Source organism: Nocardia sp. NPDC049526 (genome assembly GCF_044465765.1).
In the GTDB taxonomy this organism is placed as follows: domain Bacteria; phylum Actinomycetota; class Actinomycetes; order Mycobacteriales; family Mycobacteriaceae; genus Nocardia.
The window spans coordinates 54,804-111,581 of record NZ_JBITMA010000014.1; the positions used below are offsets into that span (position 1 = coordinate 54,804).

At 65.2% G+C, this 56,778-nt stretch carries 57 protein-coding genes and 6 pseudogenes (2 of these 63 running past the window's edge); 34 read left to right on the forward strand and 29 right to left on the reverse strand.

Translation table 11 applies throughout. The features are described 5' to 3' along the window. The 3 genes from ACIBW7_RS34325 to ACIBW7_RS34335 form a co-directional block, all read left to right on the forward strand. A protein-coding gene (locus tag ACIBW7_RS34325; protein ID WP_397053698.1) for a VOC family protein crosses the window boundary here: on the forward strand, positions 1–226 show its 3' portion. The gene continues 164 nt to the left of window position 1, outside the view; 226 of the gene's 390 nt are visible here — the last part of the coding sequence; its start codon lies beyond the left edge, outside the window; it ends in the stop codon at positions 224–226. Between the two features lie 174 nt (positions 227–400). Further along, positions 401–1,210, forward strand: coding sequence for an enoyl-CoA hydratase/isomerase family protein (locus ACIBW7_RS34330; protein ID WP_397053700.1), 810 nt, complete (start codon positions 401–403; stop codon positions 1,208–1,210). Between the two features lie 117 nt (positions 1,211–1,327). Then, positions 1,328–2,056, forward strand: coding sequence for a TetR/AcrR family transcriptional regulator (locus tag ACIBW7_RS34335; protein ID WP_397053702.1), 729 nt, complete (start codon positions 1,328–1,330; stop codon positions 2,054–2,056). Between the two features lie 9 nt (positions 2,057–2,065). On the opposite strand, the gene ACIBW7_RS34340 is transcribed toward ACIBW7_RS34335, so the two are convergent. Together ACIBW7_RS34340 and ACIBW7_RS34345 are read right to left on the reverse strand one after the other, a co-directional pair. After that, positions 2,066–2,962 carry an enoyl-CoA hydratase/isomerase family protein gene (locus ACIBW7_RS34340; protein WP_397053704.1) on the reverse strand — a complete coding sequence of 299 codons (897 nt, stop codon included), beginning with the start codon at positions 2,960–2,962 and terminating at the stop codon, positions 2,066–2,068. Beyond that, positions 2,959–3,672 (reverse strand): PaaI family thioesterase, encoded by a 714-nt coding sequence (locus tag ACIBW7_RS34345; protein WP_397053706.1) that lies wholly within the window; start codon positions 3,670–3,672, stop codon positions 2,959–2,961. The genes ACIBW7_RS34340 and ACIBW7_RS34345 overlap by 4 nt, the downstream gene beginning before the upstream one ends. Before the next feature lie 115 nt (positions 3,673–3,787). Between ACIBW7_RS34345 and ACIBW7_RS34350 the strand changes: the two genes are divergently transcribed. The 6 genes from ACIBW7_RS34350 to ACIBW7_RS34375 are packed head-to-tail and all read left to right on the forward strand — an operon-like array spanning position 3,788 to position 10,501. Then, a complete protein-coding gene (locus ACIBW7_RS34350; protein ID WP_397053708.1) occupies positions 3,788–4,591 on the forward strand; it encodes an enoyl-CoA hydratase/isomerase family protein in 804 nt (267 codons plus the stop codon). Then, positions 4,582–5,391 (forward strand): enoyl-CoA hydratase/isomerase family protein, encoded by an 810-nt coding sequence (locus ACIBW7_RS34355; protein ID WP_397053710.1) that lies wholly within the window; start codon positions 4,582–4,584, stop codon positions 5,389–5,391. Before ACIBW7_RS34350 ends, ACIBW7_RS34355 begins: the two co-directional genes overlap by 10 nt. Continuing rightward, positions 5,391–6,911 (forward strand): class I adenylate-forming enzyme family protein, encoded by a 1,521-nt coding sequence (locus tag ACIBW7_RS34360; RefSeq protein WP_397053712.1) that lies wholly within the window; start codon positions 5,391–5,393, stop codon positions 6,909–6,911. The genes ACIBW7_RS34355 and ACIBW7_RS34360 overlap by 1 nt, the downstream gene beginning before the upstream one ends. Next, positions 6,901–8,493, forward strand: a complete 1,593-nt coding sequence (locus ACIBW7_RS34365) for a class I adenylate-forming enzyme family protein (RefSeq protein ID WP_397053714.1) — start codon at positions 6,901–6,903, stop codon at positions 8,491–8,493. Before ACIBW7_RS34360 ends, ACIBW7_RS34365 begins: the two co-directional genes overlap by 11 nt. Continuing rightward, positions 8,486–10,063 carry a class I adenylate-forming enzyme family protein gene (locus ACIBW7_RS34370; protein ID WP_397053716.1) on the forward strand — a complete coding sequence of 526 codons (1,578 nt, stop codon included), beginning with the start codon at positions 8,486–8,488 and terminating at the stop codon, positions 10,061–10,063. Before ACIBW7_RS34365 ends, ACIBW7_RS34370 begins: the two co-directional genes overlap by 8 nt. A 30-nt stretch (positions 10,064–10,093) precedes the next feature. Then, positions 10,094–10,501, forward strand: a complete 408-nt coding sequence (locus ACIBW7_RS34375; protein ID WP_397053718.1) for a PaaI family thioesterase — start codon at positions 10,094–10,096, stop codon at positions 10,499–10,501. Here the strand turns inward: ACIBW7_RS34375 and ACIBW7_RS34380 are convergent. Continuing rightward, positions 10,498–11,025: pseudogene (locus ACIBW7_RS34380) on the reverse strand (hypothetical protein); the annotation flags it as partial. The gene ACIBW7_RS34375 and the pseudogene ACIBW7_RS34380 sit on opposite strands and share 4 nt — an antisense overlap. A gap of 169 nt (positions 11,026–11,194) precedes the next feature. Between ACIBW7_RS34380 and ACIBW7_RS34385 the strand changes: the two are divergent. After that, entirely contained in the window at positions 11,195–12,382 is a 1,188-nt protein-coding gene (locus ACIBW7_RS34385) for an acyl-CoA dehydrogenase family protein (protein ID WP_397053720.1), read from the forward strand. Positions 12,383–12,420: 38 nt separating this feature from the next. Here ACIBW7_RS34385 and ACIBW7_RS34390 read toward each other — a convergent pair whose 3' ends face one another. From ACIBW7_RS34390 to ACIBW7_RS34415, 6 genes are all read right to left on the reverse strand, one after another. Continuing rightward, positions 12,421–12,642, reverse strand: coding sequence for a hypothetical protein (locus tag ACIBW7_RS34390; RefSeq protein ID WP_397053722.1), 222 nt, complete (start codon positions 12,640–12,642; stop codon positions 12,421–12,423). Positions 12,643–12,708: 66 nt separating this feature from the next. Further along, positions 12,709–13,722: an Rpn family recombination-promoting nuclease/putative transposase gene (locus ACIBW7_RS34395; RefSeq protein WP_397053724.1), complete on the reverse strand. Its 1,014-nt coding sequence runs from the start codon at positions 13,720–13,722 to the stop codon at positions 12,709–12,711. A gap of 168 nt (positions 13,723–13,890) precedes the next feature. Then, positions 13,891–14,061 (reverse strand): hypothetical protein, encoded by a 171-nt coding sequence (locus ACIBW7_RS34400; RefSeq protein ID WP_397053726.1) that lies wholly within the window; start codon positions 14,059–14,061, stop codon positions 13,891–13,893. A 15-nt stretch (positions 14,062–14,076) separates the two neighbouring features. Then, positions 14,077–14,331 carry a hypothetical protein gene (locus ACIBW7_RS34405; protein ID WP_397053728.1) on the reverse strand — a complete coding sequence of 85 codons (255 nt, stop codon included), beginning with the start codon at positions 14,329–14,331 and terminating at the stop codon, positions 14,077–14,079. Positions 14,332–14,350: 19 nt separating this feature from the next. Next, positions 14,351–14,692 carry a hypothetical protein gene (locus ACIBW7_RS34410; RefSeq protein WP_397053730.1) on the reverse strand — a complete coding sequence of 114 codons (342 nt, stop codon included), beginning with the start codon at positions 14,690–14,692 and terminating at the stop codon, positions 14,351–14,353. Further along, entirely contained in the window at positions 14,692–14,997 is a 306-nt protein-coding gene (locus ACIBW7_RS34415; RefSeq protein ID WP_397053732.1) for a hypothetical protein, read from the reverse strand. The genes ACIBW7_RS34410 and ACIBW7_RS34415 overlap by 1 nt, the downstream gene beginning before the upstream one ends. A 316-nt stretch (positions 14,998–15,313) precedes the next feature. On the opposite strand from ACIBW7_RS34415, the gene ACIBW7_RS34420 reads away from it, so the two are divergent. Then, on the forward strand, positions 15,314–16,201 hold the full coding sequence (locus tag ACIBW7_RS34420; protein WP_397053734.1) for a helix-turn-helix domain-containing protein: 888 nt from the start codon (positions 15,314–15,316) through the stop codon (positions 16,199–16,201). Then, complete coding sequence (locus ACIBW7_RS34425; protein WP_397053736.1) at positions 16,198–16,410, forward strand: DUF397 domain-containing protein; 213 nt, start codon at positions 16,198–16,200, stop codon at positions 16,408–16,410. The genes ACIBW7_RS34420 and ACIBW7_RS34425 overlap by 4 nt, the downstream gene beginning before the upstream one ends. 505 nt (positions 16,411–16,915) lie before the next feature. Here ACIBW7_RS34425 and ACIBW7_RS34430 read toward each other — a convergent pair. After that, positions 16,916–17,725 carry an NAD(P)-dependent oxidoreductase gene (locus tag ACIBW7_RS34430; RefSeq protein WP_397053738.1) on the reverse strand — a complete coding sequence of 270 codons (810 nt, stop codon included), beginning with the start codon at positions 17,723–17,725 and terminating at the stop codon, positions 16,916–16,918. 172 nt (positions 17,726–17,897) lie between these two features. Here ACIBW7_RS34430 and ACIBW7_RS34435 point away from each other — a divergent pair, with 172 nt between their 5' ends. The 5 genes from ACIBW7_RS34435 (at position 17,898) to ACIBW7_RS34455 (ending at position 22,357) form a co-directional block, all read left to right on the forward strand. After that, on the forward strand, positions 17,898–18,719 hold the full coding sequence (locus tag ACIBW7_RS34435) for a mycofactocin-coupled SDR family oxidoreductase (protein WP_397053740.1): 822 nt from the start codon (positions 17,898–17,900) through the stop codon (positions 18,717–18,719). Between the two features lie 22 nt (positions 18,720–18,741). Next, positions 18,742–19,470 (forward strand): 3-oxoacyl-ACP reductase FabG, encoded by a 729-nt coding sequence (gene fabG, locus ACIBW7_RS34440; protein ID WP_397053742.1) that lies wholly within the window; start codon positions 18,742–18,744, stop codon positions 19,468–19,470. Between the two features lie 78 nt (positions 19,471–19,548). Next, complete coding sequence (locus tag ACIBW7_RS34445; RefSeq protein ID WP_397053937.1) at positions 19,549–20,715, forward strand: acetyl-CoA C-acetyltransferase; 1,167 nt, start codon at positions 19,549–19,551, stop codon at positions 20,713–20,715. Continuing rightward, positions 20,712–21,119 (forward strand): MaoC family dehydratase, encoded by a 408-nt coding sequence (locus ACIBW7_RS34450; protein ID WP_397053744.1) that lies wholly within the window; start codon positions 20,712–20,714, stop codon positions 21,117–21,119. Before ACIBW7_RS34445 ends, ACIBW7_RS34450 begins: the two co-directional genes overlap by 4 nt. 47 nt (positions 21,120–21,166) lie before the next feature. Further along, positions 21,167–22,357 (forward strand): acyl-CoA dehydrogenase family protein, encoded by a 1,191-nt coding sequence (locus tag ACIBW7_RS34455; RefSeq protein ID WP_397053746.1) that lies wholly within the window; start codon positions 21,167–21,169, stop codon positions 22,355–22,357. Between the two features lie 155 nt (positions 22,358–22,512). On the opposite strand, the gene ACIBW7_RS34460 is transcribed toward ACIBW7_RS34455, so the two are convergent. The 6 genes from ACIBW7_RS34460 to ACIBW7_RS34485 form a co-directional block, all read right to left on the reverse strand. Next, positions 22,513–23,283: an SDR family NAD(P)-dependent oxidoreductase gene (locus ACIBW7_RS34460; protein ID WP_397053748.1), complete on the reverse strand. Its 771-nt coding sequence runs from the start codon at positions 23,281–23,283 to the stop codon at positions 22,513–22,515. Positions 23,284–23,337: 54 nt separating this feature from the next. Continuing rightward, complete coding sequence (locus ACIBW7_RS34465; protein WP_397053750.1) at positions 23,338–24,099, reverse strand: crotonase/enoyl-CoA hydratase family protein; 762 nt, start codon at positions 24,097–24,099, stop codon at positions 23,338–23,340. Positions 24,100–24,216: 117 nt separating this feature from the next. Then, positions 24,217–25,395 (reverse strand): thiolase family protein, encoded by a 1,179-nt coding sequence (locus ACIBW7_RS34470; RefSeq protein WP_397053752.1) that lies wholly within the window; start codon positions 25,393–25,395, stop codon positions 24,217–24,219. Positions 25,396–25,766: 371 nt separating this feature from the next. Beyond that, on the reverse strand, positions 25,767–25,955 hold the full coding sequence (locus ACIBW7_RS34475; RefSeq protein WP_397053754.1) for a rubredoxin: 189 nt from the start codon (positions 25,953–25,955) through the stop codon (positions 25,767–25,769). Then, on the reverse strand, positions 25,952–26,806 hold the full coding sequence (locus tag ACIBW7_RS34480) for a mycofactocin-coupled SDR family oxidoreductase (RefSeq protein WP_397053756.1): 855 nt from the start codon (positions 26,804–26,806) through the stop codon (positions 25,952–25,954). The genes ACIBW7_RS34475 and ACIBW7_RS34480 overlap by 4 nt, the downstream gene beginning before the upstream one ends. Positions 26,807–26,871: 65 nt before the next feature. Continuing rightward, positions 26,872–28,335, reverse strand: a complete 1,464-nt coding sequence (locus tag ACIBW7_RS34485; protein ID WP_397053939.1) for an aldehyde dehydrogenase family protein — start codon at positions 28,333–28,335, stop codon at positions 26,872–26,874. 369 nt (positions 28,336–28,704) lie between these two features. Here ACIBW7_RS34485 and ACIBW7_RS34490 point away from each other — a divergent pair. The 6 genes and pseudogenes from ACIBW7_RS34490 to ACIBW7_RS34515 all read left to right on the forward strand — a co-directional run bounded on the left by ACIBW7_RS34490 (position 28,705) and on the right by ACIBW7_RS34515 (position 33,816). After that, positions 28,705–29,924 (forward strand): annotated as a pseudogene (locus tag ACIBW7_RS34490) (CaiB/BaiF CoA transferase family protein). Between the two features lie 85 nt (positions 29,925–30,009). Continuing rightward, the gene (locus ACIBW7_RS34495; RefSeq protein ID WP_397053758.1) at positions 30,010–31,308 is read left to right on the forward strand and encodes an amidohydrolase family protein; all 1,299 of its coding nucleotides are present in this window, start codon (positions 30,010–30,012) and stop codon (positions 31,306–31,308) included. Between the two features lie 4 nt (positions 31,309–31,312). Then, positions 31,313–32,821, forward strand: a complete 1,509-nt coding sequence (locus tag ACIBW7_RS34500; protein ID WP_397053760.1) for a class I adenylate-forming enzyme family protein — start codon at positions 31,313–31,315, stop codon at positions 32,819–32,821. Next, positions 32,818–33,117 (forward strand): hypothetical protein, encoded by a 300-nt coding sequence (locus tag ACIBW7_RS34505; RefSeq protein WP_397053762.1) that lies wholly within the window; start codon positions 32,818–32,820, stop codon positions 33,115–33,117. The genes ACIBW7_RS34500 and ACIBW7_RS34505 overlap by 4 nt, the downstream gene beginning before the upstream one ends. A gap of 122 nt (positions 33,118–33,239) precedes the next feature. Next, positions 33,240–33,521 (forward strand): annotated as a pseudogene (locus tag ACIBW7_RS34510) (LLM class flavin-dependent oxidoreductase); the annotation flags it as partial. Between the two features lie 109 nt (positions 33,522–33,630). Further along, positions 33,631–33,816, forward strand: coding sequence for a hypothetical protein (locus tag ACIBW7_RS34515; protein ID WP_397053955.1), 186 nt, complete (start codon positions 33,631–33,633; stop codon positions 33,814–33,816). Between the two features lie 65 nt (positions 33,817–33,881). On the opposite strand, the gene ACIBW7_RS34520 is transcribed toward ACIBW7_RS34515, so the two are convergent. Continuing rightward, a complete protein-coding gene (locus tag ACIBW7_RS34520) occupies positions 33,882–34,391 on the reverse strand; it encodes a winged helix-turn-helix transcriptional regulator (RefSeq protein ID WP_397053764.1) in 510 nt (169 codons plus the stop codon). A gap of 101 nt (positions 34,392–34,492) precedes the next feature. On the opposite strand from ACIBW7_RS34520, the gene ACIBW7_RS34525 reads away from it, so the two are divergent. Then, positions 34,493–35,278 (forward strand): SDR family oxidoreductase, encoded by a 786-nt coding sequence (locus ACIBW7_RS34525; RefSeq protein WP_397053766.1) that lies wholly within the window; start codon positions 34,493–34,495, stop codon positions 35,276–35,278. A gap of 25 nt (positions 35,279–35,303) precedes the next feature. Continuing rightward, positions 35,304–35,669 carry a nuclear transport factor 2 family protein gene (locus tag ACIBW7_RS34530; RefSeq protein WP_397053768.1) on the forward strand — a complete coding sequence of 122 codons (366 nt, stop codon included), beginning with the start codon at positions 35,304–35,306 and terminating at the stop codon, positions 35,667–35,669. 456 nt (positions 35,670–36,125) lie between these two features. On the opposite strand, the gene ACIBW7_RS34535 is transcribed toward ACIBW7_RS34530, so the two are convergent. Then, positions 36,126–37,358: an amidohydrolase family protein gene (locus tag ACIBW7_RS34535; protein WP_397053770.1), complete on the reverse strand. Its 1,233-nt coding sequence runs from the start codon at positions 37,356–37,358 to the stop codon at positions 36,126–36,128. A 63-nt stretch (positions 37,359–37,421) separates the two neighbouring features. Further along, complete coding sequence (locus ACIBW7_RS34540) at positions 37,422–37,814, reverse strand: pyridoxamine 5'-phosphate oxidase family protein (protein ID WP_397053772.1); 393 nt, start codon at positions 37,812–37,814, stop codon at positions 37,422–37,424. 189 nt (positions 37,815–38,003) lie between these two features. Between ACIBW7_RS34540 and ACIBW7_RS34545 the strand changes: the two genes are divergently transcribed. Both ACIBW7_RS34545 and ACIBW7_RS34550 read left to right on the forward strand, forming a co-directional pair. Then, positions 38,004–38,420, forward strand: a complete 417-nt coding sequence (locus tag ACIBW7_RS34545) for a Zn-ribbon domain-containing OB-fold protein (RefSeq protein ID WP_397053774.1) — start codon at positions 38,004–38,006, stop codon at positions 38,418–38,420. 17 nt (positions 38,421–38,437) lie between these two features. Next, positions 38,438–39,586, forward strand: a complete 1,149-nt coding sequence (locus ACIBW7_RS34550; RefSeq protein WP_397053776.1) for a thiolase family protein — start codon at positions 38,438–38,440, stop codon at positions 39,584–39,586. A gap of 290 nt (positions 39,587–39,876) precedes the next feature. Here ACIBW7_RS34550 and ACIBW7_RS34555 read toward each other — a convergent pair whose 3' ends face one another. The 7 genes and pseudogenes from ACIBW7_RS34555 to ACIBW7_RS34585 all read right to left on the reverse strand — a co-directional run bounded on the left by ACIBW7_RS34555 (position 39,877) and on the right by ACIBW7_RS34585 (position 47,652). Then, on the reverse strand, positions 39,877–40,497 hold the full coding sequence (locus tag ACIBW7_RS34555; protein WP_397053778.1) for a cysteine hydrolase: 621 nt from the start codon (positions 40,495–40,497) through the stop codon (positions 39,877–39,879). Next, positions 40,494–41,495, reverse strand: coding sequence for an aromatic ring-hydroxylating dioxygenase subunit alpha (locus tag ACIBW7_RS34560; RefSeq protein WP_397053780.1), 1,002 nt, complete (start codon positions 41,493–41,495; stop codon positions 40,494–40,496). The genes ACIBW7_RS34555 and ACIBW7_RS34560 overlap by 4 nt, the downstream gene beginning before the upstream one ends. Before the next feature lie 190 nt (positions 41,496–41,685). Continuing rightward, the gene (locus ACIBW7_RS34565; protein ID WP_397053782.1) at positions 41,686–42,882 is read right to left on the reverse strand and encodes an acyl-CoA dehydrogenase family protein; all 1,197 of its coding nucleotides are present in this window, start codon (positions 42,880–42,882) and stop codon (positions 41,686–41,688) included. A gap of 13 nt (positions 42,883–42,895) precedes the next feature. Continuing rightward, positions 42,896–43,942: an acyl-CoA dehydrogenase family protein gene (locus tag ACIBW7_RS34570; protein ID WP_397053784.1), complete on the reverse strand. Its 1,047-nt coding sequence runs from the start codon at positions 43,940–43,942 to the stop codon at positions 42,896–42,898. Positions 43,943–43,973: 31 nt separating this feature from the next. Further along, the gene (locus ACIBW7_RS34575; RefSeq protein ID WP_397053941.1) at positions 43,974–44,813 is read right to left on the reverse strand and encodes an amidohydrolase family protein; all 840 of its coding nucleotides are present in this window, start codon (positions 44,811–44,813) and stop codon (positions 43,974–43,976) included. Between the two features lie 36 nt (positions 44,814–44,849). Beyond that, a pseudogene (locus ACIBW7_RS34580) lies at positions 44,850–46,436 on the reverse strand (AMP-binding protein); the annotation flags it as partial. Between the two features lie 13 nt (positions 46,437–46,449). Next, positions 46,450–47,652 carry an amidohydrolase family protein gene (locus ACIBW7_RS34585; protein WP_397053786.1) on the reverse strand — a complete coding sequence of 401 codons (1,203 nt, stop codon included), beginning with the start codon at positions 47,650–47,652 and terminating at the stop codon, positions 46,450–46,452. Between the two features lie 312 nt (positions 47,653–47,964). Between ACIBW7_RS34585 and ACIBW7_RS34590 the strand changes: the two are divergent. Then, positions 47,965–48,150: pseudogene (locus ACIBW7_RS34590) on the forward strand (SDR family oxidoreductase); the annotation flags it as partial. Positions 48,151–48,228: 78 nt separating this feature from the next. Here the strand turns inward: ACIBW7_RS34590 and ACIBW7_RS34595 are convergent. Both ACIBW7_RS34595 and ACIBW7_RS34600 read right to left on the reverse strand, forming a co-directional pair. Beyond that, a complete protein-coding gene (locus ACIBW7_RS34595; protein WP_397053788.1) occupies positions 48,229–49,725 on the reverse strand; it encodes an acyl-CoA carboxylase subunit beta in 1,497 nt (498 codons plus the stop codon). A gap of 53 nt (positions 49,726–49,778) precedes the next feature. Next, entirely contained in the window at positions 49,779–51,014 is a 1,236-nt protein-coding gene (locus ACIBW7_RS34600; RefSeq protein WP_397053943.1) for a cytochrome P450, read from the reverse strand. Between the two features lie 155 nt (positions 51,015–51,169). On the opposite strand from ACIBW7_RS34600, the gene ACIBW7_RS34605 reads away from it, so the two are divergent. From ACIBW7_RS34605 to ACIBW7_RS34630, 6 genes and pseudogenes are all read left to right on the forward strand, one after another. Then, positions 51,170–51,955 carry a coniferyl-alcohol dehydrogenase gene (locus ACIBW7_RS34605; RefSeq protein ID WP_397053790.1) on the forward strand — a complete coding sequence of 262 codons (786 nt, stop codon included), beginning with the start codon at positions 51,170–51,172 and terminating at the stop codon, positions 51,953–51,955. 129 nt (positions 51,956–52,084) lie between these two features. After that, entirely contained in the window at positions 52,085–53,290 is a 1,206-nt protein-coding gene (locus tag ACIBW7_RS34610) for a cytochrome P450 (protein ID WP_397053945.1), read from the forward strand. After that, positions 53,277–53,800, forward strand: a pseudogene (locus tag ACIBW7_RS34615) (SDR family oxidoreductase). The gene ACIBW7_RS34610 and the pseudogene ACIBW7_RS34615 overlap by 14 nt, the downstream one beginning before the upstream one ends. Then, a complete protein-coding gene (locus ACIBW7_RS34620; protein WP_397053792.1) occupies positions 53,800–55,029 on the forward strand; it encodes a CaiB/BaiF CoA transferase family protein in 1,230 nt (409 codons plus the stop codon). The pseudogene ACIBW7_RS34615 and the gene ACIBW7_RS34620 overlap by 1 nt, the downstream one beginning before the upstream one ends. A gap of 100 nt (positions 55,030–55,129) precedes the next feature. Next, positions 55,130–55,930, forward strand: coding sequence for an enoyl-CoA hydratase/isomerase family protein (locus tag ACIBW7_RS34625; protein WP_397053794.1), 801 nt, complete (start codon positions 55,130–55,132; stop codon positions 55,928–55,930). A gap of 2 nt (positions 55,931–55,932) precedes the next feature. Next, positions 55,933–56,646, forward strand: a complete 714-nt coding sequence (locus ACIBW7_RS34630) for a TetR/AcrR family transcriptional regulator C-terminal domain-containing protein (RefSeq protein WP_397053796.1) — start codon at positions 55,933–55,935, stop codon at positions 56,644–56,646. An 11-nt stretch (positions 56,647–56,657) separates the two neighbouring features. On the opposite strand, the gene ACIBW7_RS34635 is transcribed toward ACIBW7_RS34630, so the two are convergent. Next, on the reverse strand, positions 56,658–56,778 hold the 3' end of the coding sequence (locus ACIBW7_RS34635) for an acyl-CoA dehydrogenase family protein (RefSeq protein ID WP_397053798.1). Its footprint extends 1,058 nt past the window's final position; the window shows 121 of its 1,179 coding nt (coding positions 1,059–1,179); the start codon falls outside the window, past its right edge; it ends in the stop codon at positions 56,658–56,660.

Here is a 56,778-nt window from a genome sequence, read left to right on the forward strand (position 1 = left end):
TGCGTCCGACGGCTCGTTCACCCAAATGGGTTTCTACGTCGATGACATCGAGGCAACCGTCGCGGGCCTGCGGTCCCGCGGCGTGGTGTTCGAAGAATACGACGGCACCGTGAACGGGATCATGGACATCGCGGGCAATTATCCGAGCAAGGGGCGAGCCGAGCGGGGCGCATGGTTCCGCGACAGCGAGGGCAACCTGCTCGGTATCGGCCAAGTCATCCCCTAGACCGCGCATCGCGACACGCTCGTCACCCTCCCGGCCGGTGCCGAGGAGGCCATCGTGCTCGCCGTCGCGACCGAGTGCGCGATCACCACCTCGCAGCGGTTGACAGTATTAGATACTGTATATCTAACAGTATGGTGCGAACCGTACGCGGCCGGAGAAGACGCAGGTACAACAGTGAGCGATGACGACACCACCGACGGCACAGTGCACAGCCACCGCGACGGCGCTCTGCTACGCCTGACCCTGAACCGTCCTGCCCGGCGCAACGCACTCAGCCCCACGATGATCGATGATCTGGTCGGCGCGCTCACCGCCGCCGCCACCGACGACACCCTGCGCGTCATCCACATCCAGGGCACGGGCAACGATTTCTGCTCCGGGGTGGACTGGGTCGCCACCAACAGCGGCGGAAACCGCGCCCGGACCGGCGACCTCGTCCGGCGCATACCGCATACCGCGCACCGTGTCATCGAACTCGTCCATACCGTTCAGCTGCCCGTGGTGTGCACCGTCCGCGGCTGGGCGGCGGGTATGGGATGCAACCTCGCGCTCGCGGCCGATTTCACCATCGCCGCCGCCGATGCCGTGTTCTGGGAGCCCTTCCTGGCTCGCGGATTCAGTCCGGACACCGGATCCACCTGGCTGTTGCCGCGCCTCGTCGGACTCACCCGAGCCAGACGACTACTGCTGCTGGGCGAGAAGGTCGGGGCCACCGACGCGGCCGATTGGGGTTTGATCCATCAGGTCACCGACCCCGCCGAACTCGAACAGCACACCGAGGCACTGCTCACCCGCCTGAGCGCGGCGGCGACCATCGCCTTCGGACTCACCAAACAGGCCATCCATCACAATCAGCACGCAACCTTGCCCGAAGCACTCGACCACGAACTCTTCGCCCTCGAACTCGCTTGCCGCACCAGAGATTTCAAGGAGGGCCTGACCGCCTTCCAGCAGCGTCGCACACCGGATTTCCAGGGTCGATAGCAAGCCGCGCGCCCTACCTCGAGCACCGCCCCAACCGCCCCAGAATGTGACAACAGTAATAACAGCAGTATGCTTTGCTGTGCTAGCTTCGATCTTCCACACGGAATGGAAGCTGGAATGACGAAAAGGAGCGCCGCAGCAAAGCGGCCGAGGCGTGAGCGCGGCTCTCTCAATGCGGCCGATATCATCGATGGCGCGTTCGAACTCGCCGAACAGGTATCGATCGACGGCCTGAGCATGCCGCTGCTCGGCAAGCATCTCGACGTCGGAGTCACCAGTATCTACTGGTATTTCCGCAAGAAGGACGACCTGCTGAACGCGATGACCGATCGCGCGCTGAGTCAGTATGTCTTCGCGACACCCTTCGTCGAGGCCAGCGATTGGCGCGAGACGCTGAATAAGCACGCGCACATGATGCGCGAGACCTTTCTGGGAAATCCCATCCTCTGCGACCTGATCCTGATCAGGTCGGCGCTGAGCCCGCATGCCGCCAGGTTGGGTGCCGAGCAGATGGAGCAGGCAGTAGCCAGCCTGGTGGAGGCCGGGCTGTCCGTCGACGAGGCTTTCGACACCTATTCCGCGATCAATCTGCACATCCGCGGATCGGTTGTACTGCAACGGCTCTACGACAAGAACAAGGAACTGGATGCCGAAGGCGGCGCCTATTACGACGACATCCTGATCGAATCCGAGACAACTCCGCTGCTCGCCGAGGCAATGGCCAAGGGCCGGAAATCGGGCGCACCCGATGAGCGGAACTTCGAATACGGTCTGAAATGCCTTCTCGATGACGCGAATAGGCTGATCGAGGCCCGGCGAGAAACAATCGCGCCGCGCCCTTCGTGAGCCGACCCGCTACGGCACCTCGGGTTCCGGGACATCGAAGTGTTCGTCCCGCAGTCGGAATGCCTCCTTGGTCCCGTGCTCGGCGCGTGTCTTGACGAAGTTGAATTCGCCGGGAGCGAATTGCAGATTGGTCCCGAATGCGTGGAAGAGATAGCTGGCCACTTCCTCGCCTTGATATGCCTGGCTCTGCTCGACGAGCCGGAACGCCTCCTTGGCGATGACGACACCATCGGCGGGCATCTTCGCGGCCTTCTCGGCCCAGTACCGCGCCCGCGCCGCCACCGCGGCCGGTTCGCACGTCTCGGTGAAGACGCCGAGATGTTCGACGCCGCCCGCTTCGATGATGTCGCCGGTCAACAGCAGTCGGCGCGCGAGCACCGGACCGAGTCGGTGGAAGAACATATGCAGGCTACCGAGCGCGGGGCCGAGGAAACGTGTCGCGGGCATACCGATTTTCGTATCCCGCGAGATCACCGAAATATCGGTCATCAGCGCCATTTCGAAACCGCCACCGAGTGCGTAGCCGCTGATCTCACCGACCGTGACCTTCGGAAAGCCGAGGAAATTGTGGTAGAAGTCGAACGATTTGCGGTCCACCGTCAGCCGTCGTCGTTGGCTGGGCCGACTCTTGGTGGCTCGCTTGCCGTTTCCGGCTCCCTCGCCGTACCAGCCGTAGGCATTGTTCATATCGGCGCCGGTGCTGAACACACCTCCCGCCCCGCGCAGCAGCACGACGGTGATGTCGTCGTCCTCCGCGATCTGGTCCAGGTACCGGGCCAGACCGTCGCGCATCGCCGCATCGTAGGAATTGCGCCGACTCGGATTGTTCAGCGTGACAGTGGCCATCCTCTTGTCGGGGTCCACGTGGTACAGCACGCGGCCGTCGGCGTCGCTCGAACTGGTCATCGGCGGGACTCTTCCTTCTCGTTCGGGGATCGCTTTCCGTATCGCGCCCCGGACAGCCGCGCGGGCGGCAAGGCGACCGTCTGGACGACTGCCGTGCACAGCACCTCGTCTTCCAGAATCAGCCGCGCGGTCGATTCGATACCGGTCTCCCCCACCGACCGAACGATTTCGAATCGCAGCTCGACGAGGATCGGCGTCGGACGGCGGTAGGTGACATTCAGCGAGCGGGTCTTGCCGGTCAGGCCGACCGCACAGCTCTGGTGCTGGACGACGGCGTCGAAGAAGACCGCGAGGAACCCGCCGTGCACGAGCCCGGGCGGGCCTTCGTGCACCAGCGGAAAGGTGACCCGGCCGGCGGCCGCCGCGACGTCGAGATGGTCGAATCGGTATTCCGGGAAACAGGGATTGTATGCGCCGATGTCCGACGCGTGGTCCAGATAGACCCGCTGCGAAGCACTTTGGGTGGTGCCGACCCGTGGCGCCGGATCCGGCGGAACCGCCGAGCGCAGTTCGCGCTCCCATTCGACGAATCGCCCGAGCATGGTGTCGACGGTCGGATGGGGATGTTCCAACGACAGCAGTAACCCGCTGAGCCTGCGCATGGCGGCGGCAGCGGCCATGGTCTGCGGCAGCGGTTGCTCGCCGAAACGAATCGCCGATCCGGTGGCGGCCGTCGCGCCACTCGGGGGCGATTGCCCATGCTCGGCCATCGGACCTCTTTTCGTCGTCGATGCGTATCCGCTACCTTTGCAGAAGCCTAACGGTACTGTCTACTGTATATATATCAGTAGTGCGTGCCAGCAGCCGTGCCCAGGAAGGAATCCCATGCCGTTCGACACCATCGGATACGACGTGGACGGGCATACGGCCACCGTCACACTGAACCGGCCGGACGCCCTCAACGCACTCAGCCCGCACATGATCACCGAGTTGCGGGCGGCATACGACGAGGCGGAGCATGACGACAAGGTCTGGTCGATCATCATCACCGGCACCGGGCGGGCCTTCTGCACCGGCGCGGATGTGAAGGCCATCCCCGGCGACGGCAAGGTCGTCGACCAACGGCCGTATCTGTCCACCTACGAGCAGTGGGAAGCACCCCAGGAGGGCACACCCCCGTTCCGCACCATGACCAAACCGATCCTGGCCGCGATCAACGGATTGTGTTGCGGCGCTGGGCTCGACTGGGTCACCACCGGGGATATCGTCATCGCCTCGGAGCGCGCGAGCTTCTTCGACCCGCACGTCAGCATCGGTTTGGTCGCGGGCCGCGAGGTGGTGCGCCTGGCCAGGGTGCTGCCGCGTTCGGTCGCGCTACGCATGGCGCTGATGGGTAGGCACGAACGGATGAGCGCGCAGCGCGCCTACGAGTTGGGCATGATCACCGAGGTCGTCGAGCACGAACGGCTCCTCGAGCGCGCGCACGAGATCGCCGACATCATCAATTCCAATGCGCCGCTTGCGGTTCGGGGCACTCGCCTGGCCATCGTCAAAGGACTGGACGTACCGCTGCACGAAGCGGAGATGCTCGCCGAATCATTCCGGGAGCGCGTCACCCGGACCGAGGACGCGCTCGAGGGGCCCAAGGCCTTCATCGAGAAGCGGACCCCGGATTGGCAGTGCCGATGAATACCGATTTCGAGACCATTCTGCTGGAGGTGGATCCGGTCGACCGGGTAGCCACCATCACATTGAATCGGCCCGATCGCCTCAACGCTTTCGATCGCACCATGTGCCAGGAAGTCGAACGTGCCTGGCATACAGTCAAACTGGACGATGCGGTCAATGCCGTCGTGATGCGCGCGGCGGGCGCTCGAGCGTTCAGCGCCGGTTTGGATATCAAGAAACCCTACGGGCAGCCCGCCAGTGTGTGGCATCACGAGGATCCCGGTGAAGCACTCAGTCCGAAGTGGCAGAAGATGTGGAAACCGGTGATCTGCGCCGTGCACGGCATCTGCACCGCGGGCGCGTTCTACTTCGTCAACGAGGCCGACATCGTGATCTGTTCGACCGAGGCCACCTTTTTCGACTCGCATGTCTCCGCGGGGCTGGTCTCCGCATTGGAACCCGTCGGGCTCATGCGACGAGTCGGCCTCGGCGACACCTTGCGCATTGCGCTGATGGGCAATGACGAACGGGTCGGCGCGGAAACCGCGTTGCGAATCGGACTGGTGACCGAAGTGGTCGAGCGCGACCGGCTCTGGGCCCGCGCACACGAGATCGCCGCCATCGTCGCCGCCAAACCGCCGGCGGCCACGCAGGGCACGGTCAAAGCGATCTGGGAATCACTCGACAAGCCTTATCGCGCGGCACTGGACCACGGACTCATCTATACACGCCTCGGCAATCCGATCGGCACCGCCCAACTGGCCAACCAGCGCGACGGCACTGCGCCGCAGCGTGTTCCGACCGAACCGAGGATCCGGTGATGAACGATTACCCGAGCGACAACCATCCCCTGATTCGACGCATCGCCGATGCGCTCGACCTACGGCCGGACACGCCCGCGATCGAGTACGACGATCGTTGGTTCTCCTGGCGAGCGCTCGGCGATATGGCACGTCGCATCCGCTCCTACACCACCGCGCCCGGGGCGAGGCCGCGAAGGGTCGGCATTTTGCTGCGCAATCGGCCCGAGCACGTCGCCGCCTTTCTCGGTGTCCTACTCGGTGGCGGCAGCGTCGTGGTGATCAATCCGGCACATGGTGACGACCGGATCCGAGCCGATATCGCCGCGCTGCGGCTACCGCTGGTCATCGGCCGTGCCAGCGATCTCGCGGCACTGGTCACGCCCGAATCGGGCACTGCGACGGTGTCGATATCGGAATTGGACGTAGAGCCGCACTCGACCGCCGCCACCGGACATCCGAACGATGCCGGTGCGGCCGAGCCGGGGGTGGCGGTTCACATGCTGACCAGCGGGACTACCGGCCCCCCGAAGCGCGTCGACATCACCTACGACATGCTGGCGCGCAGCGTGCTCGGAACCGACCCGGGTCGTGCGAGGCCACCGAGCGAACCACGACACGGTATCGCGATCGTCAATGCGCCACTGGTCCACATCGGCGGCGTATTCCGAATCCTGCAGTGCGTCACCGAGGCCCGGCCGTTCGTGCTGCTGCCTCGGTTCGAACTCGGCAGCTGGGCCAAGGCGGTGCGCGCGCATCGTCCGGCCACGGTTTCGCTGGTGCCCGCCGCGTTGCGCACAGTGCTGCACTCGGATCTGGGCAAGGACGATCTGGCGGGCATCCGCGTCGTCACCTCCGGCACGGCACCGCTCTCGGCCACCGACGCCGACGCCTTCTACCAGAAGTTCGATATCCCCGTCCTGACATCCTATGCCGCAACCGAATTCGGCGGCGGCGTCGCCAGTTGGACGCTGGCCGACCACCAGCAATACTGGAATGCCAAGCGCGGCAGCGTCGGCCGCGCGAGCGGCGGCGCGAGGCTGCGCGTCGTCGGCGAGGACGGCGCCGTACTCGGCACCGATCGCACCGGTTTGCTGGAAGTCATCCCCGGACAGCTGGGTCCGGACGGAGACTGGATCCGCACCACCGATATCGCTCGCATCGATGCCGACGGATTCCTGTGGATCCTCGGACGGGTCGATCAAGCGATCATCCGTGGTGGCTTCAAGATCATGCCGGACGATGTCCGCACCGCCCTGGAAAGCCATCCCGCCGTGCAGGGGGCAGCGGTGGTGGCCCGGCCCGACCAGCGCCTCGGGGAAACACCGGTCGCACTGGTGGAACTGCGCGATGGCGCGACCGCCGGAACCGACGAATTGGTGCAGTTCCTCCGAACGCGCTCGGCGGCCTATGAGATTCCCACCGCGATCGCGATTGTCGAGGCCATTCCGCGAACACCGTCCGGCAAGGCGGATCTGAGCGCGGTACGGCGTCACTTCAACGAACCCGCGGCCGCCGTGCGAGGCGACAATGGCCACTGACTCCCCCACCGTCGCGCAACTCTTGCACCGGCATGCCCGAACCAGGCCGGATCATCCGCTGTTCATCTGCGACGACGAACGCCTCGGCTACGGCGAAGCGCAGGGCCGCTCGGCATGGCTCGCCCGCGGGCTCATCGCCCTCGGGGCCGGTAAAGGCACCCATATCGGTCTGCTGTATCCCAACAGCGCCGACTTCGTCGTCGGCGCGCTCGCCGCCGCGCGCATCGGCGCCGTGATCGTCCCGTTCTCGACATTCGCCACCGCCGGCGAGATGCGCGAACAGTTGGTCGACAGTGATATCCGAATCCTGCTCGCCGCCGCGAGCTTTCGCTCCCACAATTACGTCCAGCGGCTGACCGAGGTGCTCACCAGCTCGAAGTTCGACTCCGGGGGCAGATTGCTCTGCGGTGCGGTCCCCCAGCTGCGCCACGTCGCGATCAGCTACGGCACGGACCCGCGCCGCGTCCGCAGTATCGAGGACCTCGACCACTTCGCCCAGTCTGTCGACGAAGCACTGCTCACCGCGATGGAGAACGATGTCGACGGCTCGGACCCGCTGGCCATCATCTACACCTCCGGTTCCACCAGCGCGCCCAAAGGAGTCGTGCACACGCACGGCGCACTACTCGAGCACCAGAGGAACTTGAACGAGATCCGCGGGCTCACCGAGACAGACACCTTGTTCTGCACCTCGCCGTTCTTCTGGATCGGCGGATTCGCCTTCGGGCTGTTGGCGACCCTGGTCGCCGGATCGACGCTGGTCTGCTCGAACGCCACCGACCCCGGTGCGACCCTCGATCTGCTCGTGGCCGAGAAGCCGACGATGACAAATGGTTTCGCGGCGGCCAGCGCCCACCTCGCCCGGCATCCCAGCTTCCCCGATCGCGATCTCTCCAGTATGCGCCGAGGCAACCTGTACTCGATCATGGCCGAGGAGGTGCGCCCCCGCGATCCCGAACTGCGCCACAATATGCTCGGTCTGACCGAAGCGGGCAGTGTCGTACTGCTGAGCGGCGACGAATCCGATCAGCCGGAGCAGCGCCGCGGATCATTCGGCAAGCCCGCCCCCGGATTCGACATCAGGATCGTCGACCCGGACACCGGTGCTGAGGTAGACACCGGCGAGACCGGCGAGCTGTGCATTCGCGGGCCCTATGTCATGCAGGGTTACTACAAGCGCAGCCGGGAGGAGAGTTTCGATGCCGACGGCTGGTTCCATACCGGTGACCTGGTGCGCGTCGACGGCGACGGCTTCGTGTACTTCATCGGCAGGCATGGTTCGATGATCAAGACCGCAGGCACGAACGTCTCCCCAGGGGAGGTCGAGCAGGCCATCACCAAGATCACCGCTGCCGCGGCGCATGTGCTCGGCATTCCCGATCCGGATCGAGGTCAGACTGTCGCGGCGGTGATCGTCACACCGAACGGCGGCGTAATCGGCGACCTGCGGGAACGACTTCGAACCGAACTCTCGGCGTACAAGATTCCCAAGCGGTTCGTCTTCGCGCGAGCCGCGGACATACCGATGCTGTCCAGCGGCAAGGTCGATGTCCAACGACTCCGAAAGATGTTCGATGCCTGAGGATGTCGCGGCGAGCGCATGCACCGTCGACGCGTTGATACGACTGCGTGCAGACCGCGACGGAGCCGACTCTGCGATCATCGATCCGACCGCGCACCTCACCTACGCCGAACTCGACGCGACGACCCACCAGCTGGCCGCGGCATTCGTCGAGGCCGGTGTCGGCAAGGGCACCCGCGTGGGGTTGATCATGCCCAACAGCGTCCGCTGGGTGCAGTTCGCGGTCGCGCTCACGCGTATCGGCGCGGTGCTGGTCCCGCTCAGCACCTTGCTGAAGACCCCGGAACTGGTCGCGCAATTGCGCGTCGCCGCAGTGGAATTCGTGATCGCGGTCGAGGAGTTCCGCGGGCATCGCCATGTCGAGGGCCTTCGATCCGAGCTGGGACTATCCGATCTCGACGATGCGCCGATCCGACACCCCGCGCTGCCGGCGCTACGGCGCGTGTGGACCGTCGATCAGGTCGACGGTCTGCCGGTCTCCGCGACGGCCATCGAGGTCGCCGCCGCTTTGGCGCGCACCATCGCCGCCGCGGATCCGCTGACCATCATGTTCACCTCAGGAAGCCGAAGTCTCCCCAAAGGCGTGATCCATTCACACGGCAACGCCTTCGGCGCCGTGCGCTCCGGACTCGCCGGCCGATGCATCGACCGCGACACCAGGCTGTACCTGCCTATGCCCTTCTTCTGGGTGGGCGGCTTCGGCGGTGGTGTCCTGTCCGCGCTGCTGGCGGGCGCCACCTTGGTCACCGAGGCGATTCCGCGACCGGAGACCACATTGCGACTGCTGGAGCGCGAGCGAGTCACCCTCTTTCGCGGCTGGCCCGATCAGGCCGAAGCGCTTGCGCGCCAGGCGGATACGATCGGCGCCGACCTCTCGGCGCTGCGACCGGGCAGCCTCGAGGCATTGCTACCGCCCGAACAACGCTCGCGACCGGGTGCGCGTGCCAACCTGTTCGGCATGACCGAATCCTTCGGCCCCTACTGCGGTTACCGCGCCGACACCGATATGCCCGACCTCGCGGCGGGCAGCTGCGGGCGGCCGTTTGCCGGTATGAAGGTGCGCATCGTCGATCCGACGCACGGCAGCCCGGTACCAGCGGGCATGGTGGGTGAGATCCAACTCCGCGGACCGCATACTTTGCGCGGCATCTGCCGCCGCAGTCGCGAAGACCTGCTGACCGTCGACGGCTTCTATTCCACCGGGGATCTCGGCCATCTCGACGAAGGCGGATTCCTGTTCTATCACGGCCGCTCGGACGACATGTTCAAGGTCAGCGGCGCCACCGTCTACCCCAGTGAAGTGGAACAGGCCCTGCGCGGCATCAACGGTGTCGAGAACGTCTTCGTCACCAATGTCGTTCAGGGACAGAGCGATCAGGTGGCCGCGGCCGTGCTGGGTGATATCTGCATTGATCGGCTCCGCACCGACGCGCGGAAACGGCTCAGCGCGTTCAAGGTGCCGACGATCTGGTTGGTGCTGGAGTCCGACGAGCGCATCCCACGCGGATCGACCGGCAAGGTCGATATCACGGCATTACGCGACCTGCTGTCGCGCCTGGGCAGTAAATGAATACAGTGCGGCGACAAGGTGAGCGAAAACATGACAGCGATGCAAGCGATCAGTGGGCTCCTCGACCACATCGGATTCCGCCGAACCGGTGGCGCGGACGACTCACCTGTTTGGGAGCTTCCGGTCGCTCCGCACGTGGTCAACACCTCGGGTGGACTACAGGGCGGGCTGATCGCGACACTGGCCGATATCGCGGCGGGCACGGCGGCATTGGCGACGCGGCCGACCGGCGGCGTAGTCACCTCGGATCTGAGTGTGCGTTATTTTCGCGCCATCACCGACGGCGCGGCGCGCGCCGTCACCAAGATCGTGCACGCGGGCAAGCGCTCCATCGTCGTCCAGGTCGAAGTGCGGAGCATGCCAGGCGACGAACTGGCCGCACTCGCAACCGCCAACTTCGCCACCGTCAACTTCAACACCGGCGCGACAAAGCCTTAGCCGAGCACGGTCGAGTTCGGCGGCAGCGTCGAGCCGCCGCGGCGGCGAGAGCGCCCGGTGCCCGGACCGCGGCCGTACATGGCCGCCACCTCGTCCAGCTTCGCCTTCAACGCCGTATTGCGCGGCAATTGTTCGACCACAGCGATCGCGACCGGCACATGATGACTCGGAAGTGCTTGCCGGACGAGTTCTTTCAGTTCGGACTCCGCTGAGGCAGGTAACCCTCGCCGCTTTTCCACCGCGGCGAAGGGCACCTGTCCGAGCCGCCGATCGGGCACACCGACCACGCAGGCATCGCGGACCGCGGGATGCGCGAGCAGTACCTTGCGCACAATCTCGGGCAAGATCTTGAATCCACCGCGATTGATGGCGCCGTCGCCCCGGCCGTGCACCGTGACGAAACCGTCGGCGTCCACCGAGGCGAGATCGGTCGTGCGCACCCAATTCGGGCCCAGCACAGCCACCCTCGCTTCCAGAAAGCCCTGCGTACCGATCGCAGCCTCGGATCCGGTCGCCGCGTCGATGTATCAATAGACCAACGTCATAAGCATCCATCGCAGCAACCGATACATCGAGAACGAAGCTCTGGCACCCGGTCCACGCGGCCATGCCCGAGCGCTACCGAATTACATACCGCTGCCATTACAGTAATGTAATACACGCCAGCCGGGCGGTCAATCAGGAGGCCATGTCATGACGAGTTCATCCACCGGCGTCGATGTGGTCGCACCGGAGGATTTCCGCGAAATCCTGGCCCAGACCAGGAAGTTCGTTCGGACCGTTGTCGTCGGGCGGGAGCGCGAGATCGCCGAAGAGAACCGGATGCCCGACGAGATCGTCGAACAGGCCAAGGCGATGGGGCTTTTCGGCTACGCCATACCCCAGCAATGGGGTGGGCTCGGCCTCGATCTCGCACAGGACGTCGAGTTGGCGATGGAGTTCGGCTACACCACGCTCGCGCTGCGGTCGATGTTCGGCACCAACAACGGGATCGCGGGGCAGGTACTGGTCGGATTCGGCACCGAGGAACAGAAGTCGGGGTGGCTAGAGCGCATCGCGTCCGGCGAGGTGGTGGCCTCGTTCGCACTCACCGAATCCGGGTCGGGTTCCAACCCGGCATCGTTGCGGAGTACAGCAGTCCGGTCCGGGGCGGACTGGATCATCAACGGCGAGAAGCGATTCATCACCAACGCTCCCGTGGCGGATCTGTTCGTCGCCTTCGCGCGCACCCGCCCAGCCGACCAGAACGGCGCCGGAATCGCGGTATTCCTCGTGCCCGCCGACTCCCCCGGCGTCGAGGTCGGGCCCAAGGACCGCAAGATGGGACAGGAGGGCGCGTGGACAGCGGAGGTGCGATTCCAGGATGTGCGCGTAGGTCCCGAGGCGTTGGTCGGCGGCAGCGAGGACATCGGCTATCGCGCTGCGATGACCTCGCTGGCTCGCGGCCGCATCCACATCGCCGCGCTCGCGGTCGGCGCCGCGCAACGCGCGCTCGACGAGTCGGTGGACTACGCCGCGACCGCCACTCAGGGCGGCACCGCGATCGGACAGTTCCAGTTGGTGCAGGCCATGCTCGCCGATATGCAGACCGGGATCATGGCGGGCCGGGCGCTGGTCCGCGATGCGGCGCGCAGCTGGGTCGCGGGCGAGGACCGGCGCATCGCACCATCGGTCGCGAAGCTGTACTGCACCGAAATGGCGGGCAATGTCGCCGATCTGGCGGTGCAGGTGCACGGCGGCACCGGCTATATGCGGGATGTGGCCGTCGAACGCATCTACCGCGATGTCCGGCTCCTGCGACTGTACGAGGGCACCAGCGAGATCCAACGCCTGATCATCGGCGGCGGACTCGTCAAGAACGCTCAGCGCGGCCAGTTATAGCCCGAGCGTCGACAGCGCGACCGGTGCGGAAACCCCGCTCAGGCCAGAGCGTCGTCCAGGCTGCTTGCCGTGAGCACCCGCCCGGTCCACACCCTGAGCTGCTCCACCTCGGCATCACGAACAGCCTTCTCCACCGCGGCGGGCAGCCGACCGAACTTCAACGTCAACACCTCGATCAACGTCGCCGCCCGCCCACGTGCTTCACCGCGCGCTTCGCCCCGCGCTTCACCTTCTGCGCGCAACTTGTCAGCGGTAGTCACGATGACCCCCTTGGCTGCGGGCCGAGTCGATCGCTCGGCGCTGGGCGTAGTCGAGTGGCGCCCCACTCACGCCAGGACGTCGTCCAGGCTGCTTGCCGTGAGCACCCGCGCGGTCCACACCTTCAGTTGCTCCAATCCACCATCACGGATCGCCTGCTCAACCGACGCGGGCAGCCGACCGAACTTCAACGTCAACACCTCGATCAACGTCGCCGCCCGCCCACGTGCTTCACCGCGCGCTTCACCGCGCGCTTCGCCCCGTGCTTCACCGCGCGCTTCACCTTCTGCGCGCAACTTGTCAGCGGTAGTCACGATGACCTCCTTGGCTTCGGGCCCGAGTTGATCGGTGAGGGGATCGAGGTCGTCGGCATCTATATCACCGACGAACAAAATGTACTTCACGATGGCTCTGAAGGCCTGTTTCCCGCTTGGACCTGCGATAATGGCACGGAGTTCGGGGCGGAGGAGCAACAGTTGCGCGACCAGGTCGGCGTTACCCGACACAATCTTCTGCAGGCAGAGCATGACCTTGGCCGCGGGTGTCAGAGGCCGTCGCAGTAGTGCGGGCAGATCGACGGCATTGACATCATCGAGTACGTACCGCAACCGCGGCAGGTAATCCCCGAGCGCCGCCCGGATGTCGGCGTCGGCATCAATCAGATCCGCTACGTCCATCGGTGCCGTCCACCGGTTTCCGTTCGGGCCGACATGAACGACAACCGGAATGATCGGCGGCAACAATCGAGCATCGGACTGCGAGCGCAGGTAATGGCTCCAGATGTTCACAACGTATTCGAGCATTCGGAACGGCATCAGATTGTCACTGCGGCTCTGATGCTCCAACAAGATATAGACGAACGCGTCGCGACTGTCGAGGCGGGTCCGGAACAGCAGGTCACTCTGGCGGGACCGTAACTCATCGGACACGAACGTACCCGACTGCACCTCGAGCGTGGCCCAATCCAGGCGCGCCACAATCTCCTTCGGCAAAACCAGACGTAGTTCCGAGGCTGCCTCGGCGGGTCTGCCGAGCACATTGCGGAAGTAGGCGTCGTGGGGGTTCGACGGGTTCGCGGCCATGTGGCGCACCGTACTACCGCCCGCCGACACTGCGGTCGGGCGAATGGCGTTGCACGCCAGGCCGATCCATGCCCCGGGTTACTCCGCCCGCACCATCGACTCGAATTGTCGGACAGTTGTCAGCAACCCGAATTGTCGGTGCGTGGTGGCAGGTGACTGTCGGATGTGTCATTGGGACAGCCATTGCTCGATGAGGTCCAGGGACGCTGCGGAATACAGCGATTCGCCGTCTTCCGCGTCGAGCAGCGTCCAGCCGTGATCGCGCACCAGCAGGTAGCCTGCTCGTGCAGCCCGACTCGCGAGCTGTTGTACTCGGGCCGATTCCGGATCGGAAGTCACCGGATACCCCTTTCGCTAGATCGTTCCCTGTGAATGTTCTTGGGGGACAAAGAATTCAACCCAATACTCGTGCCGGATCGCGTCCCACAGCCGTGCGAGTTCCGGGAACCGCTCGCGCAGCTCGACCAGGTCGGGTGCGGCGGCAGGTGTCGCGGCGGACAGCAGCGGTTGCGATTCGGATAGGTTGCCTACCATCGTTATTCGGATGCGGTGGCGGTCGATCCGCCAGTCCGCCCGCCAGCCGTCGACCTCGGTGCGATGCTCGCTCATTGCGGACCCCGTCGAAGTGTCAGTCGATGCCGCGATCGTTCGCGCCCAGGCCCGGGACCGGCGAGGCCAGCTCGTTGAGCTTGTCCAGCACCTCGTGCAATGTGCGCAGAGTCGGCCCGCCCGGGGCGAACGCCTCGCTGTCCAACGGCGGGAACGCGATCCCCCGGGCGGCGGCCCGCTCGCGCGCGGTTACTGTTTGCGGGACGAGCCGTCCGGCGTCCATCAGTGTGTAGTACGCCGCGGCTTTCCACGCGCACCGATGACGCCTGCAGGTACGGTGTCTGCGCATCAGTGCGTGGGCCAGCTCGATATCCGCGTACTCGCAGATCTCCGGCAGGGTGAAGACGAGTTGCTGGTTCATCACGCCGCGCCCACCGCACAGTGTCCCGGGCGCGCCGTCCGGGCCCAAGTGGTTGCGGGACAGACGGTTTCGAGATCGAAGTCCGCGCACACCCGCGCCGGTTGATCGTTGACGTGAGCCAGGTCGAAGACAACGAGCGCGGCAACATCGAGCCCGCCCGCGATGCCGAGGGCATACCCGATCGGATCGGGCGCGTCCCGCGGGGGCCGTATCGTGTAAATGTACTGATAGCCCAACGACTGGGCGTGCCGCATTACGGCGCACGCGTGTCGGGGTGCGGCGAGTCCGGATACGTCACCGCGCACGAATCCGACAGCTTTCGGCCGGGCACATCGGCGCGTATCAGGTTCTGCCGCTTGCTTGTTCGTTATCATTTCGAACCTCCGGTCGGTACCGAGTCTTCGAACACCCGGCCTCGAATGGGATGGGGCGATCGCCGAGTCGGAAGGTGGGACTCGAACTACGTCGAGGCCTTTCGCTCGGGCGTAGCCACATCAGATCACTCGACCGCCAGAATGGCACTGCCGAATTCACATCTCTCCGAAAGTGATTCAAATCCGCAGGGAGCCTGCCACTATGGCAGTTGACCTCTGTCATTTCTGATAGTGCCAAGGAGCTGCGATGGTTGTTGCGGGACACACTTCACTGCCACGACGCCAGCTGGGACAGTTCGTCCGCCGACAGCGCGAGGCGAATACGTCGTTCACCCAGGAGGCGGTCGCGAAAGCGATGCAGTGGAGCCACAGTAGGTACGCGCGCTTCGAACGAGGAGAGCCCGGCAAGGTGCTGGATCGCGATCTCGTCGAGCTCGGCAAGATTCTCGAAATTCCGGACCATCAGGTCGCGGCCATGATCGAGCTGGCTCGGCAGGTGGCCGAAAAGACTTGGTACGACCCGTACAACGATCTCATTCGAGCCAACCTCGACGTCTACATGCGCCTGGAGACCGACGCGCGGTCGATGGAGATCTGGCGACCCGATCTGGTTCCCGGCCTACTCCAAACGGCCGACTACGCTGCCGCGCTGAATCGGATCTACTTCCCGAAGGAATCCGAAGAGGAACACGACCGCCGGATCGAGTTGAAGATGCAGCGTCAGAAGATCCTCACGCGCAAGAAAGCGCCGGTCATCGTGGATGTCGTACTCCACGAATGCGTCCTGCACACCATCGTCGGAAGCGACGCCATCACAGCGGCTCAGTGCCGACATCTGGCGGACATGAGTACCAGGCCGAATGTCTCGATCCGCATCCTGCCCTTCACGGCTGGCTTCCCGGTCGGCATGGCGGTCGGCCCTTTCATCATCCTCGACTTCGAGCCCAAAGCGAACGGCGTTGCCGAACCGACCATCGTCTACGTCGAGAACTACAACGGCGTCTTGTACCTTGAGGAAGAGGCAGACGTCGAGCGGTATCGGCGGGCGTCTGCAACGATCCAGCACACAGCGCTGGATGCAGTGGCCAGTAGGGCATTGCTGCGGCAAGTCGCACGGAAGGACTCGAGACAGTGAACGATGACCGCCTAGCGGGGGCAAAATGGTTCAAGAGCACCCGCAGTGCCGGAAACACCGAGTGTGTGGAGGTGGCATTCCTGGACGGGGGCGTAGGGGTTCGCGACAGCAAGAACCCGACCGGCCCGGCACTGGTATTCACTCCCAGCGAGTGGGACGCCTTCACAGCAGGCGTGCAAGACGGTGAGTTCACCCGCCCCACGGCGTAACAAGACCTGTTCGCGAGCAACGGCCTCGGTCCAACACGTAATGGACTGGGGCCGTTACTGTTTCCGCACCACCCGCTCGTCCGAATAGGTTGCCTCGGAATCGACCTGTGTCCCGCGCGTCCTTTGACACGCCGCGCGCGAAATCGCGGGGCTAATCCATACGGCGCGCGAATCAGTGCGCGAGACATCCCGAGGCGGGAGGGCCTGATGGCCACCATGTCAACCACGCCGCCCGATGGCCTCGATGCCATCGACACCGGCCGCCTCGACGATGCATCGAGATGGCGAATACTCGCCGTTCTGGTTCGGTCGAACAGCCGATCCCGCAGGTATTGACCGTCCGCGCCTATGCGCTCACCTTCTGGACGACGGCGGGGTCGGTGCTGGTCGCGTTCGTCATCGCGCCGCTCATGCGACACGGTCGCAAACCCAGCACCGCGGGGATCGTCGAGTGGCGGATCTGGTCGGGGCGGCCGAGATGCGTTGGCATCCGGCCGCTTCGGCGTCAGCCGAGGTCGAAGGGACCGTCGGCGATGACGGTGCCGAGCAGGCCGAGATCGACACCGAGATCGGAGGTCGCGGCGACACACGCCGCTACGTCCTTGCGCAGGAAAGGCGCCGCCAGCTGTTCGAATTTCGGAAATCCTCCGCTGCGCCGAATCGAATTCGCCGCATAGCTGTTACCGCTGCATGCCGCCAGCGCATCCAGCAAATCGTTGTCCTCGATGCCCAATCGTCTGCCGACGTCCGCCGCGAGCGCTACCAGCTGTGCACTCGCGGCGAACAGCGCGTTGTTCACCAGCTTCACGCCCAATGCGCTGCCGAGCCCACCCGTGGCGACAATCGTTCGGGCATAGGCTTCCAGCACCGGGCGCACTGCAGCCACCGCTGACGCCGGACCGCCCAGCAGCACCGTCAGCTTCCCCGCCGCGATATCTTCGGCCGAACCGCTCACCGGCCCGTCCAAGAGCACTGGTCCGTCCGGATGCGTTGCGGCCAAATCCTTTACCGTCGACACCACGCCCGTCGTATGCGACACCACGACGGTGTCCGGGCCCGCTGCCGCCAATACGCCGTCGGGGCCGCCGACGACCTCGACCAACTGCGCGTCGGAGAACACGCAGACGATCACGATATCGGCGGCCGCGGCAGCCGCGGCCGCCGAATCCACTACCTCCGCACCGCATGCCCGCAAGCGTTCCCGCACCGCTTCACGGCGCGCGTAGACCACCACCCGATAGCCGGCCCGCACCAGCCGAACCACCATCGGCTCGCCCATCTGTCCCGCACCGACAAACCCGATGACCTGCGACATACGCGTACTCCTCACTCGATCCACACGGCAACCCCCGGCTACGCTACCGTTGCACTTACGATAGACAATACGATATAGATTTCGGTGGATCGGCGATACGGCAACGAGAGGCCGGTTCTCCGCTCGCGGATATGATCCATCCGCATACGACGCCGCAGGCAAAGGAGAGCAAGTGACCAGCCGACTCACGGATAAGGTGGCGTTCATAACCGGAGCAGCGCGAGGTCAGGGCCGCGCACACGCGGTGCGCATGGCTACCGAAGGCGCCGACATCATCGCGGTCGATGTGGCGGGCCCGCTCCCACCCGCGGTTCCCTACGATTCGGCGACTCCCGACGATCTCGCCGAGACGGTGCGGCTGGTCGAAGCGACCGGCCGCCGGATACTCGCCTCCACTGTCGACATCCGGGACCTGGACGGATTGCGCAAGGCCGTGAACGAGGGGGTCGACTCCCTGGGTCGCCTCGACACCATCGTCGCCAACGCCGGAATCTGCATCCCCGAAACCTGGGACGCGATAACCCCCGAATCCTTCCGCGACGTCATCGACGTCAATGTCATCGGAACCTGGAATACCGTCGTCGCAGGCGCTCAGCACATTGTCGACGGCGGCCGCGGGGGGTCCATTATCTTGATCAGCTCAGCCGCGGGTGTGAAGATGCAGCCGTTCATGGTGCATTACACGGCCAGCAAGCACGCCATCACCGGTATGGCTCGGTCACTGGCGGCTGAACTCGGAAAGCACGATATCCGTGTGAACAGCGTGCACCCGGGTGCGGTCAATACGCCCATGGGCAGCGGTGACATGGTCGCCGCGCTGGGCAGCGCGCTCGAATCCAATCCGCAACTGGCGCATATGATCACCCCCTTCCTCCCGGCATGGGTCGCCGACCCGGAGGACGTATCCAATGCCGTGTGCTGGCTGGCCAGCGACGAAGCACGCTTCGTCACGGCCGCCCAGATATCGGTCGACCTCGGATCCACCCAGTACTGAACTCAGTCAAAAGGACATATCCATGTCGCTACTAGAGGGCCGCGTCGCCGTTGTCACCGGCGGCGCCCAGGGCATCGGACTCGCCATCGCCGAAACATTCGTATTGCACGGAGCGCGTGTGGTGGTGGGTGATCTGAATCCCGGTGATACACAACGAATTCTGAGCGAGGATGTTGCGCGTGCGGTTCGCTGCGACGTCACCCGGGCAACCGATATCGCGGCTCTGCTCGATACGGCACTCACCGAATTCGGCGCGCTCGACGTCATGGTGAACAACGCCGGAATCACCCGCGACGCGTCCATGCGCAAGATGTCCGAGGAGGACTTCGACGAGGTGATCGCAGTGCATCTCAAAGGCACCTGGCACGGCACCAGGCTGGCCGCGGCGATCATGCGGGAAGCCCAACACGGCAGCATCGTGAACATATCCTCGCTCTCGGGCAAGGTCGGGATGGCCGGTCAGACCAATTATTCCGCCGCGAAGGCAGGCATCATCGGATTGACCAAAGCCGCGGCCAAGGAAACGGCCGGACACGGTGTCCGGGTCAATGCGATCCAACCCGGGTTGATCCGTTCGCCGATGACCCTGGCTATGCCCGAACACGTATGGGCGCAGAAGATGTCCGAGATTCCGATGTCGCGCGCCGGTGAGCCGACCGAGGTAGCGAATGTCGCGCTGTTCCTCGCCTCGGACCTGTCCTCCTACATGACGGGCACCACCTTGGAGGTGACCGGTGGGCGTTTCATGTAGCCGCCCGCGGACCGCTCCCTGCTCCTGGAGACGAATTCCATGCGTGAAGTTGTGATCTGAGAACCCGTCCGCACCCCCATCGGACGCTACGGTGGCTCGTTCCGGTCACTCAGTGCTGTCGACCTCGGCGTCGTCGCATTGCGAGGTCTGTTGCGGCGCACCGGAATCGACCCCGAACTCGTCGAGGACGTCGTACTCGGCCACTGCTATCCGAACAGCGAGGCCCCCGCCATCGGCCGCGTGGTCGCACTGGATGCCGGGTTGCCCGTGACGGTCGGCGGGATGCAGATCGACCGTCGGTGCGGTTCCGGTCTGCAGGCAGTCATCCAGGCCGTGCTGCAGGTGCAGAGCGGCGCCAACGACGTGGTCGTCGCGGGTGGCGCCGAGAGTATGAGCAATGCCGCGTTCTATTCGCTCGATATGCGGTGGGGCGGTGCACGCGGGGGCGTCCAAGTGCACGACGGTCTGGTCCGCGGCCGCGAAACGGCGGGCGGACAACATCATCCGGTCCCCGGCGGCATGTTGGAGACCGCGGAGAATCTGCGCAGAACCTACGACATCACCCGGGTGGAGCAGGATCGACTCGCGGTGCTGTCGCACCAACGCGCAGTCGCGGCACAGCACAGCGGTGCGAGCGCCGAGCAGATCATCCCGATCATCCTGCCCGGTACGGAAACCCGGATCGAGATCGATGAACACCCCCGCGCCGATACCACCCTCGAGGCGCTCGCCAAGCTGAAACCCGTTCGCGCACGGCTCGATCCGGATGCCACAGTGACGGCGGGCAATTCCAGCGGCCAGAACGACGCCGCCGCGATGTGCCTGGTCACCACGCGCGACAAAGCCGAGCAACTCGGGCTCACCCCGCTGGTCACCCTCAAATCCTGGGCGGTGGCCGGAGTGCGACCCGACATCATGGGCATCGGACCGGTGCCCGCGACCGAGGCGGCGCTGAGCCGGGCCGGGCTCACCCTCGCCGATATCGACCTGATCGAACTGAACGAGGCGTTCGCCGCACAGGCCCTGGCCGTTTTGCGCGAGTGGAAGTTCGGCGAGCAGGATCTCGAACGCACGAACGTGCACGGCTCCGGCATCTCGCTCGGCCACCCGGTGGGCGCCACCGGCGGACGCATGCTGGCGACCCTCGCACGCGAAATACACCGGCGCGAACTGCGTTACGGCCTGGAAACCATGTGTATCGGTGGCGGACAGGGTCTCGCCGCCATCTTCGAGAGGGTGGCATGACCAAGCGCGTATTCACCTCGCTGGACGAGCTGCGTGCCGCGGTCGGTGAATCCATCGGACCGGGCCCGTGGCTGACGATCGACCAGACGCGGATCGACGCCTTCGCCGAAGCCACCGGCGACGACCAGTGGATCCACGTCGACCCGCGGCGCGCCGCGGATGGACCCTACGGCGCGACCATCGCCCACGGCTACCTCACGCTCTCGCTGATCCCGCTGCTCGGCCGCGACATCTACGCCCTCGACTTCGGGACGGCCCGAATCAACTACGGCAGCAATACCGTTCGCTTCCCGTCGGCGGTCCGATCGGGCACCCGCATCCGTGCCACCGCGACCATCGCGGACCTGCGCGTCGAACAGTCGCGGGCACAGCTCACCGTCCGCTGGACCATCGACAACGAATAACAGGCCAAGCCCGCGTGTGTCGCGGAAACTCGAACGGTGGTGGTGCTGTGAAACTCGCACGAACGCACGGTCTTTCCGAGATCCAGACCGAAATCCTGAATACGGTCCGCACCTTTGTGGACAAGGAGATCATTCCCAGCGCTCAGGAACTCGAACACACCGACACCTACCCGCAGGCCATCGTCGACCGCATGACGGAGATGGGGCTGTTCGGCCTCATGATCCCCGAGGAATACGGTGGACTCGGCGAATCGCTGCTCACCTACGCGCTCTGCGTCGAAGAGCTGGCACGGGGCTGGATGAGCATTTCGGGCGTGATCAATACCCACTTCATCGTGGCGTATCTGCTCGAGCACCACGGCACTCCGGAGCAGAAGCGACACTTCCTGCCCCGGATGGCCACGGGCGAGATCCGCGGTGCGTTCTCGATGTCGGAGCCCGAACTCGGCTCGGATGTGGCCGCCATCCGCACCAAGGCGGTCCGTGACGCCGCGGGTGACTACATCATCGACGGCCGGAAGATGTGGTTGACCAACGGCTCGACGGCGACCGTGGTCGCGGTCCTGGTCCGCACCGACGAGGGGCGCGAACGCCCGCACGACAACCTCACGACCTTCCTTGTCGAAAAGCCCGCCGGATACGGCACGGTGGCGCCGGGCCTGACCATTCCCGGCAAGATCCACAAAATGGGCTACAAGGGCATCGATACCACCGAGCTGCTGTTCGACAACTACGCCGCAGCCGCGGACACGGTGCTCGGCGGCAGTCCGGGCGAGGGCTTCAAACAGATGATGGACGGCATCGAGGTCGGCCGGGTCAACGTCGCCGCGCGTGCCTGCGGAATAGCCCTCCGCGCATTCGAACTCGGCGCCCGCTACGCCCAGCAACGATCGACCTTCGGCAAACCCATCGTCGAACACCAGGCCATCGGCTTCGCCTTGGCGGAGATGGCGACCAAAGTCGAAGCGGCACATCTGATGATGGTCAATGCCGCCCGGCTCAAGGATTCGGGTGAACGCAACGACGTCGCCGCGGGCATGGCCAAATATCTGGCCAGCGAATTCTGCAATGAAGTCACCCAGGCCAGTTTCCGAATCCACGGCGGTTACGGCTATTCCACCGAGTACGAAATCGAGCGGCTGATGCGCGAGGCGCCGTTCATGCTGATCGGCGAAGGCACCAGTGAGATCCAGAAACGGATCATCAGCAAGGGTGTACTGCGCGACTACCGCCTCTAGGCACCATCGTTTTCGACCGACCGGCCCCGCAAGAGCAGGGCCGGTCGGGCAGTGTCGAACCCGCGCACGTGGCGCCATCGGCGGTGCCGAATCGAGCTGCCACCAACGAGGTCGCGCCTCATGGGTTCGCAGTGCGTTCCCCCTCGGAGGGCAACCTACCTCGGCTGGAATCGTTGCGCGCCATCGATCCGCACGACCTCACCGTTGATATACGGGTTTTCCAGCAGGTGCTGTGCGAGCGAGGCGTACTCGTCCGGTGCGCCGAGTCGCTTCGGGAAGGGCACCGACGCGGCGAACTTCGCCAGCCGCTCCTCGCCGAGGAAGTCCATCAGCGGCGTGTGGATGGTCCCCGGTGCGATGCTGTTCAACCGGATGCCTACCGAGCTGAGATCCCTTGCGCCCGACAAGGTCAGCGAGATCACGCCGCCTTTGGCCGCCGAGTAGGCGGACTGACCGATCTGGCCCTCGTACCCGGCGATCGAGCTCGTCATCACGATCGCACCGCGTTCCCCGTTCGGCTTGGGGTCCAGTTTCGCGATCCGCGCGGCGGCGAGGCGCAGCACGTTGTAGGTGCCGGTGAGGTACAGCGCGATGGTGTCGGTGAAGCCCTTCAGCGTGGCCGGGCTGCCGTCGCGGTTGATGACGCGCTCCAACACACCGAAACCACCGTGGGCGATCACCGCGTAGCGCAGCGTGCCGAGCTCGTCCGCCTTCGCGAGCGCGGTTTCGATGGTCGCGTCGTCGAGCACGTCGGTGCGCACATAGGCGACCTTGTTGCCGAGCTCGTCGGCCAGCGCCGTTGCCTTCTCGTCGTTGACATCGGCGATGACGACGGCGGCGCCCGCACCGTGCAACCGGCGCACCGTGGCATCACCCAATCCGCCGGCGCCGCCGGTCACCAGTACTACTTCACCTTCGAACGACACAGCGTCTCCTCACTTCATGGGTCGATTGTGGTGTGACACGTGAGCCGAAAGCCCTTACGTCCCGGTCCATTTGGGGGCGCGCTTTTCGACGAAGGCCAGCGCGCCCTCCTGTGCGTCCTTCGACTGGAACACCGGAATGACCAGTTCCAGCTGCTTCTGCCACATCTCCTCGGAGGTCCAGTCGCTGGATTTGACCATGACCTCTTTGGTCTTCGCGACGGCCAGGGGCCCGTTCGCGGTGATCCGCTCGGCCAGGGCCAGCGCTTCCTCGAGCGCCTTACCCGGCTCGGTGAGCGCATTCACCAGGCCGTAGGCCGCGGCCTCCTCGGCCGTGAAACTGTCACCGGTCAGCGCCAGTTCGACGGCCTTCTGATACGGGATGCGGTGCTGCAGCCGCAGCAGCGCGCCGCCCGCCGCGACCAAGCCGCGCTTGACCTCGGGTATACCGAATTTCGCGGTCTTCGAGGCGACGATCAGGTCGGTCGCCAGCACCACTTCGGTGCCGCCCGCCAGCGCATACCCCTCGACCGCGGCGATGATCGGTTTGACCGGCGGCTTTTCGGTGAAACCGAGTCCGCGCCCCGGCACGATCACGATCTCACCGGCCGAGAATGCCTTCAAATCCATTCCCGCACAGAAGTTTCCACCGGCACCGGTCACCACGGCGACCGACAGTTCAGGGCTCTCATCGAGCTCGTCGACCGCGGCGGCCAGTCCCTGACTGACCGCCGTATTGATCGCATTGCGCGCATCCGGCCGGTTGATCGTGATCACCAGTGTGCGCCCGCGGCGTTCCCGCAGAACCTCATCCGACACCGATAGCCTCCACTCGTATCGTCAGCCTTTGAAAAACTTACTATAAGCATTTCAGTATGAGCACCGCAGCCGGACGTCCGACCGCTCGTCGCGAGCCGGCGCCCGGCCGGAGCGAGGTCAGACCTCCACGATGAGCGCGCCACCCTGGCCGCCGCCCGCGCACATCGCGGCGACGCCGATGCCGCCGCCGCGCCGCCGCAGTTCATAGAGCAAGGTGGTCACCATGCGGGCACCGGAAGCCGAGATCGGATGGCCCAGACTGCATCCACTGCCGGAGAAGTTCACCAGTTCTTCGTCGAGTCCGTGCTCGCGGCACGCGGCGATCGGCACCGATGCGAAGGCCTCGTTGATCTCCCACAGCGCCACATCGGCGGGCTTCAGGCCCGCGCGGTCGAGGATCTTGCCGATCACCTTGCCCGCGGCAAGCCCATTGTCGGCCGGAGTGACGGCTGTATTTGCCCAGGCCCGCACCGTGCCGAGGACCTCGAGCCCCTCGGCCGCGGCGTAGTCGTCGCCGACCAGCGTCACTGCCGCGGCGGCATCGTTGATCCCGCTGCTGTTACCGGCCGTGATCGAGAAGCCCTCGATCTCGGGATGCAGCACGGGCAAGGCCGCCAGTCGCTCCGAAGTGGTATCGCGGCGCGGGAATTCGTCGACCGCGAAGTCGATCACCGAACCGTCGAGCTGCTGGATCTTCATCGGCACGATCTCGTCGACGAACTTCCCGGCATCGATCGCGGCCACTGCGCGCTGATGCGACCGCAGCGCCCACGCGTCCATCTCCGCGCGACTGATGCCGGCCTTCTTCGCCGTATTCCAGCCCACGGTGATCGCCATGTCCAGGGTGGGCGCGTCCGGGGTTTCCGGGTGCGAAGGCGGCATCCACGGCTCGATGAACTCGAGCTCGGCTCGGCCCGGCACCCGCCATCGCATCAGCGGCGCGGTCGACAGCGACTGCACACCGCCCGCGACGATCACCCGTTCCATTCCCGAGACGATGTGCGCGGCACCGTTGCCGATCGCGGTGAGGCTGCCGGTGCAGTGCCGATTGACCGCCTGGCCCGGCACGGTCAACATGCCGGCGGCCACGGCGGCGTGGCGTGCCAAATCACCACCGCCGTAATTCAATTCGGCGAGAATGACGTCGTCGACGGCGGCCGGATCGATACCGGCCCGGCGAACCGCCTCGGGCAGGATCGTGGTCGCCAGGGTTTCCGAAGGCACATTCGCCAGAGCCCCCTTGAATGATCGTCCGATCGCAGTCCGGACGGCACCGACGATGACGGGTTCGGCCATATCTCTCAACCTCTGAGCTATCGAGCCGCACCCTCGGGCGCAGCGTTCTCGAGTGTGTTCTTAAACATTACAGTTAGCAATACAGTACAGACCATCGTCGAGGAGCGCGTATGTTCGCTCGCGCGACGCGGTCACCGGTGGTACACCGAATCGCCTGCCGCGTCCGCCATCTCGACGAGATCGACACCGTCGCGATAGGTGCCGAAGAATCGTCGCCGATGAGGACGATGGATCCCGCGAAACTCTGCTGGTCTCCGCGGCAGTCGCTCCGGTGGTCCCGGTTCCGGCGATAACGACCCGCCCCCGGCGGGGGACGTGCCCACCCGTCGACCGACCACCATCCCTCACGGAACGGCTACGCGATGCGCCACTCATGGCACCTCTACCATTTCGAAATCGGACTTCTCGGCCCCGCAGTCCGGACACGTCCAGTCATCCGGAATCTCGTCCCACCGGGTGCCGGGCGCGATACCGTCGTCGGGCCGGCCCAGCTCCTCGTCGTATTCGAATCCGCAGATGACGCAGCGGAACAGCCGATAGGTGGTCGCGGTCTCGTTCATCGGCCTCTGCCCCATGGCACGGCTTTGACGAAACCGCCCGCATCTACCCGCAATTGGCTGCCGGTGATGTAACGCGCGTCGTCACCGGCCAGGAAGACAACGAGATTGGAGACGTCCTGCGGTTCGATGTACGGGATGGGCATCGCCTGCATCGCCGGGAATGCCACCTCGGCGTCCTCGCGGGTCGGCGCCTCCTTATCGGGCCGGAAGACCTTGTACATGCCCTCGTTGTGCAGCATGTCGGTATTCACATTGGTCGGATGCACCGCGTTGACCCGGATCGACTTCTTCGCCAACTGGATCGACAAGTCGTTGACATAGTGTGCGACAACCTGTTTGGCGAAGCTGTACGCCGAGCCACCGGGCCCCTGCTTGGTCGAACTGCCCAGCTGGGCCGCCAGCGATCCGGTCGCGATGATGGACGCTCCGGCACCGAGGTACGGAATGCTGGCCTGGATGACATTGAACACCCCGACCAGATCGGTATCGACGGTATCCGACCACGACTGCATGGTCTGGCCCTTGCCCATCGCGGAGATCCCGGCATTGGCAACCACGATGTCGAGCCGGCCGAGCGCCTCGACACCCGCCGCGATCGCACTCCAGACCGCGCTGCGTTCCCGCACGTCCACGATCACGGGATGGACACGGACGCCTTCCTTTTCGACCAGCCGTGCCGTCTCCTCCAGATCCTCCGGACGGGCCAGCGGGTAGGTATTCCCCTCGAGGTCGGCGCAGATGTCCAAGGCGATGATGCTCGCGCCCTCGGCGGCCAGATTGACCGCGTGCGATCGTCCCTGCCCGCGTGCGGCGCCCGATATCACCGCGACCTTGTTGTCCAATTTCCCCACGGGTTACACCCTTTCCGTCATTCAGTGGTGGGCCGCGCTCCGATAGTTGCGGCGCTGCGAATTCTTCAGTGCCGCCGAGGAATTCGGCTGCCGATGGTCTTGGTCTCCAGGTACTGCTGGAAACCCTCCAGGCCACACTGGCGGCCGACTCCGCTGTTCTTGTAGCCGCCGAAGGGGGCGTCCGAGCCGTAGAACATGCCGCCGTTGACACCGATCGCTCCGGTCCGGATGCGCCGCGCGATACCCACGCCCCGCTCCATCGATCCCGAGAGCACCGCGCCGGCCAGGCCGTAGGCACTGTCGTTGGCGATGCGCACGGCCTCCTCGTCGTCGGAGAACGGCATCATCACCAGGACCGGACCGAAGATCTCCTCCTGGGCGATCGGCAGGCTCGGATCGTCACAGACGAATACCGTCGGCTGGACGAAGTAACCACCGGCCAGCTGGGGCGGCAGGTTCTGCACCGCAGCCCCGCCGGTGACCAGGCGGGCGCCGTCGACACTCGCACGCGTGCACGCATCCAGGACGCGGCTGCGCTGCGCCGCGCTTACCACTGGCCCCACCAGGGTTTCCGGCAGGGCCGGATCACCGACCGGCACCGCCTCGAAGGCCGCCGCCACGCTCGCGACCATCTCGTCGAACTTCGACCGGTGCACGAGCATCCGGCTGGTCGCGGCGCATGCCTGACCCGCGTGCACGCAGACGCCGACCGCGCTGCGCAGTGCCGCCACCGGGTCGGCGTCGTCCGTGACGATCAGCGCCGACTTTCCGCCCAGCTCGAGAAATGTCCGCTTCATGGTGTCCGCGCCCAACCGCATGAGCGTGCGCCCGACCGCGGTCGAACCGGTGAACGAGATCATGTCCACCCGCGGATCGGTCGCCAGCAGTCCGGCGACCTCGTTGGACGGCGTGGGGACGACATTGACGACCCCCGGCGGAATATCGGTGCCCTCGGCGATCAGCCGCCCGAGTCGAGTGGCGTGCCACGGCGTATTCGGATCCGGCTTGAGCACCACGGTATTTCCCGCCGCCAGCGCCGGGCCGAGCTTGTTGAGCGCGACCTCCAGCGGGAAGTTCGACGGGCAGATCGCCGCGACCACACCCACCGGTTCCTGTATCACGGTGCGCACGTTGCGGTCACCGAACAGGCCACCGCCGTCGAGCACGCGCTCCCAGCCGAATTCGTCGATCAACCGCGACGGATAGCGCAGGGACTCCGCCAGCGGCCAGTCCAGTTGCGCATTGCGCAGCGTCATCGCCGGACATCCGGCCTCGGCGACGAGTTCCTCTCCCAACTCGTGCTTTTCGGCCTCCAGGGCTTGCTGCAGCTGATCCAGGCACCGCTGCCGCAGCGCCCGATTCGTCGACCAGTCGGTTTCGTCGGAGGCCCGCCGCGCTGCCGCGATCGCCCGCCGCATATCCGCCGAACCGGCGGCGGCCGTGCCGCCGAGCACCTCACCGGTCGCGGGGCTGACGTTGTCGAATGCGGCACCCGAGGCCGCCGCGACCAATTCGCCGTCGATGAGCATCCGGAATTCGGCCCGCTCGGCGGCGCGGTGCCCCAACTCGATAATGGGCACCGAAGTCTCCCCGACGATCTCGCTCACGACTGCACCCCGCCGACGCTCGGCTCCGCCGTACGCGAAGGCGCACTGTGCCGGTCGGTTCGCTCGCTCACATGTCCTCCTGATCATCCGGCATGCACCGGCAGCAGTTTCCGAGCGTCACCGCCGTCGCGCGCGGCAGACGGTGAGCTTCGGGAACGCGAGAAGCGACCCTGATCCCCTTTGGACGACGTTGTCCGAGGCCCGTCGGAATTACTCATCCTGGATGCTTAACTGTAAGCATTACCGTATATTACTTCAAGACGGCGAGCAATCGCAGGAAAGGGAGCTCCTATGTCGGGTCTGCTCAATGGCGTTCGGGTAGTCGAACTGGCGTCGTGGACGTACGTGCCCAGCGCCGGTGCCGCACTGGCGGATTGGGGCGCAGATGTGATCAAGATCGAGGACACCAGGGGCGGCGATCCGTGTCGCGCCCTGGTGGTCGGCGGCCTGGATCCCGCACGGTCGCCGGTGCAGGCCAACTACATGATGGAACTCGGCAACCACGGCAAGCGCAGCATGGGCGTGGACATCAAATCCGAGCGCGGACACGAGATCCTGGGCAAGCTGATCGCGAATGCGGATGTGTTCCTGACCAATTGGCTGCCCGCACCGCTCGAACGGGCCGGTTTGTCCATCGACCGGATTCGCGAATTCAACCCGAAGATCATCATCGCCCGGGGCAGCGGCCACGGCAGTCGCGGACCGGAACGCGAGCGCGGCGGATTCGACGGTGCCAGCTACCTCGCGCGCGCCGGCGTCGCCTACGCCCTCACCCCGCCCGACGCCGAATACCCCGTGGCCCAGGGACCGGCGTTCGGCGACCTCCAAGGCGGCATCACCCTGGCGGGCGGCGTCACGGCAGCCCTGTTCCACCGGGAGCGCACCGGACACGCGCCGATCGTCGACAGTTCCCTACTGGCGCAAGGCATGTGGGCGGTGGCACCGGATATCGCGGCGGCCGATTACTACGACATCGACCGGATTCCGCCGAACCCGGCGGGCACCGCCCTCAATCCCGCGGTCAACCGGTACAAGACTCGCGACGGCCGCTGGGTGCAGATGATGCTGCTGCAGGCCGACCGGTACTGGGGCGGATTCTGCGAACGCATCGGCCGAGCCGATATGGCCACCGACGAACGGTTCGTCCCACTGGCGAATCTAGTTGTCAACCACGAGACCGCCACCGCCGAGCTCCGCAAAACCTTCGCCGAACGCGATCTCGCCGAATGGCAGAAGATCCTCGCCGACGAACCGGGCGTGTGGGCGACCATCGCCAGTCCACAGGAGGTGCTCGACGACCCCAGGTTGCCGCCAACGGCTATCTGATGACATTGACCGACAGCGCCGGTAAATCCTACCGAACCGTCAGCGCCCCAGTGCAATTCGACGAAACTCCGGCACCACCGAGCCGCTCGCCGGAGTACGGCGAGCACACCGAGACCATCCTGCTCGAACTCGGCATGGACTGGGACGACATCGTCGCCGCCAAGGATTCGGGCGCGGTCCTGTGACCCAACGCCCTGCACCCATCTCGCAAAGGCCAACCATGGGCTATATTGTAAGCCATACTGTAAACATCCTCGAAGGAGTGTGGACGTGGATAAGAACGACATGATCCTGATCAGCGTCGATGACCACATCATCGAACCGCCGGAGATGTTCAAGAACCACCTGCCCGACAAGTACGCCGCCGACGCGCCGCGGTTGATACATACCGACGACGGCGCGGACATGTGGAAGTTCCGCGACATCGTGGTCCCCAATGTGGCGCTCAACGCGGTGGCGGGGCGGCCGAAAGAGGAGTACGGGCTCGAACCCGAAGGGTTGGACGAGATCCGGCCCGGCTGCTACGACGTCGACGAGCGCGTCAAGGACATGAACGCCGGCGGCATTCTGGCGTCGATGAACTTCCCATCGTTCCCCGGCTTCGCGGCCCGCCTGTTCGCCACCGACGATTCGGACTTCTCGCTGGCGCTGGTGCGGGCATACAACGACTGGCACATCGATGAGTGGTGCGGGGCCTATCCCGGACGCTTCATTCCCATGGCGCTGCCCGTTATCTGGGACGCCGAACTGTGCGCCGCAGAGGTGCGCCGATGCGCGGACAAGGGTGTGCATTCGCTGACGTTCACGGAGAACCCGGCGGCGTTGGGCTACCCCAGTTTCCATGACCCGTACTGGAATCCGCTGTGGCAGGCCCTGGTCGACACCGACACCGTGTGCAGCGTCCACATCGGATCATCGGGACGGCTGTCGATTCCCGCGGTGGACTCGCCGCCGGATGTGATGATCACCCTGCAGCCCATGAATATCGTGCAGGCCGCCGCGGATCTGTTGTGGTCCAAGCCCGTCAAGGACTATCCGGATCTGAAGATCGCACTGTCCGAGGGCGGCACCGGCTGGATTCCGTACTTCCTCGAACGCGTCGACCGCACCTTCGAAATGCATTCGGTGTGGACCCTGCAGGACTTCGGCGGCAAGCTGCCGTCGGAGGTTTTCCGGGACCACTTCCTGACCTGTTTCATCAGCGATCCGATCGGGGTGCGGCTGCGCAACGAAATCGGCATCGACAACATCTCATGGGAAGCCGATTACCCGCACAGCGACTCCATGTGGCCCGACGCGCCCGAGGCGCTGCACAAGGTGCTGCAGCGCGAGCAGGTGCCCGACGACGAGATAGACAAGATGACGCATCTGAACGCGATGCGCTGGTATTCCTTCGACCCGTTCGCCCATGTGCCGCGGGAGAAGGCCACCGTCGGCGCGTTGCGCGCCGCTGCCGCGGACCACGATGTCAGCATCCGAGCTCGCAGCCACAAGTCGACCGCGCCCGAGGAGAAGCTTCGGCAGTTCCAGTCGCAGATCAAAGCTGCCACCGCCCAGAACGCGAGCTGAGGTTTTGAGCATTTCGCTATTGCTCGACATGGTCGAGGCCGACGATCCCGATCGGCTCGCGGTGGCATCCGGCGCTGTTCGGGTCAGCACCGCGGAACTGGGCGCCATGGCCCGCGGCGCGGCGGGACTGATCGGATCGTCGGGCGTCGGCAACGTCGCATATGTCGGCACCGGTGGTGTCATGGTGCCTCTGCTGCTGTTCGGCTCCGCCCGAGCGGGACGCGCCTTCACTCCGCTGAACTACCGTCTCAGCGCGGCTGCGCTGCGCGAGCTGATCGACAGGTTGCCCGCACCGCTGGTGGTGGTCGACGCCGAATACGCCGAGGCGTTCGAGGGTGCGGGCAAACAGATCGTCGACACCGATCTGTTCCTGGCCGCCACCCGCGCCGCGGGCTCGGCGACCGAGATCGTCGAGGCCGCACCGGAGGACGTTGCGGTCGTGCTGTTCACCTCTGGTACGACCGCACGTCCGAAGGCGGTGGAGCTGACCCATGCCAACCTGACGAGCTACGTCCTAGGCACCGTCGACTTCGGCTCCGCCGAGCCCGGCGACGCCGCGCTGATCTGTCTGCCGCCGTATCACATCGCGGGCATCGGCGCGGCGCTGTCGAATCTCTACGCCGGACGAAAGATGGTGTACCTCAGGCAGTTCGAGCCACAGGAGTGGATTCGACTGGTAAACGACGAGCAGATCACCAATGCCACCGTGGTGCCGACGATGCTCGATCGGATCGTCAGCACGCTCGACGCCACACCGGTGGCACTGCCGACCCTGCGTACCCTCGCCTACGGCGGTTCGAAAGCACCGCTGCCGCTCGTGCGCAAGACGCTCGAGCTGCTCCCCGATGTCGGCCTGGTGAACGCCTACGGCCTGACCGAGACCAGTTCGACCATCGCTGTGCTCACCCCCGAGGATCACCGCAGCGCGCACCACGCCGACGATCCCGCCGTCGCGAAACGGCTGAGCTCGGTCGGGCGCGCGGTCCCCGGCATCGAACTGCAGATCCGTGCCGCGGACGGCACGATCACCGCCCCCGGTGAGACCGGCGCGCTGTTCGTCCGCGGCCCCCAGGTGTCGGGCTCCTACGCCGATATCGGTTCCGTGCTCGACGGCGACGGCTGGTTCCCCACCAACGATCTCGCCGCCCTCGACGACGAGGGCTACCTGTTCCTGGGCGGCCGCAGCGACGACACCATCATCCGGGGCGGTGAGAACATCGCACCGGCCGAACTCGAGGATGTGCTCGTCGAACACCCGCACGTCCACGAGGCCGCGGTGATCGGCGTCCCCGACCCGCAGTGGGGCCAGATCATCGTCGCCGTTGTCGTTCCGGCGCACGGCAGCAACCCGGAACCGGAACTACTGCGCGACCATGTCCGTGCCAACCTCCGCGGGTCACGCACACCGGACCGCATCGTATTCCGCGATCAGTTGCCCAGCACGCCGACCGGGAAAGTGTTGCGGCGCAACTTGATCGAAGAACTCACCCCGACCGTCGAGGAAGTATCGTGATCAACAGTGGCGCCCGGCTGGAAAGCCAGGTCTGCGAAACCCAGGTAATCGTCATCAGAGCCACCGACGCCCTCGACGGGCTGCGCTGCGGCGGCGTCCCGATGGTGCCCATCGGAGCCGAGAAGACCACTACCGACCTCGACCCGAGGTTCGCCGACGGCACCGCCCTCGGGAAACGGTACGTCCACGAGACCGGGGCCGAAATCCTCGTCACCCGACCCGGATCCGGCACGCTCGCCGTGCACGACACACCGTTGGAAATCGAGCAGGCCAAAGCACTGCCATCCAGCGACTGACACTCGCGCGGACCGGTATCCAGGTCGACCATGCCGACGACTTCGTCGACGCGGTAGCGGAAATCGTCGCGCAGGAACATGTGGGCCTCACATCGCATTCGGCGCCGAGGTCTACGGTTTCGATGCCGTCAGCCAACTCGGCTATCTGGCGGCCCGGCCCGCCACCCTCGAATTGGGCGCGGGCCGTGCTGCAGATCTTCACCCGCACCCCAACCGGTAAACCACTGAAACTCATCAATCGTCCGGTGCGGCAGCACATTCCCGTCGTCATGGCGGCGCTGGGACCCAAGAACGTCGAACTCACCGCCGAGATCGCCAACGGATGGCTGCCGGTCATGTTCCATCCGGATAAATTCGAGCAGATGTGGGGCGCGGGCCTGCGGGTCGGAACCGCCCGACGCGACCGGCACTGGGACCGCTCACGCTATTCGCCGGCCCCGCCTGGCCATCGGCCCGGGCGCGGAACGCCACTTCCCTGTCGTCAAACGGCAATTCGCGCTGTACATCGGCGGTATGGGCGCGAAGGGCAACAACTCCTACAACGAGTTGATGATTCGCTACGGCTACGCCGATGCCGCCGCACGTATCCAGGAACACTTCCTCGCCGGACACAAAGAACAGGCCGCAGCCGCCGTCCCCGACCAGCTGGCGCGGGAGCTGTCCCTCATCGGCAGCGAGGCAGCGCTTCGGCGTCGTTGATGAGGCGACATCACGCTGGCAGTGACCAACCGACGATACTGCGATTGTCGGGCGTGCGGCTTTGATCAGTCCGGCTTCGCGCGTGGAGGTATTCGGCCCTTGTAGCGATCGCGCATGGCAGGGCTGGCAGCGGGGCCGGAGGCGAAGACGTAGGCGGCGCTGTCGTCGAGGCGGCGACCGGTTTTCGCGTCGATGACGACGGGTTCCACTTCTTCGCCGGTCTCGGCGTCGACCAGGATCATGCTGCGTTCCGCGGGTGTGAGCCGCGCGTTACCCCACGCGGCCAGGGCCACGATCACCGGGCGCAGTGAGCGTCCCAGGTCGGTGAGTACATACTCATAGCGCACCGGATTGGTCTGGTACGGCCGACGCTCCAGCAGGCCGTCCGCGACCAGCCCCTTCAACCGACTGGTGAGCATGCTCGACGAGATGTTCAGGTTGTCTTGGAACTGGTCGAACCTGGTGTAGCCATCGAAGACATCGTGCAGGATCAGCAGCGTCCACCACTCGCCGACCTGATCCACTGTCGTCGATAGCGGACACTCCCGATCCTCTGCCCTGATACGACCGGCCAAGATGACAACCTCCCGAGTTACTGCTAAATTCAAAGTTAGTAACTTCTATAATAGCAGTAACTGAGGCATGTATTCAGCGGACCGCCCGTGAAAGGACTTCGATGACCGTATCCATCAGCGATTCCCTCGACGGCCGCCGCGCCTTGGTGTCCGGAGGGACCAAGGGCATCGGCGCGGCGATTGCGGCACGTCTACGCGAAGCGGGCGCCACTGTGCTCGTCACCGCCCGCAGCCGCCCCCAGGACGTCGAGGAGAAGACGTTCATCGCGGCCGATCTGAGCACCGCCGACGGCGCTGCGGCGGTCATTGCCGAGGCGACCGATCGCCTCGGCGGCGTCGACATCCTCGTCAACACCCTCGGTGGATCCAACGCTCCCGCAGGCGGATTCGCCGCATTGAGCGACGAGGACTGGGCCTGGGAGCTGAACACGAACCTGATGGCGGCGGTACGTCTGGACCGTGGATTGCTGCCCACCATGATCAAGGCAGGCAAAGGCGTGATCGTGCACGTCACATCAATCCAGGGCCGCATGCCGCTGTGGAACGGCACCCTAGCCTACGCCGCAGCCAAGGCCGCCCTCGCCACCTACAGCAAAGGATTAGCCAATCAGCTTGCCCCGCAAGGCATCCGGGTCAACGCCGTCTCGCCCGGCTTCACCCAGACCATCGCCGCAGACAATCTGATCGTCCGCATCGCCGACGAAGCCGGCATCAGCCGCGACGCCGCCCGTGGAAGGCTGATGGACTCACTCGGCGGCATCCCTCTCGGGCGCCCCAACCTGCCTGAGGAAGTCGCCGAACTCGTCGCCTTCCTCGCCTCCGACCGTGCCGCCTCCATCGTCGGCGCGCAGTACGTGATCGACGGCGGCACCATCCCCACCATCTGATCCACCACATCGCGAAGGAAATATCATGCGCGACACCCAGTCCCAGACCACCACCCTGGACTCGCTGCCCGAGATCATCATCCGCTACACGGGCGGACACCGCGCTCATGACAGCGCCACTACCATCACGGCATTCACTGATGAGGCCACAGTCGTCGACGACGGCCACATCTACCACGGCATCGCAGCCATCGAGCAGTGGCTCGGCCAATCCTCCACCGAGTACACCTACACAATCGAGCCCATCGCTGCCCAGGTCATAGACAACACCCACTACGTGGTCACGCAGCACCTCGAAGGCAACTTCCCCGGCGGAACCGTAGACCTCCGCTATCAGTTCACCCTCAACGGAAACGGAACCCTCATCGAACAGCTCACGATCGAGCCATAACAGGGGATGACAGGAGCTGGGTGTCGCGGCTGTCGAATTATGCTGCAGCGGCCGGGGATCGCTTCCAGCACGACAGGGCCCGACTGCCGCGGGGGGTGACTCGCGCGCGTCGCTCGGCGGTCAACAACCGCGACAAATAGCCGACCAGTTCCCGTGGGACGTCGAGCACGGCACGATAGGTGATCACGCGGAGTCCTTCAGGTGGACGAAGGCTGTGGTAAGAACTCATCTACCCGGGGCTCCACGCCCATCCCCGGTGTATTCCAGAAAATCCCCAATGACCGAATCAATCAGCAGCACAACAGACTTGCTGAATCACCAAAGCTAAGTCTTCGTCGCAGAGTCTGTACTCCGTTGCCCGCGGCCCAACGCGTCACGGTAGGCGACCGGCCGCACCGACGTGCCGGCGCGGCCGAACATTCCCGGCGGGGAACTCCGCCGACCAACCCACCGTGCTCACCGGCTGCTCTCCAACACCGGCGGATGCTGCGCGGCCGGATCGGGATTCGTGATGGGCAACCCCATGAATCGGCGCGCGTTGTCGCCCATGAAGTCCCAGGTGCGACGCTTGTCCATTCCCTCGGCGTACTTCCAGTAGCCCTTCGGCTCCGGGAGTCCCTCGGGGTGCGGGTAATCCGAGCCGAACATCACCCGGTCCCAGCCGACCGTCGCGACGACATCAGCGACCGATCCCTCCCAGAACGGGCTGATCCAGATATTGCGCCGGAAGACTTCCAGCGGGTCTTCGGGGAAGTTCTGCGGCATCTTCTCGGTCAGGTCTGCCAGGTCGTGAAAGAGCGGATAAATCCACGAACTGCCGTTCTCCACACTGGCGATGCGCAGCTCGGGGAATCGGGTGAGCGTGCCATGGCAGATCAGGCTACCGATCATGTCGGAGATCTCCCGATGCCCGAGCGCCAGCCACCGGAATGCACTCATGGCCATGAAGTTCTCGGTGGCCGGCGGTTCCCACTTGTTGATGTATTCGTCGAGCGGCGGCTGGCTGGCATGCAGCACGATCGGCAGGCCCGCGTTCTCCACGTCGCGCCAGAACGGATCGAACTCCGGCAGTGCGGGCGAGCGCCATCCGCGGTGGTTCTTCACCGGTGCAGGCTTGATCAGCACCGCCTTCGCCCCGTTCTCGAGCAGATATTCGAGTTCCCGCTGTGCGCCGTCGACTTCAGCGCAGTTGATGATCGGCGTGCTGAAGATCCGGTCCCGGTAGGCGAAGGTCCAGTGTTCCAGCATCCACTGGTTGAGCGCGTGGATGATGGCCAGCGTCAGCTCGGGATCATCGGCCGCGGAGTGCTCGACGAGGCTCGCCAGTGTCGGATAGTTGAGCGTTTCGCGGACGCCCTGGCGGTCGAGTTCGATGATCCGGTCTTCCGGATTGCGGGTAGCGGCGGGCGCTTCGATTGCAGGGCCCTGCATTTCCCGGAGGGTGAGGCCCTCGATGTTCGCACCGGCGAAGAACTTCTCGTGCGCGCCCGGCGCAGCGACCCGATCGAAGGTCGGGTTCGGGATGAAATCCGTGATCCGGCCGTTGATGGCGATCCGGGTGTGGCGTCCGATCTGGACGTACTGGACGGCCCGCCGGTACTGCTCGGGCAGGTATCGAGTGAGCGCTTCGGCGGTCTCGTACATGTGCGAGTCGGCATCGAAGATCGGGGCGTCTATCGGCTGCGTCATGTCTTGTCTCCTTCACGGCGCCTGGCCGAGCCGCCCGAACGGCGTAAATGCCAGGCACACAGTCTATTTGGCGGTGAACCTGGTTGCATCGAGAAGCAGGACGACCCGATCGTCCACGTCGGCGGGCAGGCCGTTCTCGGTTTCGCCGTACAACTCGTTCAACGTCGAATAGAACGAGCCGCGCTCATCGCCTTCCACGGTGACCAGCCATCCTTGCGCCTCCAAGACCCGGGAAGGGGCGTCCGGATCGGTGATGAGGAAGGAATAGTTGGGGTTCGCCTGCAGGCTTGTGAATTTCCGCCGCGGAATCGTATGGCTCATGCGTAGATGTGCGCCATCCCAGGTGAACCGCATCGGTGTCTGATCCGGGGACCCGTGTGGGGTCACGGTTGCGAGCACGCCGACGATCGGGCGCAGCAGGAGGTCCTCGAATCCGGCAGGCACTTTCGACGTCATGATTCCACCACCCGCTCGCCACTACTATCGAAATAGATACAGTAATGCTCTCCAGAAGAGGTTGCAAGCACCCTGTCCGGAAGCGGTCGCAAATGCCGTCGTCGACGACCCGACCCGCCCGGCCAATGGTTGTGGCGCCACTTCCGGTATGGCTTACTGTAGAAACATCTACAAGCTAGAGGAACGAATATGCGGAGAATGATTGCCCCGGAGATCTCCAACTGGCCGGACGAAGACTTCCGGCTCGTCGGCGGATCATGTGGCGAGTGCGGTGCGACCGTCTTCCCGATCCAGGACCTGTGCCCGCGGTGCAGCCGGCAGTCGATCGAACCGATCACGCTGCCACGCAGCGGAACCCTGGTGGCCTGGACCACCCAGGGGTTCCTCCCAGGGGCGCCCTATCTCGGGGACGAGACGCCGAAGACCTTCGTTCCCTTCGGGGTCGGTCTGGTCCAGCTCGACGACGTCATCCGGATCGAAGGCCGGCTTACCGAAAACGACCCGGACAAGCTGGCATTCGGAATGGAAGTAGCACTGACGACCGTGCCGCTGGGCACCGACCCCGAAGGCAACGAGGTGCTCACCTTCGCCTTCCAACCAGCCTGAGGGACAGGATGTTTCACATGACCAACGATGTAGCGATCATCGGCGTGGGTATGCATCCATTCGGCCGCTTCGAAGGCAAGACGGCGATGCAGATGGGGACCGACGCCATTCGCACCGCACTCGCCGACGCCGGATTGGAATGGCGAGACATTCAGTTCGCCGTCGGTGGCAGTTGGGAGGTCGCCAATCCCGATGCGATCGTGAGCCTGATGGGACTGACCGGTATCCCCTTCACCAATGTCTTCAACGCCTGCGCTACCTCGGCCAGCGCCACCGAAGCCTGCGCCGACGGAATCCGGCTCGGCAAGTACGACATCGGAATCGCGATCGGCATGGACAAGCATCCACGTGGCGCGTTCACCGTCGACCCCACTCTGGTCGGTATGCCCAAGTGGTATGGCGAGAACGGACAATACCTGACCACACAGTTCTTCGGGATGAAGGCCAACCGCTACCTGCACGACCACGGGATCTCCGTGCAGACCCTGGCCAAGGTCGCCGCCAAGAACTACCGCAACGGCATTTTGAATCCGAACGCTTTCCGCCGCAAGGCAGTCTCCGAGGCGGATATCCTCGCCGCGCCGATGCTCAACTACCCACTGACCCACTACATGTTCTGCGCGCCGGACGAAGGCGCCGCCGCCGTGATCATGTGCCGAGCCGACATCGCCCACCGCTACACCAGCAAGCCGATATACGTGCGCGCTGTCGAGGTGCGGACGCGTAAATACGGTGCGTACGAGGTCAATACGACATATGCGCCGGTGCAGGAAGACGCGTCCCCCTCGGTCTACGCATCCCGCGCGGCATTCGAGTCCGCGGGTATCGCACCGAAGGACATCGACGTCCTCCAACTCCAGGACACCGATGCCGGAGCCGAGGTCATCCATATGGCCGAGGCCGGATTCTGCGCCGACGGCGACCAGGAGAAGCTGATCGCCGACGGCGTCACCGAGATCTCCGGTTCGATGCCGGTGAACACCGACGGCGGACTCATCGCGAACGGCGAACCGATCGGCGCTTCGGGAATGCGCCAGCTCCACGAACTCGTCCTGCAACTGCGCGGGACCGCCGGCGACCGTCAGGTGTCCGGTGATCCCAAGTCCGGCTTCGCGCTTCTCTACGGCGCTCCTGGCACCGCCGGGGCAACAATCGTCACCACCTGATCTCTGCACCGAAAGCCACCGGCGCAGAAACTGGCGACGATCGGCCTGCTAGTGCCGCATCCAGATAGCTTGTGAGGTATCGAGATCCGTCGAGCGCAGTCATATGACGGTGCCGCGGGCGTGTGGTGCAGCGTTTCGACTGCGCTCGGCAAGCGAGCCGGATCTGATAGCGCGGCAACCTATCTGGACGGGGCACTAGCCGCGGCGGGCATCGGTCAGCGGGTGCGACACGAGTGAGATCGGTTCCAGCCGTCGGCCGAATCGGGATCAACCTCGGCCGCGCGGCATCCCTATCGCCCCCAGGCTTGCAGTAGGTCCTCGGTCGTGGTCACGGTGGCCAATAGGGACAGCGTGTTCTCGATGACGGCGGCTCCGTACTCGCGCGGCACCCCCGCTACCGCATCGCGTGGCAGCACAACGCGATAGGCGGCATTGACCGCGTCCATGACCAGGTTGGGGATGGCCACATTGAGCGACACCCCGACCGCGACAATGGTCGAGACACCGAGATTGCGCAACACCGCGTCCAGATCCGTGCCGCCCATTGGGCCGAGGCCGTGTCCACGTGTGAGAACCAGGTCGCTCGGTTCCGGCCCGAGTTCCGGCAGCAGCGTGGCTGCGGCACTGCCAGGAGTCACCGCGACACTGCGGCGGCCGATAGCAAAGAGTTTGGCATTGTGATTGGAACCTCGGCCGTCGGCCCGCCGCGATACCAGGCAGTGCACCACCCGAACTCCAACCGCCCGCGCCGCGGGTAGCAACGTGCCGATATTGGGCAGTGCCTCGCGGCGCGCCTCATCGGCCAGAGCGGGCAGACCTGCATCGGGACCGACGACCGCACCCTGACACTCCTGGGTGACGATGGCCGTATGGTCGGGCGCGACCAGATCCGCCAGCGCGGGCCGACTCACGCGGTGCCGACCGGCGGAACATCGTAGAACTGGGTTGCCCACTTGCGAAGCGACAGATACGGTTTCGCGTCCCTGGGTGAAAGCGGCGGGCGTTCGACGTACTTCTGATGACGCCAGATGCTCAGGTCTTCCCACACGGTGACGAGGAACTGCCTCTCGACGCGCTCGCGAACCGCCGGCGGCGGAACATCGGAATCGTCGCCCGGATTGCGCGGCCACCAGATCGAATAGAACAGATCCGAGCATTCGTCGTCGACGGGCGTCGTGGCGAAGATGAGCCGATGCTTGGATGATCCGTCGAACGCGCTGATGGAGCCGCCGAGACCGAACATCTGCGCGTGGATCTTCAGGGCCATCTTGTCCGGATCGTCGCTGCGCGTGTCGGGCCATCCGGTGAGGAAGTTCCAAGTGTGGTCGACGACGCTGTAGTCGAGCATTCGCGGGGTGACGGTGGCGCCGTGCACATACTCGAAATGCAGACTGTCCGGGCCGTTCTCCAGCACCACTTGCGGATGCACCGGCTCGCGTTCGGTCTTGCGGGAGAATTCCGGATACGGACGGTAGAAGTTTTCCGGGTCGGTCCCGAGTTCCGGGAACAGCCGCAGAATATCGGGCATTTCCCACTGCGGTGCCTTGCCGTCGGGCTGATGCCACATGAACACGCAGCCGTTCTGCTCGTTGACCGGATACACCCGCAGCCGCAGACCGCGGTTCGTCCGGTCCGCGCCGGGAATGCGGCGATTGGTGCCGTCCGGGCCCCATCGCCAGCCGTGGAACGGGCATTCGACGCAGTCGCCGACCACTTTGCCGCCGTAGCCGATATGCGCACCCAGATGCCGGCAGTGCCCGGTCAAGATATGCAGTTCCCCGGACTCGTCACGGTAGGCGACCAGATCCTCGCCGAAGTACCGGAGCGGTCGCACCTCACCTTGCGGAAATTCGGCCGACCACCCCACCATGAACCACCCGGTGACCTTCCAGGTGAAGGGAACCTTCACGTGGCACCTCCAGTCTCGAGATCCGATACTGACATATTTACAGTAATATTTATGGCACCGGTCTGGCGACCCTGATGGAAGGACGGCGGCGACGCGAAAGACAGCGCCCGGATCTCGGCGAGGGCCGCCGAAACCCGATCGGCTCGCCGCCCGACGATCGTGTCGTGCCGGCATCGCCGCACACTGCTTTTCAGCCCGTCTTCGGCTTGGCCGGCGCGGCATAGTTGGGACGTCCGAGGCCGAGCACGTGCTGCGCGATCAGGTTGCGGAAGACCTCGAGGGTGCCGCCGTAGATTCCGCACAGCGGCGCCCAGCGATAGATGTATTCGGCGCCGCCTTCGTCGATGGCGCCGTCGGTGTCGATCGGCAAGGCCGAGGCGGAGCCGAGGATGTCCATCAGATCGGGGGCGATATCACGCATCGCCTGTGCGATCGCGACCCGGCCGAACATATTCGGCGCCGACAGCGCGGCCTCCATCCGGGCGATGCTGCGGCCGAGCCGATACCCCACCGACCTGTCGTCGAGCAACCGACGGCCGTCCGGACCGCGTCGTGCGGTTATCGCCGCCACCTTGTCCGCCGACGCCGCCATCACCAGGCCCTGATGCACCAGGACCGACACATCCTGCAGGCCGTCCGCGGCAACGTCGACCACCCCGTGCTCCACGCTGAGCGGCTCCATGAGCACGCGCCAGCCCTCGTTCACCTCGCCGAGCCGATACTTGTCATCGATCCGGACGTCGCTGTAGTAGACGATGTTGGTGCGGTCACCGTCCACCGTCCGGATGCCCTGGATCTCGATGCCCGGGGTGTCCAACGGGACCAGGAACATGGTGAGGCTCTTGTGTTTTCGCGCCTCGGGATCGGTATTGGTGATCAGGAAGACGTACTGGCAGTTGTGCGCGCCGGTGGTGAACATCTTGGCGCCGTTGATGACCCACTTGTCCCCGTCACGGACCGCGCGGGTCTTGCACGCCGCGACATCGGAACCGCCCTCGGGCTCGGTGTAGCCCAGGCACAACCGGACCTCGCCGGTGAGTACACGCGGCAACACCTCCTCGCGCAGCTCGGGCGATCCGAACTGCTCGACGGATTGCGCCACGATGATGGTGGTGCCCCAGGTGACCCAGGGCACGTGCACACGCCGCTTCTCCAGATCCCAGATGCGCCGCTGCACGCGGGTCATCCCGCCGTCGGCGCCGGTATTCATCTCGGCCGTCAGCCATCCTTCGGCGCCCATGGCCAGGTGCACGCCCGCGTCGAAGTTGTCGCCGGTTTCGCGATCGCGGCGGCGCACCTCCTCGGTGACGTGGGTCTCGAGAAACTTGCGCACTCGGTCGTGGAAAGCCGCATCCTCGGCGGAGAGTTCAACGAGAGAAAAGTCCATCGGTAGCTCCGCCCTAGGCCCGCGCGAACAGTTCGGCCACTCGCACGGCGCTGGCGCCCGGATCGCCCGCCGCCAGCGGCCAGCCCCGGGCACGCACCAAATAGGCCGAGGCGGCCGACTCGGTCGTCACACCCAGTCCACCTTGGACGTGCACAGCCATGGTGGCCGCCTTGGCGGCCTCCTCGGCCATGTACACGAACGCCGCCGCCGCGAGTCCGGGCTGGACATCAGGTTCGTATTCGAGGAACCAGGCGGCGCGCCGGGCCAGGTTGCGCCCGCTCTGCACGACGATCGCGATATTTGCCAGCGGATGGGAGATGCCCTGCAGGGTCGAGATCGGAACACCCATCGTGTAGCGGGTTTTCGCGAAGTCGGCCGCGATGCGCATCGTCTCTTCGACGAGCCCGACCAGCGCGGCCGAGGTGAGCACCCGCCATTCATCGAGGGCGCGCTCATAGTGCGCGAGCGCCTCGGCACCACTGGCCAGCACGGTCCGTCGGTCGGCGGCCGCCGGGTCGACCCACGCCATGGGCAGACGGCCGATATTGTCGACCTTCCCCGGCCGGGTGGCGAAGGTCAGCGCGACGACATCGTCGCCGTCGCGGACGATGATCCGATCGGCGACCGCCCCAGCCGGAATGAGCCGGATCCCGGCTACGGCGTCGATACGCGGATCCAGCGCGACCATATGTCTGCCTTCGACCACATCGGCCACGCCGTCGGCATCGGGCCGCAATGCGTCCAGCCGCGCCAGCAAACGCGCCGCGCAGACATGATCGATCCACGGCGCCGGCGCGATGACGCGGCCGAGTTCCTCCGCGACGAGGGCGAGGTCGACCAGTGTCGCACCGTCACCGCCCACGGACTCGGGCAGCGCCATGGTGGTCGCGCCGGTACCGCACAGCTGCTCCCACAGATTCTTGTCGAAACCGGTCGGTTCGGCCGCACGTACGACCTCGAGCGGGCACCGGCTCTTGAAGAACTTCGCGTACACCGCTCGGAGTTCCGTCTGGTCTTCCGACAGGCTGTAATCCTGCCTGCGTAATTCGTAGCGGTCCATATTTCCCTTGCTCCTCGTTCCGGCGCGCGGCTCAGCCGGCGACCGCACGGTCACCGAAAAAGAATTCCTGTGCGTTGTTGTGGAGATAGTTGTCCAGCACGTCTTCGGGGAGGTCGAGCGCCAGCGCCTCCGGCACCACCCTGCTCATGCGAAGCACCGGCCAATCCGAGCCGAAGATCACCTTCTGCCTGCCCCGGGTCCGCATGAAATGCACCAAACTTTCCGGTAACCGCTTGGGCGACCAAGCCGAGGTCATGAGCCGAAGATTTTCGTATTTCATGAGCAGCCGAATCGCGATATCCCACCACGGGTCGGCGCCGTGGATCATGCACAGCCGAAGCTCCGGGAATCGGAAGCACACCCGATCCAGGTAGATGGGATTCTGCACCTCACCCGGAATCGGCGGTCCCGGTATTCCGGTATTCATGCACAATGGCAGACCCAGCTCGGCACATTTGTAGTACAGCGGATAGTAGACCGCATCGGTGGGCGGGTACCGGCCGTCGCCCCAGAAACTGGGCCCCGCCGTCGTGTAGACCACCGGCAGATCTTTCACCAGCGCATCGAGTTCACGCAGAGATGAAATCGGATGCAGGAGATCGACCCCGTTGATGGCCAGACCGAATCGGTCCGGCCGCGCTTCAGTGAATTTCAACGCGGTCTTCGACGGTTTCGCCATCGAATACATCAGGACCGCCTTTTCGACACCCTGCTCGTCCATCTCGTCGAGCAATTCGGCGAGATCGACCGGCGCGTACAACGACGCCGGTCCCCTGAAATAGTCGTCCCGGACCTTCAGCATCCAGTCCGGTTGGTCTCGCTCACCGAAATGCACGTTCACCAGGCAGTCGATTACTTTGCGCACAGTCATGCCCCAATTTCCTCCGCGATCGCCCGGCACCACCCGTTTCGCGGCCCAGCGATAATCTGGCTTACCGTTTCCCAGGCGTCGGATCTCCGCTACGAAAATGAATTCCTTGGGCACCTTGAAGCCGGCCAGCTCGAGTTTGCACACCTGCCGCAGTGCCACATCGGTGATGTCCGCCCCCGCCCGCGGGCACACCAGAGCGACGACCTCCTGACCCCAGCGCGGACTCGGCCGCCCTACCACCAATGCGTCGAATATCCCCGGATGCGCCCGCAGCACCTCCTCGATCTCTTCGACGAAGACCTTCTCACCGCCGGTATTGACGACCAGGGAATCGCGGCCGAGCAGTCGGAGAGTGCCGTCGACATCGACACTCGCCCGATCGCCGGGGATGGCCATGCGCTGCCCATCGATCTCCGGAAATGTCCGTTCGGTGGCCGCGCGGTCCTCGAAATAGCCGAGGGGAACCCGGCCGATTCTGGCCGCCCACCCGATCTCGGTGTCACCGGGCGCGAGAAAACGAGTGCGGTCCGCCGACACCGCGGTCGCGCCAGGACCCGGATCGAACGTCTCGACCTCGGCGCCGTGCCGACTACGTCCGAAGGCCATACCGCCGGTCTCCGACGCGCCATAGCCCTCGACGAGCATGACGTGCGGCAGCAACTCGAGCAGTTGCCGTTTGTGCAGCGGGTTGGTCGCCGCTCCCCCGGTCCCGAGCACGAGCAACGACGACAGATCGTAACGGCGCGTGTGCATTTCGCGCACCAGCGGTCCGGCGTAGGCGTCACCGACGATCGTCATCAGCGCCGCGTTTTCGCGCTGTGCGGTTTCCAGCGCGATGCGTGGATCGAAGGGATTGTGATCGTCGTACAACACGACCGTCTGCCCGGCCAGCAGTCCCGCGAGCGCGGTCATGATGCCCGCGGCGTGCGAGAGCGGCGACACCGCGAACCAGACCTGCCCGGTCATCCGCGCGAGATCGTGCAGCGCCACCGCGGAGTCGTGATCGGCGCCGTTCATGGATGACACATACAGATCGCTCTGCCGCCACAGCACACCTTTGGGCCGTCCGGTCGTGCCGCCGGTGCACAACATGACCAGATCGTCCGGTGTCGTCGCGATGACCTGTTCGGCGTCACCGAGACGCACCGCGTCCGCGAACGCCACCGTGCCCGCCGGCTCGGTGGCATCGCTACCGTCGTCGACCGAGATCAGCAGTTCCACGTCGCCCGGCGCGGTCTCGGCTACCACCGGACCGAACGACCGGCGGTAGACGATGCCGCGCGGCCGGACATATGCCAGCAGTTCCCGGATCTCGCGCGCGGTGTAGTGGTAGTTGATATTCACCGGGACGGCGCGTGCCTGCACACACCCGATCAGCGTGTCGAGATACAGGTCGTTGCGCATGAGCAGGGCGATGCGATCCTGACCGCACTCCCACCGATCGAGCCGATGCCGCGGGGTGTGCTCACCGAAACCGCGGGCCGCGACGAAGTTCGCGAACCGCCGGATCCGCAGCGCCGACTCGCCGAAGGTGCTGCGCCGGTCGCCGCAGACGGTCATCGTCCGGTCCGGCACCGCCGCCGCGACAGCGTCGAAGACGGCCCCGATATTCCATTCGGTCAACGCGGCCTCGATCTCACGCGTTGGCTGCGACGGGCAGCCCCAGGAATTCGACAGCGTTGTCGCGCATGATCTTTCGCACGTCGGTCGCGGCGAAGCCGGTCAACTCGTCGGTGAAGGCCACCGGCTCGGCCAGCCCTTCGCCGTGCGGCCAGTCCGAACCGAACAGGATGCGCTCGGCGCCGATCTTTTCCGCGAGCAACCGCAGATCGTCCTCGTAGTACGGGGCCAGCCACACATGCTCGCGCAGGGTGTCGACCGGATCGTTCGGGAATGCGCGCGGCGACTGGTTGGCCAGTTTCTTCATCCGCTTGGCCAGCCGGTGCACGAAGTCCGAGCCGTTCTCGATACTCGCTACCCGCAGCTTCGGATGCCGATCGAAGACACCGTGGATGATCAGCGAGGCCATGGTGTCGTGGATGGCACGGTCGTCGACGAGGATCTTGTCCAGCGCATCCCCTGGCCCGAAGGGTTCGAATGTGTCCTTACCGCCCCACATGGCGGCGATCTTCAGATATCCGCTGTCGCCGAGGTGGAATGCGACCGGCACGTTCGCCTCCGCCAGTCGGGCCCACACCGGATCGTGCGATCGGTCACCGAGCGAGCGCGGCTTGCCGACACCGGGCACCGGAGCGGGCCGGATATGGACGACGCGGGCGCCACGAGTCAGCACGAAATCGACCTCGGCGACCGCGGCCGCCGGATCGGCCAGCGAGATCATCGGGGCCGACAGGATCCGGTGGTCCGGCCGATCGAAACCCCAGTCCTCGTCCAGCCACAGGTTGAAGGCGTGCAGGGACGCCGCCGTCGCCTCGACATCGTCCCTGAGGGCCTCTTCCACACCGCAGCCGAAGGTCGGGAACATGAAGATCGTTTCGATGCCCTGCTTGTCGAGCACGGTCACGCGGGCATCCCGATCCTGGTATTCGGGCCGCATTTCCAGGCTCTCGACCTGCATCAGCGTCGCCGGATCCACGCCCTCGGGGACCTGACCGCGGAAGATCAGATCCAGGCAGCCCGGCACGATGATCGGGTCGAAGGTCGGATTGGGAATGAACCGGCTCACCCGGTTGCCGATGATCGCCGTGTGGTACTTGCCGTCCCGGACGATCTGCACACCCCGCCGCCGGAACTTCTTGTCCAGGTGCCGAGTAAACGCGTCCAGTGGCTCGTAGTAGTGGTTGTCGACGTCGATCGCCTTGTAGTCGAGCGCAGTCATCAGCGTCCTTTCAATTCGCCGGATGGTCGTTTCGACCTGTCCGGTGGCCGGCCCGAGCACCGGCTTCGACGACAGCGGTGCCCGCGGCCTTGCCGCGCCGTCCGAGCTGGCCGAATAGGGCGACGTGACAGTCCGTTCCGGGTGCCACCTCCTGCTACCGAACGACCTGCCGCAGGTCGAATAGATATGTCTACTGTATACCTATCGGTAGAGCATTGCACAAGGGTTCCACCGAAGGCCGACGACCAGATGCAGGCACCAGAGGGCAAGCGCCCGGGTACCGGATTCCGTTCCGGCGCCCGGACGCTCCCGGTGCGCGAGTCAGTCGCAGCGGGCGGGGTAAAGCGACCGGGTACACCGGACGATATCGCCGCCGCAGCGGCCTTCCTGCTCGGCCCCGACGCGGCCTTCGTCACCGGCACCGATCTGCTGCTGGTGAACGGTGGCGTGGTGGCCGCCTTCCTCGGTATGGCGGCCACCGCGTCCGAAACACACTGACCCGCAACATAATTTCGGCGAGCACCTCACGCCGAGAGGCACCGGGTAAATGTCCGGCACCTCCCCCGCAAGACTCGGTCAGGGCACGATGACGGTGCGAGAAACCGGCTCGGCCGCGGCCTGCCGGGCGTAGATGCCCCGCTGCAGTGACAGCAGCAGCGCGTTGCGTGTCTCCTCGGGACGGATGAGTTCATCGAAGCCCATATGCTCGGCCGAGTGGTACGACGCCTGCAGTTCCATGGCACGTAGCGACGCGGCGACGTCGTCCTCGGCATGGGAGGCACTACTCAGGGCCGCGGCGCTCATGGCACCCATGGTCGCCCCTGGGTAGGCGAAGGTCGCCACCTGGCTGTCGAACCCGATCAGGGACATCACCATGGATCCGAAACCGTACGCCTTGCGCAACGTCAGGTGCAGTTTCAGCGTCGTCGCCGCCGTCTGCGCGACGAACATCCGTGCGCCACTGCGCAATACGCCGTCCTGCTCGGATTCGCTGCCCGGCAGCATGCCGGGATTGTCGGCGAGGAACACGATCGGCAGATGGAACGAGTCCACGACCGTGATGAAGTGGGCGGCCTTGTCGGCGGCGGCGGCGTCGATCGACCCGGCCAACACCTGTGGCTGGTTGGCCACGACCGCGACCGGGTGACCACCGAGGTGCGCCAGCGCGCAAATGATCGCCTCGCCGAATTCGGGCTGCACCTCGAACCAGTCGGGATGATCCAGGACCACATCGAGGACCGCACGCATATCGTAGGTGCGCCGGTTGTCGCGGGAGATGACGTCGAGCAACTCCGGCGTCGGTCGCGGTCCGGCCGATTCGCCGGGAACCGAGGCCGGTGGATAAGACCAAGCGCTGGACGGGAAATACGACAGGTAGCGGCGAATCGCGTCGAGCACATCCTCGTCGGTTTCGGCGAGATTGTGGATCAACCCGCTCGGCAGCGCGACATCCGGCCCGCCGAGATCCTCCTTCGAAATGTCCTCCCCCGTAGATACTTTCACAACAGGCGGCCCGGCGGTGAAGATCGCGCCCTGACGGCTCATGATCGCGAAATCCGCCACCGGGGCAATCAGCGCACCGTGCCCGGCCGAGGGGCCGAGCACCCCGGTGACCATCGGCACGCGGCCGGAGCACCGAGCCTGGGCCAGCAAATCGGTTGGCGTGCGCCCGTAATGGTCGCCGGTGGGCCGAAATCCCGCACCCTCCAACAGCATTATCAGCGGCACCTTATTGCGCAGCGCGAGTTCGGCCAGCCGGTAGCGTTTGGAATTGCTGCCCGGCGCGATGCTGCCCGCCAGAGTTGTGAAGTCCTCCGCCCCCACCATCACCGGCGCGCCATCGATGAGTCCGGAACCGGTCACGATCGCGTCGGCGGCGACCTCACCACCGACCAGGGTGCCGAATTCGTGGAAGCTGCCGGGATCGAGCAGCCGCTCGATGCGCGCCCTGGCATCGAGCTTGCCCTTGCCGCGATGTTCGGCGACCCGTTCGGGCCCGCCCATCGCCTGTGCGCGCGCACGGCGGCGCCCGAGGTCATCGAGGGTTTCGTTCCAGGTCTGGGCATTCGTCATCGCTATGTCCTAATCCACATTGATCGTTCGTCGATTCGAGTCCGGCGTTCCGGTCACATCAGGGAGTAGCGAATCGGCAGGTGTTTGAGCCCGCCCACGAATGTGGTCGCACTGAGTTCGGGCACACCGTTCAGCTCGATCGAGGTCAATCGCGGCAGCAGTTCGGTGAGGAATTTGTTGACCTCCATCCGGGCCAGTCCGGCGCCGAGACAGAAGTGCACGCCGAATCCGAACGCGACGTGTTTGTTGGGCTCCCGCTCGATATCGAAGCGGAACGGTTCGCCGAACGCATCCTCGTCACGGTTCGCGGACACGTAGGACAGCAATACCGATTCCCCCGCGGCGATGGGGACATCGTGGACCGTGGTGTCCTCGGCTGCGGTGCGCATGAACGCCTTGACCGGCGTGACCCAACGGATGATCTCCTCGGTCGCCTGCGGCATCAGATCCAGATCGGTACGCAACCGTTCGCGCTGATCGGGATGCTCGATCAGCGCGCGCACGCCACCGGAAATGCAGCTGCTGGTGGTGTCGTGCCCAGCCGTGGCGATGATGGCGTAGTACGACATGGTGTCCACGTCCGAGAGTGGTTCGCCGTCGATCCGCGCATTGGCGATCGTGGAGCCGAGGTCTCCGGTGGGATCAGCCCGCCACAACTCGGTCAGATGCTTGAAGTACTCGAACATCTCGATCAGCGAGTTCATCTTCTCGTCCGACGGTGCGCTGCGCTGCAATTCGGCGTCATCGCTGCCGACCAATTCCTGCGTGAGCTCGAGCATCCGGGGAAAATCGGCCTCCGGAACGCCGAGCAGCGACATGATCACATACAGCGGGAAATTCACCGCGACCTCCTGCACGAAGTCGCATTCCCCACCGGCATCGCGCATCGTGTCGACGTAGCGTTTCGCCAGCTGTTCGATCCGATCACCCAGTGCCTTCATGGCTTTCGGGCTGAACCAATCCGCGGCGATCGCGCGCACGACCCGATGCTGCGGTTCATCCATGTGGATCAGCGTGCGAATTCCGGCCGCCGCCTGCATTTCATCCGATTCGGCGGTCATCAGCACCGGTCGAGGCCAGTTCGTGAACAGCCGGTTGGCCCGCTCGATCACCATGATGTCGGCATGTTTGGTGATCGCCCAGAACGGCTTGTACGCGGGCACGTCGACCAGGGATACCGGAGCCTTCGCCCGCAGCGTGGTGAGTGCGCCGTGCAATCGCGCCTCGTCGGTATAGGCGGTCGGGTCCGCGAGGACATTGGCGGCTTCGTCGACGATCGGCATGCTCATCAGCGGCACTTCCATTCCATCCGTCTTCATGCGAGTCCGATCCGGCGGGCACACCACGTCCCAGATCGTTTGTATCGGCCAACAGCCTGATTTATAGTGACCCTTACTGTCAAGCATTCTATAACGCGCATCCGTGCAGCGGAACGGTGGTATTCATGGACTCCGGGCAACGCAAAATCGTGGTGGTAGGCGCCGGATCGGGAATCGGTGCGGCGACCGCCGCCCATTTCCACCACAGCGGCGACCACGTGCTCGCGGTGGATCTGCGCCCCAACGAAACCCCGGCCGCGCAGCACGAACAGTGCGACCTGCGCGACGCCGCGGCCATCGCGGCGCTGCTGGAGCGGATCGGTCCCGGCTGGGATCTGCTGGCCTACGTTGCCGGCCTGCCCGGCACCGCGCCCGCCGCGGATGTGCTGAAGGTGAACTATCTCGGCATGCGACTCACGGCCGAGGGCATGCTGCCGCTGCTGCGGCACGGCGGCGCGATCGTGACGGTCGCCTCGGTAGCAGCCCTCGGCTGGCAGCAGCGCTTGGACGAGCTGGCCGGACTGCTCGCCGCGACCGACGCCGAAACCGTCGAGCGCTGGCAGGAGGGCCAGGATCCGGCGTATCCGGTGTACAGCACATCGAAGCAGGCCGCGATCATCTACACGAAGCGGCTGGCACCGGCGGCATGGCAGAAATACGGAATCCGGGTGAACACCGTGAGCCCGGGGCCGACCGAGACTCCGATCCTGGCCGACTTCGAGGCGTCGATGGGCAAGGACGTCCTCGACGCCGTGAAAGCGACGATCGGCAGGCACGCCACCGTGGACGACATCGTGCCCGTGATCGCCTTCCTCGGCTCATCGCAGGCCCGCTGGATCAACGGACAGGACATCCACGTGGACGGGGGGTTCGTCGCGCCACTGGTCACCGGGGCGCCGATACAGCTGTAGCCGGCAACCCGTCGAAATGCCGACCACAGTCGTTCGGGAAGCCGGCTGCGAAGCTATACTGTATATATTACAGTATCTTGTACTGGCAGGCGCTCACGCGCTGTGACGACGTAAAGGTGAGCTGTGGATATCCCTGTTCAAGACAAATCGGCGACGGCCGAGAACACTCTCGATCCTCGTGATCCCTACCCGTTCTTCGCCGCCAAGCGGCGCGACGGCGGGGTATTCCACGGAACGGTCATGGACTACTCCCGGACCCCGGAGTCGCTGCGCCCGGCCGACAGCTATGCCGCCGTCTCCTACCCGGCGGTGAGCACCGCGCTGCGCAACAGTCGGGTATTCAGTTCCAAGCTCTACGATTCCACGATCGGCGTATTCATGGGCCCGACCATTCTCGCCATGGACGGCAAGAAGCATCGGGCGCACCGGAATCTGGTTGCCACGGCGTTCAAGCCGCAGTCGCTCTTGCGTTGGGAACCGGATATCGTCCGGCCGATCTGCAATGCGCTCATCGACGAGTTCGCCGAGCGCGGCAGCGCCGATCTGATCAAGGAATTCACCTTCGAATTTCCGACCCGAGTCATCGCCCGCCTGCTCGGACTTCCCGAGGAGGATCTCCCTTTCTTCCGCAAGGCGGCCGTGGCGATCATCAACTATGCCGACAAGGTCCCCCGGGCGCTGCAGGCTTCCAACGACCTGAAGCGATACTTCCTCGGGCATATCGAGCAGCGGCGGGCCGCGCCGACCGACGACATCATCGGCGATCTGGTGACAGCCGAGATCGATGGCGAGAAACTGACCGAGGAGGCCATCTACTCGTTCCTTCGGCTGCTGCTGCCCGCCGGATTGGAAACCACCTATCGGTCGTCCGGGAATCTGCTGTACCTGCTGCTCACACACCCGCAGCAATTCGATGCGGTGCAAGGCAACCACGACCTGATCGCCCAGGCCGTCGAGGAAGGGTTGCGCTACGAAACGCCGCTCACGCTGGTGCAGCGGTACGTGACCGAGGACGCAGAACTGGACGGCGTTGCCATTCCGCAGGGCGCGGTGCTCGACCTGTGCCTGGGATCGGCCAACCGCGACGAGACCCGCTGGGAGCGGCCGGAGGAATTCGATATCTTCCGTACCCATATTCCGCACATCAGCTTCACCGCCGGTGCGCATACCTGCCTCGGTCTGCATCTGGCTCGCATGGAGACCCGGGTCGCCATGGAGGCCCTGCTGACTCGGCTGACCGGATTCACCCTGGTACCCGAGGGCGATCCGCATATCTTCGGCCAGCCGTTCCGCTCTCCCAACACACTTCCGGTGACCTTCGATGTCATCGCTTGAGCCGCAGCGGAATCGGAATCGCTTCGGCCTGTCCGGCCGCGCCGCCCTGGTCACGGGTGCCGGCGGTGGCATCGGCGCCGCCGTCGCAGCCGCGCTGTCCGATCAGGGCACGGCAGTGCTGGTCACCGATCTCGACGCGGCGGCGGCCCCGACCACGGCGGAAGAGATCGTCGCCGACGGCGGGTGGGCCGTGAGCACCGCACTGGACGTTCGCAACTCCGAGGCTGCCGACGCCGCTGTCGCCGCGGCGGCCGAATTGGCCGGGGCACTTTGCACATCGTGGTCGACAACGCCGGGGCAACAGCACCGGCGATGTTCGGCAATACCACCGAGGAGTCGGTTCAGCTGTTGCTCGACATCCATGTGCTCGGCGCGTTCCGCTGCGCGAAAGCGGCGCGGCGGTGGGCCGAACCCGATGAGGTCGCCGGGGCCTTCGTATTTCTCGCCTCCGATGCCGCTTCCTACATCACCGGTCAGGTACTGCCGGTCGACGGTGGCCTGGTGATGTGATGGCCGATCCGACCGGGCCGCTCGCCGGAGTCACCGTCGTGGCCCTGGAGCAGGCCGTCTCCGCACCCATGTGCACTCGCACCCTGGCCGATTTCGGAGCCAGGGTGATCAAGATCGAGAATCCGCGCGGCGGCGACTTCGCACGCGACTACGACGATGTGGTCAACGGGCTCGCCGCGCACTTCGTGTGGGTGAACCGCGGCAAGGAATCGGTGACGCTCGACCTCGAGGATCCGGAGGGGATCGCGGTCCTGCACCGGTTGCTGGCATCCGCCGACGTATTCGTATCCAATCTGGCGCCGGGGGCGACGGCGGCACTCGGCTTGGCCCCGGACGATCTGGCGGCGCGGCATCCGGAACTGATCGCGATGGAGATCGATGGCTACGGCCCGGGCGGTCCGCTGTCCCATAAAAGAGCCTATGACCTGCTAGTTCAGGCCGAATCGGGAGTCTGCGCGGTCACCGGATTCCCGGATGCCCCGGCCAAACCCGGTCCGCCCATCGCCGACGTGTGCTCCGGCCTGTACGCCGCGTTGACGATCGTGGCGATGATCTGCGGCAGGCGAGCGCCCGGCGGATCCGCGACGAAATCCGTCGCGGCGGCGGTCAGCCTGTTCGATACGGCTGCCGAACTGATGGGGTACGCGCTCAACTACACCCGGCACACCGGAATCGATCAACAGCCGCTCGGTATGAGTTCCCCGGCGGTCGCCCCCTATGGCGCCTATCCCACCGGGGACGGCCGCACCGTGGTGCTCGGCACGACGAACGACCGGGAATGGCAGCGCCTCGCCCGCGACATTCTCGACCGGCCCGATCTCGCCGAAGATCCGAGATTCACCACCAACGCGGGAAGGGTGCGCCACCGAGCCGAACTCGATGCCTCGATCGCGCAGTGGTGCGCGCGGCACGACTTGGCCACCGTCCAGCTGTGCGCGGACGCGGCCGGTATCGGGAACTCCCGCTACAACACCCCCACCGACGTGATCGCCCATCCACACCTCACGGCGCGCCGACGCTGGCGGCCGATCGAGACGCCCGCCGGTCCGGTACCCGCCCTGCTGCCGCCGCCCGTCATCGCGGGATACGAACCACCCATGGGCGCGATCCCAGCATTGGGGCAGCACACCGAAACCGTCCTGGCCGCAGCAGGATTCAGCGCCGACGAGATCGCCCGCCTGCGTGACCGGGGCGCCATCGGGCCCGGCGCCGACCAACCCGTCCGCTGATCCGGAAATGAAAGGACGACATTGTGACCGAGCGTAGCGAGGGAACTATAGACACAGCACCACCGGTCACGGCGGAGCCGAGCGCCGGCGAGGTGGCGTTGTGACCGAGGAACCGGTACTGCTCATCGAGCAGGTGGGTGCGGTGCTGACACTCACGCTGAACCGCCCGCACCGTAAGAATGCCCTCACCCGGGAGGTGTGGGCAGGGCTGCGCGCGGAATTCGACCGGGTCGCGCACGGTCGCGACGTTCGTGCCGTGGTTCTGACCGGGGCCGACGGCACGTTCTGTTCCGGTGCCGATATCTCCGATACCGCGGGCATGGACGAGTTTCCGGACCCCAGCCGGGAACTGCGCGTCATCAACGAGGTGGTGCAGCAATTGCACGACCTCCCGGTGCCCACCGTCGCGAAGGTGCGCGGGGTGGCGGCCGGGGCGGGGTGGAATCTCGCGCTCGGCTGCGATCTGGTGGTGGCGACGCCCGATGCTCGGTTCTGCCAGATCTTTTCCCGGCGGGCGCTGTCGCTGGATTGCGGGAGCTCTTGGCTGCTGCCCAAACTCGTCGGCCTGCAGCAGGCCAAGCGGCTGGCATTGCTGGCCGACATGATCGGCGCCGAGGAAGCGCACTCGCTCGGACTCGTGACATGGATACAGCCCGATCAGACCGCCGACAAGTTCGTCGAAGAGCTGGCGTTGCGCTTGTCCGCCGGGCCGCCGTTGGCGCTCGCGCAGACCAAGGCGCTGTTGAACGACGGAACGGATCGGACGATGCGCGAGGCGCTCGCCAGCGAGGCGCGCGCCCAAACCATCAACCTGTCCGGCGCCGACGTGATCGAGGCGTTCGCCGCGTTCGCCGAGAAACGCGAGCCGGTCTTCACCGGGGCATGGGGCACAGGAGGTTAGCCATGGCGAAACGGATCACCGTTGAGCGACGGCAGCGACGCGAACGCGGCTCGCTGAATCCGGAGGACATCATCGACGGCGCCTTCGAACTCGCGCAACAGGTTTCGATCGACGGCCTGAGCATGCCGCTGCTCGGCAAGCATCTCAACGTCGGGGTCACCAGTATCTACTGGTACTTCCGTAAGAAGGACGATCTGCTCAACGCGATGACCGACCGCGCGCTGCGGCTGTATGTGTATGCCGTGCCCTTCCCGTTCGTCGAGGCGGGTAATTGGCGTGAGACGCTGGGCAACCACGCTCGCACCATGCGGCGCACCTTCCTGGCGAGCCCGATCCTGTGCGATCTGATTCTGGTCAGATCGGCGCTGAGTCAGCACGCCGGCCGGGTGGGGGCCGAGCAGGTGGAGCGGACGGTGGCCAGCCTGGTGGAAGCAGGCCTTTCGGTCGAGCAGGCTTTCGACATCTACTCCGCGATCAATCTGCACATCCGCGGATCGGTTGTGCTGCAACGGCTCTACGACAAGAACCAGGAGCTGGAGGCGGAGGGCCGGGCGTATTACGACAGCATTCTGGTCGAACCGGAGACGACACCGCTGCTCGCCGAGGCCATGGACAAGGGGCTGCGATCGGGTGCGCCCGACGACCGGAACTTCGAATACGGTCTGCGTTGCATACTCGATCACGCGAGCCGACTGATGCAATCGAATTCGTCGTAGGGGTTCCGGGACTATTTCGCCGAGTAGTTCGGTCGTCCCAGCCCGAGAATGTATTGCGCGATCATATTGCGGAATACGTCCAGGGTCCCGCCGTAGATACCGATCAACGGCGCCCAGCGGTAGAGATATTCG

Coding starts and splice junctions, on each gene's coding strand:
- ACIBW7_RS34395 (WP_397053724.1), bottom strand. CDS start 13,722: ATGGCCGCGAACCCGTCGAACCCCCACGACGCCTACTTCCGCAATGTG.
- ACIBW7_RS34545 (WP_397053774.1), top strand. CDS start 38,004: ATGCGGAGAATGATTGCCCCGGAGATCTCCAACTGGCCGGACGAAGAC.
- ACIBW7_RS34565 (WP_397053782.1), bottom strand. CDS start 42,882: ATGGACTTTTCTCTCGTTGAACTCTCCGCCGAGGATGCGGCTTTCCAC.
- ACIBW7_RS34600 (WP_397053943.1), bottom strand. CDS start 51,014: ATGAGCATGCCGATCGTCGACGAAGCCGCCAATGTCCTCGCGGACCCG.
- ACIBW7_RS34375 (WP_397053718.1), top strand. CDS start 10,094: ATGACAGCGATGCAAGCGATCAGTGGGCTCCTCGACCACATCGGATTC.
- ACIBW7_RS34340 (WP_397053704.1), bottom strand. CDS start 2,962: ATGACCAGTTCGAGCGACGCCGACGGCCGCGTGCTGTACCACGTGGAC.
- ACIBW7_RS34360 (WP_397053712.1), top strand. CDS start 5,391: ATGAACGATTACCCGAGCGACAACCATCCCCTGATTCGACGCATCGCC.
- ACIBW7_RS34585 (WP_397053786.1), bottom strand. CDS start 47,652: ATGACTGCGCTCGACTACAAGGCGATCGACGTCGACAACCACTACTAC.
- ACIBW7_RS34485 (WP_397053939.1), bottom strand. CDS start 28,335: ATGCTCATCGACGGCGAATTGGTCGCGGCGGCCTCGGGTGCCGCATTC.
- ACIBW7_RS34540 (WP_397053772.1), bottom strand. CDS start 37,814: ATGACGTCGAAAGTGCCTGCCGGATTCGAGGACCTCCTGCTGCGCCCG.
- ACIBW7_RS34630 (WP_397053796.1), top strand. CDS start 55,933: ATGGCGAAACGGATCACCGTTGAGCGACGGCAGCGACGCGAACGCGGC.
- ACIBW7_RS34430 (WP_397053738.1), bottom strand. CDS start 17,725: ATGTCGCAGGTCATCGGGTTTGTCGGTGCGGGACAGATGGGCGAGCCG.
- ACIBW7_RS34370 (WP_397053716.1), top strand. CDS start 8,486: ATGCCTGAGGATGTCGCGGCGAGCGCATGCACCGTCGACGCGTTGATA.
- fabG (WP_397053742.1), top strand. CDS start 18,742: ATGTCGCTACTAGAGGGCCGCGTCGCCGTTGTCACCGGCGGCGCCCAG.
- ACIBW7_RS34450 (WP_397053744.1), top strand. CDS start 20,712: ATGACCAAGCGCGTATTCACCTCGCTGGACGAGCTGCGTGCCGCGGTC.
- ACIBW7_RS34535 (WP_397053770.1), bottom strand. CDS start 37,358: ATGACGCAGCCGATAGACGCCCCGATCTTCGATGCCGACTCGCACATG.
- ACIBW7_RS34420 (WP_397053734.1), top strand. CDS start 15,314: ATGGTTGTTGCGGGACACACTTCACTGCCACGACGCCAGCTGGGACAG.
- ACIBW7_RS34410 (WP_397053730.1), bottom strand. CDS start 14,692: ATGAACCAGCAACTCGTCTTCACCCTGCCGGAGATCTGCGAGTACGCG.
- ACIBW7_RS34365 (WP_397053714.1), top strand. CDS start 6,901: ATGGCCACTGACTCCCCCACCGTCGCGCAACTCTTGCACCGGCATGCC.
- ACIBW7_RS34525 (WP_397053766.1), top strand. CDS start 34,493: ATGACCGTATCCATCAGCGATTCCCTCGACGGCCGCCGCGCCTTGGTG.
- ACIBW7_RS34550 (WP_397053776.1), top strand. CDS start 38,438: ATGACCAACGATGTAGCGATCATCGGCGTGGGTATGCATCCATTCGGC.
- ACIBW7_RS34475 (WP_397053754.1), bottom strand. CDS start 25,955: ATGAACGAGACCGCGACCACCTATCGGCTGTTCCGCTGCGTCATCTGC.
- ACIBW7_RS34570 (WP_397053784.1), bottom strand. CDS start 43,942: ATGGACCGCTACGAATTACGCAGGCAGGATTACAGCCTGTCGGAAGAC.
- ACIBW7_RS34530 (WP_397053768.1), top strand. CDS start 35,304: ATGCGCGACACCCAGTCCCAGACCACCACCCTGGACTCGCTGCCCGAG.
- ACIBW7_RS34605 (WP_397053790.1), top strand. CDS start 51,170: ATGGACTCCGGGCAACGCAAAATCGTGGTGGTAGGCGCCGGATCGGGA.
- ACIBW7_RS34470 (WP_397053752.1), bottom strand. CDS start 25,395: ATGGCCGAACCCGTCATCGTCGGTGCCGTCCGGACTGCGATCGGACGA.
- ACIBW7_RS34350 (WP_397053708.1), top strand. CDS start 3,788: ATGCCGTTCGACACCATCGGATACGACGTGGACGGGCATACGGCCACC.
- ACIBW7_RS34595 (WP_397053788.1), bottom strand. CDS start 49,725: ATGACGAATGCCCAGACCTGGAACGAAACCCTCGATGACCTCGGGCGC.
- ACIBW7_RS34575 (WP_397053941.1), bottom strand. CDS start 44,813: ATGACTGTGCGCAAAGTAATCGACTGCCTGGTGAACGTGCATTTCGGT.
- ACIBW7_RS34405 (WP_397053728.1), bottom strand. CDS start 14,331: ATGAGCGAGCATCGCACCGAGGTCGACGGCTGGCGGGCGGACTGGCGG.
- ACIBW7_RS34385 (WP_397053720.1), top strand. CDS start 11,195: ATGACGAGTTCATCCACCGGCGTCGATGTGGTCGCACCGGAGGATTTC.
- ACIBW7_RS34335 (WP_397053702.1), top strand. CDS start 1,328: ATGACGAAAAGGAGCGCCGCAGCAAAGCGGCCGAGGCGTGAGCGCGGC.
- ACIBW7_RS34515 (WP_397053955.1), top strand. CDS start 33,631: ATGGGCGCGAAGGGCAACAACTCCTACAACGAGTTGATGATTCGCTAC.
- ACIBW7_RS34345 (WP_397053706.1), bottom strand. CDS start 3,672: ATGGCCGAGCATGGGCAATCGCCCCCGAGTGGCGCGACGGCCGCCACC.
- ACIBW7_RS34620 (WP_397053792.1), top strand. CDS start 53,800: ATGGCCGATCCGACCGGGCCGCTCGCCGGAGTCACCGTCGTGGCCCTG.